Source organism: Pseudomonas sp. NPDC089996, assembly GCF_044748405.1.
Lineage (GTDB): Bacteria > Pseudomonadota > Gammaproteobacteria > Pseudomonadales > Pseudomonadaceae > Aquipseudomonas.
Genome location: NZ_JBIVGA010000004.1, coordinates 284512 through 342182, shown reverse-complemented (window position 1 = coordinate 342182; position 57671 = coordinate 284512). Strand labels below are relative to the sequence as shown.

Genomic DNA, 57671 nt, shown 5'->3' with positions numbered 1-57671 from the left:
GAAAACACCTGGCGTACCGGGCGCAGTGCCGGCCAGTCGAGGTTGTCGCCCATTCGCTTGAGCAGCGCCGGGCTGGCCACCCAGGCGAATGCCGGATGCTCGCGGCTGGCGCGTTGCAGGTCTTCGGGGAAGGGCAGCTGGCGGCGCTCGAAGCCGCGCCCCGCGCACAGTGGCCAGAGCACACGGAACAGCAGCCCGTAGATGTGCTGGGTAGCGACGCTGCCGATGACCCACGCATCGCCCAGGGTACTGCCCCACAGCTGCTCCAGCGCGGTGACCTCATTGGCCAGCTGGTACAGCTGCTTGTCGATGCGCTTGGGCTCGCCGCTGGAGCCGGAGGTGCACAAGCTGATGCGGCACTGCTGCAGGTCCAGGTCGGCGGCTGGCAGCGCGGTGCCCTGCAGGCTCTTCAGCGTTGCGTCGCCGGTGTGGTCGCTGAGCCACAGGTCGACCTGGGCATGCCAGCGTTCGCGGGTGGCTGGCTGCAGGTCGGCGGGCAGCAACACCTCGACCCCGGCGCGCCAGGCACCGAGCAGGGCGACGGCCAGCTGCGCGGCGTCGTCCAGGTGCACGGCCAGGCGGGTGATATTACGCTGGCGCAGGCCGCCGGCGAGTTGCAGGGCCTGGCGGCAGAGCCCTGCGTGGTCCAGGGCCGGTGCCTGGGTCACCTGGCGCGGCGCTTCCAGCGGGCGTAGCAGGTGTTCGAGGTTGATCCAGTTCATGAGCGTCCTCGCACACGTTGTCTTATCAGCCATTCGATGGCGAACAGCAGGCCCATCGCGGCATAGGCGATCACGCCGTTGTAGAAGGTCCACCAGTTCAGCGGCGCCCACAGCGTGAGGCTGGCGGCGATCAGACCATTGATCAGGAAGAACAGGCTCCACACCTCGGTCACCCGGCGCGTGTAGCGCACAGCCCGGGGTGGCAGTTCAGGGTCGCGCAGACGCGCCAGGCGTTCGGCCATGGGCATGCCGTGCAGCAGGGTGCTGCCGAACAAGGCGAGCATGAAGGCGCTGATCAGCACCGGATACCAGCGCAGCAGTTGCGAGCTGTCGGACAGCCCCAGCACGGCGCAGAACGCCAGCGCGGCCAGCGCCATCCACAGGCTGCCGGCGCGGCGCGGCGCGCTCAGGGCACGGGCCAGCCACAGGGCGCCGAGCAGCAGGCCGAATTGCCAGGGGGCGAAATGGGCCATGCCGAAATGCACTGCGAACGGGTACAGCAGGCCGGCCAGCAGCAGGCCGAGGCCGATCAGGCGTTTCATGCCGCCGGGTTTACCAGGCGGAACACCGCCTCGACCACGTCATTGACGGTGCGTACCGACTTGAAATCGTCAGCGGCGATCTTCTTGCCGGTCTGGCGCTTGATGTGGTCGATCAGGTCGACGGCGTCGATGCTGTCGATTTCCAGGTCCTGGTACAGGTTGGATTCCAGGGAGATGCCGGCCGGTTCCAGTTCGAACAGCTCGACCAGGGCGTCGCGCAGGATATTGAAGATGTCTTCGCGGGTTTGCATGGTACGGTCTCAGGCGGCCTGACGGGCGGTGACGAACGCCGCCAGGGTGGCGACGTTGCTGAAATGGTTGCGGGTGTCCTTGGCATCGGCATCGATCTTGAAGCCGTAGCGCTTCTGGATCGCCAGGCCGAGTTCCAGTGCGTCCACCGAGTCCAGGCCCAGCCCTTCGCCGAACAGGGTCTGTTCATCGTCGATGTCCTGGACGCTGATGTCTTCCAGGCCCAGGGCGTCGATGATCAGCTGTTTGAGGTCACGGTTCAGGTCTTGCTGTGGCGCGCTCATCGGCGGCGAGCTCCTTGGAAAAGTAATGATGAAGGTGGTCGTTTAGCAGGCGCGATGCTTTTGGCGCGGGGCCGAGGGCGGCGAAAGCCTGCGGATCGATGTCGGCTCCGACCTTGAGGAAGAAGTGCACGCGGCGGCTGGGAATGCGGTACCAGGGTTCGTTCTTGGTCAGGGTGGTGGGGCTGACCTGGATAGTCACCGGGGTGATGATCTTCGCACCGCGCAGGGCGATCGCGGCGGCGCCGCGATGAAAGGCAGGCGCCTGGCCGGGCGCGGTGCGCGTGCCTTCGGGGAAGATCACCAGCGGCTGGCCCTGGCGCAGTGACTCGACGGCAGCGTCGAGCATGCCCAGGCTGCCGTCGTTGCCGATGTATTGGGCTTCGCTGACCGGGCCACGGGTGAACGGGTTGTCGAACAGGCTCTGCTTGACCACGCAGTTGGCCTGGCGCACCAGGCCGATGAGGAACACCACGTCGATCAGCGACGGGTGGTTGGCGATGATCATCTGCCCGGGGCGCCCGAGGCGCTCGGCGCCATCGATCTGGTAGGTGAGCACGCCGGCGGCGTGCATGAACCGCACGAAGCGCCAGAACAGCCAGCTGATGGTGCGCCTTGCGCGCAGGCGGTGGCGGTCGGCACCGCCTGGCAGGCAGGCCAGCAGCGGGAACACCAGCAGGCGCAGGCATATACCGCCCAGGCCGAACAGAAAGAAGCTCGCGGCGGTGGCCAGCAGACGCCAGTGATAAGCGTCGCGTGGCCGGCTCACGGCTGTCGTTGCCAGGTCCATGAACGGCGCTTCCATGTGTGGGTGAAGGCGTTGCAGCCAGTCAACGCGGCCTTGAGCCAGTTGAGGCCGTGGGGCAATGCCACGGGGGATGTAGTCGCCGCCTGTCCGGGTATCAGTTGCCATTGTTGGCCGGGCGTCAGCAGCAGGCCCAGGGCATAAGCGAATGGCACATCCTCGATCCAGGGGCTGTATGCCTCGGGCGGCAATTCTTCTGTAACGATCAGCAGTACGGCAGGTGCGCCTTCGGCCAGCAGCGCCGCGGCTTCCAGCACACCGTGCTCGAAGCCGTCGCCTGCCGCAGCCAGGGCGGTCATTTCGCTGGTCGAGCCCCGCAGGATCGACCACAGGCCGATCACTGCGTTGTGCACCGACAGGCTGAACTGCGTAGGGGATAGCGGTTGGCGCATTGCCAGCTCGCTGAGAATCGAGAAGGTTCGGGGCGTTTCACCGTGGCGCGAGACAAACACCAACGGCAGTTGCTCATGGCCCTCGGCCAGCGGCCAGCCCACGGCAAAGGCCATGCGCGCCAGATGGCTGAGGCGACGGCGTTGCATGGCAGGCAGAAAGCTCACGTCAGGCGCGCCTGCATCGCTGAGCGGCACCTGATGGCCATTTGCCCAAAATTGCCAGTCGGCGCGAGCCGAGAGGCCAGGGGCCCACGCGCGCCATTGGCTGATTTCGAAGGTGATCACGGTGCTGTTTTTCCGCCCTGAGGGACTTCCATGCCGAGGGAATGACTCGGCGTAACGACCTGGCAGGGTTGGCGCATTCATCGAGTGGCGCGCATTATCCCGGTGCCGGGGTCATGTATCAATGCATACTGTTTCAATCAGACATTGCCTTCGGCTGGACATGGCGTTCGCTGATCGTTCTGTACGCGATTTCCGACAACCGGTCAGGGTGAGGTTGTCGGTCGGAGCGTGCCCAACTTGAATCGAGAATGCTGGCCAATGCAGCCGGGGCGCCACATACTCGGGCATTCGTTGATACACGGAGGTCAATCATGCGGCGCGTGGTGTTCAATCAGAAAGGTGGCGTGGGCAAGTCGAGTATCGCGTGCAACCTGGCGGCAGTGAGCGCCAGCGAAGGTTATCGGACCTTGCTGATCGACCTGGATGCCCAGGCCAACTCGACCCAGTACCTGACCGGCCTGACCGGCGACGACATCCCCATGGGTATTGCCGACTTCTTCAAGCAGAGCCTGTCCAGTGGGCCGTTCAGCAAGAAGAACAAGGTCGACATCTACGAAACCCCGTTCGACAACCTGCATGTGGTCACCGCTACGGCGGAGCTGGCCGACCTGCAGCCCAAGCTGGAAGCCAAGCACAAGATCAACAAGCTGCGTAAGTTGCTCGACGAGCTGGACGAGGACTATGAGCGGATCTACATCGACACGCCTCCGGCCCTCAACTTCTACGCAGTTTCCGCACTGATCGCTGCTGATCGCGTGCTCATTCCCTTCGACTGCGACAGCTTCTCGCGTCAGGCGCTGTACGGTCTGCTCGCCGAAATCGAAGAGCTCAAGGAAGACCACAATGAAGACCTTGAGGTTGAAGGCATCGTGGTCAACCAGTACCAGTCCCGTGCCAGCCTGCCCCAGCAAATGCTCGAAGAGCTGCTGGCCGAGGGGCTACCGGTGTTACCGGTGTATCTGGGCAGCTCGGTAAAGATGCGCGAGTCGCATCATGCCAGCCTGCCGCTGATCCATCTGGAACCGCGGCACAAGCTGACCCAGCAGTTTGTCGAATTGCACGATTTGCTTGAGGAGAATGGCTGAAAAGCCTGGCTTGAGGTCTTGTCAGGGCTCATAGGCGCTATCTGGCTCAAGGCATGCACCTTAAGCCCCTGCCCCTCTAACCCCCCTGACTACGCACCCAATCCAGTAACGACTGTAGTGGAAACGCTCCGGCCTGGCGGCTGATTTCTCGGCCGTTCTTGAACAGGATCAGGCTGGGAATCGAGCGGATGCCCAGTTGCCCGGCCAGGTTGCGGTTGGCTTCGCTGTCCAGCTTGGCCAGGCGGCAGCGGCCGCTGAGCTGGCGTGCGGCCTGTTCGAAGGTGGGGGCGAAGGATTTGCACGGGCCGCACCAGTCGGCCCAGACGTCGATCAGCAGCGGCAGGTCGCCTTTGATCTGGCTGGCGTAGTTGTTTTCGGTCAGTTCGAAGGGCGCGTTCAGTAGCATGTCCTGTTTGCAGCGGCCGCATTTCGGGGCGTCACCCAGGCGCGCTGCCGGCAGGCGGTTGAGACCGTTGCAGTGAGGGCAGGGGATAACCAGTGGGTCGGACATTTTAACTCCTTGAGATTTTTTGGGGCTGCTGTGCAGCCCTTTCGCGACACAAGGCCGCTCCTACAGGATCGCGCGGTTATGTAGGAGCGGCCTTGTGTCGCGAAAGGGTCGCGCAGCGGCCCCAGGATTCAGGATGAGCAGCTGATCTCCAGATGCTTGCCCCATTCTGGAGGGCGCTCGGCATACGCCTGCATCCCGGCTTGTTCCTCGAACGGCTTGCTCAGCACCTGGTGCAGCTGCCGCACTTCACTGTAATCACCCGCTTCGGCCGCTTCGATGGCCTTCTGCGCCAGGTAGTTGCGCAGCACGTACAGCGGGTTCACCGCATGCATCCGTTCGCGCCGCCCTTCGTCGTTGCCCGTTTCACGCGCGCAGCGGGCCAGGTAATCCACGCCCCAGGCATCGAAGCCGGCAAGGTCGATGAAGTCGTTGCGCACCACCTTCAGTGCCTCGGCGACGGGCTGATCGCCCAGTTTGCGGAAGAACAGGCTGTAGTCCACGCCACCGCTTTGCATGCGCTGCAACAGGCGTTCGACCAGTGCCATGTCGTCGTCTTCTGCGGTAGTCAGCCCCAGGCGCCGACGCATCAAGTCGAGGTAGTGCGCCTGGTACAGCGGCAGGAACAGGCCCAGCGCCTCCTTGAGCGGCTCCACCTCGATCACCGTGGTCAGCGCCTGGGCCAGTGCGCTGAGGTTCCAGTGGGCGATCGGCACCTGGTTGGCGTAGCTGTAGCGGCCACGGTCGTCGGAGTGGTTGCAGATGAAGTTGGCGTCGAAGTCGTCGAGGAAGGCGAACGGACCGAAGTCGAAGGTAATGCCTAGGATCGACATGTTGTCGGTGTTCATCACCCCGTGGCAGAAGCCATAAGCCTGCCAGCGGGCGATCAGCTCGGCATTGCGCTCGACGATGGTGCGGAACATCGCCAGATACGGCTGCTCGGCAATGCGGCATTCGGGATAGTGCTGCTCCAGCACGTGGTCGATCAGCACGCGCTGCTGTTCCGGCTGCTTGGTGTAGTAGAAGTATTCGAAATGCCCGAAGCGCACATGGCTCTGCGCCAGGCGGGTAAGCATCGCCGCGCTTTCGCGGGTTTCGCGCCACACCGGGGTGCTCGAGCCGACCACGCACAGCGCCCGGCTGGTGGGGATGCCAAGCGCGTGCAGGGCCTCGGAAGCGAGGAATTCGCGGATCGATGAACGCAACACGGCGCGGCCGTCGCCCATGCGCGAATAAGGTGTCTGGCCGGCGCCCTTGAGGTGCAGGTCCCAGTGCTCGCCCCGATCATTCAGCACTTCGGCCAGCAGCAGGCCGCGGCCATCGCCAAGGCGCGGGTTGTAGGAGCCGAACTGGTGGCCGGAGTAGACCATTGCTCGCGGGTCGGCCTCTTCCCAGAGCTTGTGGCCGCTGAACAGCTCGGCGAACACCGGCAATTCGGCCTGGGCCGGGTCGAGGTCGAGCAGGGTCATGGCCGACTCGCTCGCCACTACCAGGCGCGGCTCGGCAATCGGCTCGGGCAGGACCTGGGTGGAGAACGCATCGCCCAGACGGGCGAAGCGGTTGTCGAAGATGAGTTGGTCGAGGGCTTTCACGGGCTGCTCCTGGAGATCGGTGCCATTGGGGCCGCTGCGCGACCCTTCGCGGGCATGCCCGCTCCCACAGGTAATGCGCGGTCTCTGTGGGAGCGGGCACGCCCGCGAACGAGGGCGATGCCCTCGCAAGGATTGCGCACAGAATAAAGCATTCGAGCCCACTCAGGCCGAAGCAGTGCCATCCGGTTTAGGTTGCTCCACCGGGATCAACTGCTGCTTGCCGCCCTTGGTGTCCATCAGGAATACCTCGACCTGGCGTACCGAGATCTTGATGTCATGGGCCTTGAACTCGCGGTTTATGTAGCGGTTGATCTCGTCCAGCGTCGGATTGCGGTCACCGAGGTCGCGCACGTGCATGCGCAGCTCGTGGTCCAGCGAGCTCTCGCCGAAGTTGAGGAAGTACACGATCGGCTCCGGGTCCTTGAGTACCCGCGGGTTGTCGTGGGCGCCCTTGAGCAGCAGGTCGCGCACCAGGTCCAGGTCGGAGCCGTAGTCGATACCCAGCTTCAGCGTCACTCGGGTGACCGTGTCGGTCAGCGACCAGTTGATCAACTGGCCGGTGATGAAGGTCTTGTTGGGGACGATGATGTCCTTGCGGTCGAAGTCGGTGATGGTGGTGGCGCGGATGCGGATCTTGCTCACCGTACCGGACAGGTTGCCGATGGTGATGGTGTCGCCGATCCGCACCGGGCGCTCGAACAGGATCATGATGCCGGAGATGAAGTTGGCGAAGATCTCCTGCATGCCGAAGCCCAGGCCCACCGACAACGCGGCCACCAGCCACTGCAGCTTGTCCCAGCTGACCCCGAGGGTCGACAGGGTGCTGACGATGCCGATGCCGACGATGGTGTAAGACAGCAGCGTGGTGGTGGCGTAGGCGCTGCCCTGGGCCAGGTTCAGGCGCGACAGTACCAACACCTCCAGCAGGCCCGGCAAGTTACCGGCCAAGGCGAAGGTGATGCCGACGATTACCAGCGCGCCGAGCAGGTCGCCGAGGCTGATCGGCACCATGCTGGCGGCGGTGCCGGTGCCGCTGGTGTACTCGTACAGGGTGAAGTTGTTGAGGTAGGAGAACACCGTGATCAGGTCCGACCATACCCAGTACAGTCCGGCGATGAAGCCGCCGAGCAAGGCCAGGCGGATCAGGCGCAGCGACTGCTGGTTGACCTGTTCGATGTCCAGGGTCGGCTCTTCGGTAATGACTTCGCCATCCAGCCCTTCCTTGGCCGCCTGGCGCTTGCTCAGCGCGCGCTGGTAGGCCAGGCGTCGCGCCGCCACCGACAGGCCACGGACGAACGCCGCCTCGATCACCAGCCAGAACATCAGCAGGTACAGGGTGTAGATGAGGCGGTCGGTGAGCTTGAGCGCGGTGTAGTAATAGCCGAAGCACACCGCCACGAACAGGGCGATCGGCAGGGCGGTGAAGGCTACCCCGACGGCTCGGCGGAACAACGAAGTGTCGCGGTGAGCCGGGCTGCTCGCCAGCAGGCGGCTGAGCAGCCAGGCCATCAGCGCATAACAGGTGAGCACCACACCGATGCCCAGCACATCGTCGGCAAGCGCCGAAGGCTGGTGTTCGGCGACCGCCACCACGCCGACCAGCGCCAGCACCACGGTGCCCAGCCGGCGCACCCAGCCACGCAGGAACTCGACCTGCGGCTTGTGCCAGCGGAAGTGGATTTCCGCCACGCCACCCGGGGCGAGGATGCGGTAGGCGGTGTAGAACACCAGCCAGGCCTGGGCCAGTTGCCAGAGCGCGGCGCCGAGGTTGGCGTTCTGCCCGCGGGCGTCGATCTGCAGGGCGTAGCTGCACAGCGCCAGGCCCAGGCTGACCGGCATCGCCAGGAGGATGTTGATCAGGATCGCCTGCGGCGTGTGCCACTGGCTGTCACGGCGGAAGTGGCCGATATCCTGGTGCACCTTGCTCAGCCGCTGGTACAGGTACTTGCGCCGCCACAGCAGTGCACCGATCACCAGCAGCAACGGCAGGAACAGCAAAGGGCGCTGGCTCAGGCCGTCGCCCAGCTCCTTCAGGCCCGAGCCCCACGGCAAGTCGGCCACCTGCTTGGCAAAGCGCTCCGGAACATATTTCAACCAGTCCCAGTCCAGCGGCTTGTTGCTGGGGATCCAGAACATCTGCTCATCCAGGGTGGTGCGCAGGCCCTGTGCGGTGCCGAGCAGTTGCTTCTGGTTGAGCTGCAAGGTGATCGATTCGTTGAGCAGCGCCGACAGTTCGCGGTTCAGGCGTTCGAGCAGGTCGCTGCGGGTGATCGCCACTTCCAGCAAGGCTTTGCGCAGGGCCGGGGTGACGTCTTCCTGCGGCTGGCTGGCCAACAGTTTGTCGACATAGGTCACCGGGCTGCTCATCTGCTCGCGTTGCTGGTTGATCTCGAACTGGTACAGGCGGATGTCGGCAATCTGGTCGGCCAGGTCACGGTCGAGCTTCAGGTGTGGCAGCGCCTGCTTCTGCTTGTAGAGGATCTTCGATAGCAGCAGGCTGCCTTTGAGCACGCTGATCTGCTCGTCCAGCGCCTGGTCGGCCTGGGTCAGGCTGTCGAGCTGCTGTTTGGTGCGCAGGTTCTGCTGGGTCAGTTCGTTGAGGCGGTCAGTGCTTTTCAGCAAGTAATCGGAAAGCTTGAGATTGGCCGCGCTTTCGCTGGCCAGCAAGCTGCTGCCGCCGGCCTTCTGCGCCTCGATCGATTGCTGGGTGACGGTCTCCTGGGACTGCGCCAGGCGCTTTTCGTTGATCAGTGTCTGCAGGTCCTGGATTTCCTGTTCCAGGCGTGCAGCACGCTCGATCAGCAGGTCATGACGGGCATTGCCCAGGTCTTGCAACAGGCCGTTGCCCGCCAGTTCCTGGCGCCGCAGCAGGGTCACGGCGTTGAGCGACGCCAGTTCGGCCGCGAGCTGGTTGCGCTGGTCGGCATTGATCGACTTGCCGCCGTCCTTGCCGCTTTTGAGAATGTTGTTGATCTGCTGGGTGCGCGTCTGGTTGCTGCTGATCTCGGCCTGAGCGCGTTCCGGGCGGGTCTGCGAGTTGATGATCAGGCTATTGGCGTCGGACAGCGCCTTTTGCAGTTCACCTTGCAGGGTGTTGCGCTCGTTGAGCATCTGCTCCAGCTGCGGCACGTTCAGGTTGGCATAGCGCTGGGCGACCGGCTGCGGCTTGCTGTCCTTGAGCTTGGCCAGTTCTTTCTGGCTGTCGCTGCTTTCCTTGGGGGCGCTGGCGAGCTGCTGCTTGAGTGCGGCCAGCTTCTTCTCGCTGTCTTCCTTGCCGTTGAGCAGGCTCAAGGTCTGCTCGAGCACCTGTTGCAGGGCCTTCTGGTCGGCCTCGGGCAGCTTGCGCTCGGCGATCTTGTCGAGGCTGTGCTGGATGCTGGCGGTGGTCGGAGCTTCTGCCGCGTTTGCCGCGAAAGAAAGGGACAGGCACAACCCGAACAGGGCTGTGCGAAGGTACACGCGCAAGGACATAGGCAGACTACTTGTGGATCAGGCGGAAACGGAGTTTAGAGGAACAATCCTGGTCCGGGTCGCGTTCCTTCGGGGAATCTGACGCCGACTTTCTGGATCTTGTTCCCGTCCATGGTCGCCACGGTCCAGATCGTGCCATGCCATTCGACCTGATCGCCTACTACTGGAGCGCCTCCGACCTTCTGTCGGATGAACTGCGCCAGCGGCATTTTCGCGTCCAGGCCGTCCAGTTTCAGGCCATAAAGCGCGGCCACCGCACCCAGCTCGGCGTCGCCTTCGAGCACGAAGTCGCCGAAGAAGCGCAGGTCCAGGCCACGCTGGGGTGCCTGGCTGAACAGTTTGCCCAAGGCCGGCAGGTTGTGCTCATGGCCGATCACGCAAAGCATGTCGCCCACTTCCAGCACGGTACTGCCGGACGGGTGCAGCAGCTGTTCGGCGCGGAACAGTGCGGCAATACGTGTGCCTTCGGGCATTTTCAGCTCGCGCAGGGCGGCGCCGATGCACCATTTTTCCGCACCCAGGCGGTAGACGAACAGCTCCCACTCGCTGGTGATGTGCACCTCCAGCGCGGAGCGGGAAATCGGCGCCGGGTCTGGTGGCACGGTAACCTTCAGCAGCTTGGCCATCCACGGCAGGCTGGTGCCTTGCACCAGCAGCGACACCAGCACGATGAAGAACGCCAGGTTGAAGAACAGCTGGGCGTCGGGCAGGCCGGCCATCAGCGGGAACACGGCAAGGATGATCGGCACCGCGCCGCGCAGGCCCACCCAGGAAATGAAGCCTTTTTCGCGACCATGGAAGGCCTTGAACGGCAGCAGCGCGGCAACCACCGACAGCGGTCGCGCCACCAGGATCATCCACAGCGCCAGGCCCAGCGCCGGCAAGGCGATCGGCAGCAGGTCGTGGGGCGTGACCAGCAGCCCCAGCACCAGGAACATGCCGATCTGCGCCAGCCAGGCCATGCCGTCGAGCATGTGCAGGATGCCGTGGCGGCTGCGGATCGGTTTGTTGCCCAGCACCAGGCCGCACAGGTAGACCGCGAGGAAGCCGCTGCCGTGCAGGGCGTTGGTCAGCGAGAACACCACCAGGCCGCCAGCGACCACCAGGATCGGGTACAGGCCACCGGCCAAGTTGATCCGGTTGACCATTTGCAGCATCAGCCATCCACCGCCCAGGCCCACCAACCCGCCGATGCCGAATTCGCGCAGCAGGTGGGTCAGCAGGCTCCAGTGCAGGCCGGTCTGGCCGCTGGCGATCATGTCGATCAGGGTGACGGTGAGAAACACCGCCATCGGGTCATTGCTGCCCGACTCGATTTCCAGGGTGGCGGTGACCCGCTCGTTCAAGCCTTTGCCGCCGAGCAGCGAGAACACCGCCGCGGCGTCGGTGGAACCGACGATGGCGCCGATCAGCAGGCCCTGGATCAGGCTCAGGTTGAACAGCCAGGCGGCCACCAGGCCAGTGAGCGCGGTGGTGATCATCACGCCGACGGTGGCCAGCGACAGCGCCGGCCACAGCGCCACGCGGAAGCTCGCCACCCGAGTGCGCAGGCCACCGTCGAGCAGGATCACGGCCAGCGCCAGGTTGCCCACCAGGTAGGCGGTCGGGTAGTTGTTGAAGATGATGCCGCCACCATCGACACCGGCGACCATGCCGACGGCGAGGATGATGACCAGGATCGGGATGCCCAGGCGAGACGACAGTGAGCTGACCAGGATACTTGCGCCCACCAGCAATGCGCCGATCAGGAACAGGCTGTTGATGGTGCTGGCATCCAAGGGCAGGTACTCCGGGGTGGCGCGGGAATAAGGACTGACTGGCAAGTCGCGTGCCAATCGATTCTAACCTGATGAATTGGCAGCCTGTAAAGCGTTTCTGCAGATGTGCAAAAGGCACCGCGGTGGGTGCCTTTTTCATTTTGAGGCCTAAGCGAGGGCTTTGCCCTCGATCGCGACACAAGGCCGCTCCTACAGGGAACGCGTGTTCTTGTAAGAGCGGCCTTGTGTCGCGAAAGGGCCGCGAAGCGGCCCCAAAGTCATCAGGCCTGCTTCACCTCGCGCATCGGCTTGCCCTTCACCGGCGCACCTTCGGCCTTGTAGTACTTGGCAGTGCTGCGCGGCAATGGCTTGCGGTTGCGGATCTTGTCCGAGATCTTCTCGGCGATCATGATCGTGGTGGCGTTGAGGTTGCCGGTGATGATGATCGGCATGATCGACGCATCCACCACACGCAGGCCCTTCATGCCGTGCACACGGCCTTCGCCATCGACCACTGCCATGTCGTCGGTGCCCATCTTGCACGAGCAGGACGGGTGGAAGGCGGTTTCGGCGTGCTCGCGGATGAATTTGTCCAGCTCTTCGTCGGTCTGCACGTGCTCGCCGGGGCTGATCTCGCGGCCGCGGTACGGGTCCAGCGCCGGCTGGGCCATGATTTCGCGGGTCAGGCGGATACCATCACGGAATTCCTGCCAGTCCTGCTCGGTGGCCATGTAGTTGAACAGAATGCTTGGGTGCTGGCGCGGGTTCTTCGACTTGGCCTGGATGCGGCCGCGGCTTGGCGAACGCATGGAACCCATGTGCGCCTGGAAGCCGTGTTCCTTCACGCCGTTGGAGCCGTTGTAGTTGATCGCGACCGGCAGGAAGTGGTACTGGATGTTCGGCCATTCGAACTCGGGGCGGGTGCGGATGAAACCACCGGCCTCGAACTGGTTGCTGGCGCCGATACCGGTGCCCTTGAACATCCACTCGGCACCAATGGCCGGCTGGTTCCACCACAGCAGCGAGGGGTACAGCGACACCGGCTGGGTGCACGCGTACTGCAGGTACAGTTCCAGGTGGTCCTGCAGGTTTTCGCCGACGCCCGGCAGGTCATGCACGACGGGGATGTCGAGGCTTTCCAGCAGCGCGCGCGGACCGACGCCGGAGCGCTGCAGCAGCTGCGGCGACGCGATGGCGCCGGAGCTGACGATCACTTCCTTGCGGGCACGGGCTTCGACGCGCTCTTCGCTGTCGCCAACCAGGTAGGTCACGCCAACGGCGCGCTTGCCGTCGAACAGCACGCGGTCGCTCAAGGCGTGGGTGACGATGGTCAGGTTCGGGCGCTTCTTGGCCTGGTCCAGGTAGCCACGGGCAGTGCTGGAGCGGCGGCCGTTCTTGGTCACCGAACGGTCCATCGGGCCGAAGCCTTCCTGCTGGTAGCCGTTGAGGTCTTCGGTGCGCGGGTAACCGGCCTGCACGCCGGCTTCGACCATGGCGTGGAACAGCGGATTGTTGCCGGCTTTCGGCGTGGCGACGCTGACCGGGCCTTCGCCGCCGTGGTAGTCGTTCGGGCCGATGTCCCGCGTTTCAGCTTTTCTGAAATAGGGCAGGCAGTCGAGGTAAGTCCAGTCCTCGAGGCCTGGCAGTTCTGCCCAGCCGTCGAAGTCCATGGCGTTGCCGCGGATGTAGCACATGCCGTTGATCAGCGACGAGCCACCCAGGCCTTTGCCACGGCCACACTCCATGCGGCGGCCGTCCATGTGCGGCTCCGGGTCGGTCTCGTAGGCCCAGTTGTAGCGGCGGCCCTGCAGCGGGAAGGCCAGGGCGGCCGGCATCTGGGTGCGGAAGTCGAAGCGGTAGTCGGGGCCACCGGCTTCCAGCAGCAGCACGGTGACGCCGGCGTCTTCGGTCAGGCGGGTGGCCAGGGTGTTACCGGCCGAGCCTGCGCCGACGATGATGTAATCGAATTCTTGGGACATGAAGGTACCCTCGTGTTGGCGGTGATCAGGGAGCGGGAGCGCCCGTGCGCAGCGGCACGGGCGTGGCTAGACAGGGCTTAGAAAACCGAGTTGTAGCCGCCCAGCTCGACCTGGACCGACTTGATGCGAGTGTATTGAGCCAGCGAGCTAACGCCGTTCTCACGGCCAACGCCCGACTGCTTGTATCCGCCAACCGGCATTTCGGCTGGCGACTCGCCCCAGGCGTTGATCCAGCAGATACCGGCTTCCAGCTGGTGGATGATGCGGTGGGCGCGGGAGATGTCGTTGGTGCAGACACCCGCGGCCAGGCCGTAGTCGGTGTCGTTGGCACGGCGGATGACTTCTTCTTCGGTCTCGTAGGTGAGGATGCTCATCACCGGGCCGAAGATCTCTTCCTTGACGATGGTCATGTCGTCGCTGCAGTCGGTGAACACGGTCGGGGCCACGAAGGCACCGTTGGCGAAGTCACCGGCAGTCAGGCGCTCACCGCCGCACAGCACGCGGGCACCTTCTTCCTTGCCCTTGGCGATGTAGCCCAGCACGCTTTCCATGTGCTGGAAGCTGACCAGCGGGCCGAAGTTGGTGTTCTCGTCTTCCGGGTTGCCGACGCGGATGCGGGCAACGCGCTCGGCGATCTTGGCTTCGAAGGCCGCCTTCATTTCAGCCGGGATGAACACGCGGGTGCCGTTGGTGCAGACCTGACCCGAGCTGTAGAAGTTGGCCATCATGGCGATGTCGGCGGCCTTGTCCAGGTCGGCGTCGGCGCAGATGATCAGTGGCGACTTGCCGCCCAGTTCCATGGTGACTTCCTTGAGCGACGAGCTCGAGGCGCTGGCCATGACTTTCTTGCCGGTGGTAGTGCCGCCGGTGAAGGAGACTTTCTCGATGCGCGGGTGCTCGGTCAGCCAGGTGCCGACTTCACGGCCGCTGCCGGTCAGCACGTTGAACACGCCATTCGGCAGGCCGGCTTCGGTGTAGATCTCGGCCAGTTTCAGGGTGGTCAGCGAGGTGACTTCCGACGGCTTGAAGATCATCGCATTGCCAGCGGCCAGGGCCGGGGCGGACTTCCACAGGGCGATCTGGATCGGGTAGTTCCACGCGCCGATACCGACGGTCACGCCCAGGGGCTCGCGGCGGGTGTAGACGAAGGACGACTCACGCAGCGGGATCTGCTCGCCTTCGATGGCCGGTACCAGGCCAGCGTAGTACTCCAGCACGTCTGCGCCGGTGACGATGTCGACGTAGCGGGTTTCCGAATACGACTTGCCGGTGTCCAGGGTTTCCAGCATGGCCAGCTCGTCGTTGCGCTCGCGCAGGATGTCGACGGCGCGGCGCAGGATGCGCGAACGCTGCATGGCGGTCATCGCCGCCCAGACCTTCTGGCCGCGCTCGGCGCTTTCCACGGCCTTCTCGACGTCAGCCTCGGTGGCACGTTGCACGTGGGCGAGGACTTCGCCGGTAGCCGGGTTGATGGCTTCGAAGGTGGCATCGCTGCCAGCGTCGACGTAAGCGCCATCAATGTAGAGTTTTTGCGTTCCGAAACGGGCCATAGTGTCCTCGCAAGTGCAGTGTGTGGTTGGCTGCGCGTCACGCTCCTGCCGGGTTGGCAAGCGCCGTGCGTGCTTGATCAGCGGCCTGGTCGGTTGTGTCCAGGGTGTGCTGTTTAGCCAGTTGTAGATCCATGTATTCGTATGCAATCCGTATTGCCTGGTCGGTGTCGAAGGCATCCCCCGACAGGGCACCACGCAGCCAAAGGCCATCGATCAGGGCTGCCAGGCCGCGGGCTGCCTTGCGCGCATGGTAAAGCGGCAGGGCGCGGCGGAACTGGCAGCACAGGTTGGAATACAGGCGGTGATCGTTGATCCGCTGCAACCTGTGCAAATCGGGCTGGTGCATGCTGGAAGCCCAGAAGGCCAACCAGGTTTTCATTGCCGGGCCGTTCACCTGGCTGGCATCGAAGTTGCCCTCGATGATCACCTTCAGGTGAGCGCGCGGGCTGTCGTCCGTCAGGGCCTGGCGACGTGCTCTGACGCCGTCGTTGAGCATGTTCATGATGTAACCCATCGTCGCTGCGATCAGGCCGTTCTTGTCCCGAAAGTAGTGACTGATGATGCCGTTCGACACACCGGCCAAACGGGCAATCAGCGCAATGCTGGCGTCCCCCAGTCCGACCTGATCGACCGCCAGCAACGTGGCTTCGATCAATTGCTGGCGGCGGATGGGTTGCATACCGACCTTGGGCATCTTGCTATCTCCTCAGGCCCTGCGAGCAGACGACAGGCGGCTGACTCGGCGAGGACCAGTCTATTTTGTTTTGATTGAACGTTCAATCAATAAAGAATAAGCTCTGCGACAATTTGTGCCATTGACACTCTTTCGAGCGGCCAGTGCGGCACGGATTGACACCCCAGGAAATCGCGTAACCCCCGGAATACAAGGCGTTGACGGGCATGAGCGATGCGAAATGCAGATACTGCCGTACGGTCACTGGCCCTGCGACAGGCCCTTGGAGCGGGCGGGGTGATCTGTGACGAATGCGCGCACCTCATTCGAGGCGTGGCATTTGCAGCAGGTCACCTGTCTGTTTTTTTGCAACGTATCGATTCGGGATCACGGTTTCCAGGGTGCTTTTATAACACCTGATGCAGTGGGGATATTCCACCAATTGCTCGGGAAAGACTGATTAGCCTCCACAGCCGTACTGCCCGGAGCATTCGTGCAATGAGTTCTGCCTCACTTACAAAGCCCCCCGCCGAGAGGGTACGGGTCAACCGCGTGGTGTTCTTCACCTCCGCGCTGATGATCCTCGTTCTGACTGCCTTGCTGATCGCTGTACCCGAAACCGCCGGCCAGGTGCTGGGCGTGGCCCAGAAGTGGCTGACGCGTACCTTCGGCTGGTACTACATGCTGGTCATCTGCGGCTACCTGGTGTTTGTCGTCTACCTGGCGTTCTCCGACTATGGCAGCCTCAAGCTTGGCGGCAAGGACGACCAGCCTGACTTCAGCTACGGCGCCTGGGCCGGCATGCTGTTCTCTTCCGGCATCGGGATTTCGCTGTTGTACTTCGGCGCCTCCGAGCCGCTGGACCACTACTTCAACCCGCCTGAAGGCACACCCGCCAGCCTTGAGGCTGCGCGCCAGGGCCTGCAGCTGACCTTCCTGCACTGGGGCCTGCACGGCTGGGCCATCTACGCCCTGGTAGGCCTGGCCGTGGGTTACTTCGCCTACCGCCACAACCAGCCGCTGGCCCTGCGCTCGGCGCTGTACCCGCTGGTGGGTGAGCGTTGGGTCAAAGGCGCTGCCGGCAATGCCGTGGACATCTTCGGCATGTTCGTCACCCTGCTGGGCCTGGTGACCAACCTGGGGATCGGTTCGATGCAGGTGTCGTCCGGCCTCGAGTACCTGTTCGGCATGGACCACAGCAAGACCAGCCTGCTGGTGGTGATTCTGGTCATGGCCGGTGTCGCTACCGTGGCTGCGGTGTCGGGTGTGGAAAACGGCATCCGTCGCCTGTCCAACCTGAACATCATGCTGTTCAGCGGCCTGTTGATCTTCGTGCTGCTGGGGGGCGAGACCCTGCACCTGCTCAACGGCTTCGTGCAGAACGTTGGCGACTACCTCAATGGCATCGTGCTGAAGACCTTCGACCTCTACGTGTATGAAGGCGAAGCCGGCAAGTCCGAGCGCTGGCTGGGCCTGTGGACCGTGTTCTACTGGGCCTGGTGGATCTCCTGGGGCCCGTTCGTCGGCATGTTCATTGCCCGTATCTCCAAAGGCCGTACCGTCCGCCAACTGGTCATGGGCGTGTTGCTGATCCCGTTGGGCTTCACCCTGGCCTGGCTGTCGATCTTCGGCAACACCGCACTGGACCTGGTGATCAATCAGGGCGCGGTGGAGCTGGGCAAGACGGCCCTCGAGCAGCCGTCGATGTCGATCTACCAGCTGCTGGAGTACTTCCCTGCGGCCAAGATCGTGATCGGAGTTGCGGTATTCGTCGGCTTCGTGCTGTTCCTCACCCCGGCCGACTCCGGCGCGGTGATGATGGCCAACCTCTCGTGCAAAGGCGGCAAGGTCGACGAAGACGCCCCGCACTGGATGGTGGTGTTCTGGTCGGTGGTCATCACCCTGGTCACCATCGGCCTGCTGTTTGCCGGCAACTTCGAAGCCATGCAGACCATGGTGGTGCTGGCCGGCCTGCCGTTCTCGGTGGTGCTGGTGCTGTTCATGTTCGGCCTGTACAAGGCCATGAAGCAGGACGTTGCGGTCGAGCAGGAGCGCGCCGAGCTGGCCGCCCGTGGCCGCCGCGGCTTCAGCGAGCGCCTGACCCAGCTGGAACTGCAGCCGACCCAGGCCGTGGTGCAGCGTTTCATGGACAAGCAGGTCAGCCCGGCGCTGAAGGAAGCTGCCGCACAGTTGCAGACCCTGGGCTTCGAGGTGGAAACCCGTGTTGGCCAGTCGCGCAACATGATGGGCCTGCGGGTGATGATGGACGAGGGCAACCCGTTCGTATACGAAGTGAGCCTCGACGGCTATATGGCCGCGCCGAGCGAGGCACCGGTCGAAGGTGAACCGGAAGTGCGCCAGCGCTTCTACCGTGCCGAGGTGTATCTGCACAACGGTAGCCAGGAATACGACCTGATGGGCTTTGCGCCCGAGCAGATCGTGCGGGATGTGCTGGACCAGTTCGAGAGCCACCGCCAGTTGCTGGGGCGTGTATATAGCTGATCGCCCTGAGGCAAACAAAAAACCCGCTCACCTGAGCGGGTTTTTTATGCCTTGAAGGCTGCGCGATCGCTTGTAGGAGCGGCCTTGTGTCGCGAAAGGGCCGCAACGCGGCCCCGGCAATCTGTGCTGCATGGCTGAAACCCTGGGGCCGCTACGCGGCCCTTTCGCGACACAAGGCCGCTCCTACAAAGACCGTGTCCGATGCAAGAATCAGCGATTTGCGTAACGGCCGTTCTTGCCATGCCCTGGCATCGCCTGATTACCGCGCACGGCAATCATCTGCTGCAGCCTGATCAGCTCGATACCCTGGCCCTTGAGCCGTGGCAGCTCACGCTCCAGCACTTCCAGCGTCTGTGGATAAGGGTGCCCGATCAGCACCGCCGAGCCCTGTTTGCGTGCCAGGGCAATACCTTGCTGCAGCTGCCCGTTGATCGCCTCGGTGGTGCGCACGTCATCGAGAAACACATCCCGTGAAACATGCGCCAACCCTTGCGCCTGTGCCTCTGCCGCCGCGACCGTGGCCGCACTGGTACGGCTGTCGACGAAGAACAGGTGCCGACGCTGCAACTCGCCCATCAACCAGGCCATCGGCTCACGCTGGGCGGTCATGCGGCTGCCCATGTGGTTGTTGATGCCTGCTGCATAAGGGACCTTGGCCAAGGCCGCATCCAGCCGCCGGGCCAGTTCTTCGAGGGGAATGCCGGGGTGCCAGGCATAGGGCCCGGTGGCCGGGTCCATGGGCATGTGCAGGATCACCGTCTTCCCGGCCTTGTGGGCCTGGTGGGCGAAGTCCGTGGCATGCGGGGTGTCGGGCATGATAGCCATGGTGACCGGCCCGGGCAGGGCCAGCGTGCGGCTGTCGCGCTCGGGGCTCTGGCCCAGGTCGTCGATGATGATGCTCAGGTAGGCCTTGTTGGCCGGCGCCGCTTGCGCAACGCCGGCCAACAGGCAGAACAGCAGACACAGCAGATAACGCATCGTGTGGATCATTTACCCGAGGTGATGTTCAGGCCCTTGAGCAGGCTCAGGGCCTGGCTCAACTGGAAGTCATCATCCTGTGGGCGCTCCTTGCGCTTGCTGCTGCCGGTCGGGCGGTCGGCGCCGCCGTTGCCGTTACCCAGGTGGCCCTGCAGGTCGGCTTCCTTGAAGGTGTCGGTGTCGCTGGCATCGGCAGTCAGCCTGGCCGGGCGCACTTCGATGTCGGGGACGATGCCCTGGGCCTGGATCGAGCGACCGTTGGGGGTGTAGTACAACGCAGTGGTGAGCTTCAGCGCACGGTCGTTGGCCAGCGGCAAGACGGTCTGTACCGAGCCCTTGCCGAAGCTGTCGGTGCCCATCAGCACGGCGCGTTTCTGGTCCTGCAGGGCGCCGGCGACGATTTCCGATGCCGAGGCACTGCCGCCGTTGATCAGCACCACCAGTGGCACGCCTTCGCTGGCGTCGGCCGGGTCGGCGGAGAAGCGCAGTTCGGAGTTGGCGATGCGGCCCTTGGTGTAGACGATCAGGCCCTTGGTCAGGAAGTGGTCGGCCACTTCCACGGCCGACTGCAACACGCCGCCCGGGTTGTTGCGCAGGTCGAGGACCACTCCGCGCAGCTTCTTGCCGTTGTCCTTGCGCAGCTTGGCCAGGGCCTTGCCGACTTCATCGCCGGTCTTGACCTGGAACTGGGTGATGCGGATGTAGCCGTAGTCGTTCTCCAGCAGCTGGCTCTTCACGCTCTTGACCTGGATCACCGCCCGGGCGAGGGTCACGTCGAACGGGCTGCCGCCGTCGCGCACCAGGGTCAGGGTGATTTTCTCGCCAATCTTGCCGCGCATCTTGTCGACCGCTTCGGTCATGGTCTGGCCGCGGGTCGGCGCGCCGTTGATCTTGACGATCAGGTCACCGGCCTGCACGCCGGCACGCGAGGCCGGGGTGTCGTCGATCGGCGAGACCACCTTGATCATGCCGTCTTCCTGGCCCACTTCGATGCCGAGGCCGCCGAATTCGCCGCTGGTGCTTTCCTGCAGCTCCTGGAAGTCCTCAGGGCCCAAGTAGGCCGAGTGAGGGTCGAGGTTGCTGAGCATGCCCTTGATGGCATTTTCCAGCAGGGTCTTGTCGTCTACCGGTTCGACATAGGCAGCCTTGATGCGGTCCATGACCTCGGCAAAGGTGCGCAGCTCTTCCAGCGGCAAGGGCGCCTTGGCGGTCACCTCGGTGGCAGGCACTGCGGCAGGTCTGGCTGGCGAAGCCTTCGCCGGTTCCGCGGCGCTGGCCAGGGGTGCACCGATCGCCAGGGCGATGGTCAGGGCCAGCTGGGTGAGGCGAGGCGAGTGCAGCATGTCGAACGAACTCCTGATCCTGTAAACGCTCCCTGCGGAGCATCGGCGCGGCGCAAGGCGCTACACCGTAAGTAATGTGTCAGCCGCGGCACCACTGCGACGGGTCGGTGGGCCGACCCTGCTGGCGGATGGCGAAATACAAGCCTGCACTGTCCTGGCCACCGCTGTCGCCAACGGTGGAAATGGCATCACCGGCCTTGACGATGTCGCCGGCACTCTTGAGCAGGCTCTGGTTGTGGCCGTACAGGCTCAGGTAACCATTACCATGGTCGAGAATGACCAGAAGTCCAGCGCCACGCAACCAGTCGGCAAACACCACGCGCCCGCCGTGCACCGCGTGAACCTGGGTGCCGGGGCTGGCGCTGATCATCACGCCGTCCCACTTGGCCCGGGCGTCATTGCCGCGGGCTTCGCCAAAGCGTGCCAGCAATCGACCATTGACCGGCCACGGAAGTTTTCCCCGTGCTGCAGAAAATGCACCGCCATAGCTCGCGCCGTCACTGGAAACCAGCGGGCCGAGGGTGGTGCGGGCCTTTTTCGGCGGCTCGGCATCTTCCTTGTCCGCACGGGCAGCCAAGGCTTCCTGCTGGCGGCGTTTCTCGGCTTCCTGCTGAGCCAGCAGGGCCTTCTTGCGCGCTTCCTCGGCTTCACGCGCCTGGCGGGCGAGGGTTTCTTCGATGGTCTTGAGCACCTTGGCCAGGTCGGCCTGGTCCTGTTGGCGGGCCTGCAGCTTCTGGTCGCCGTCTTTCACATCGCTGTTGAGCTTGGCAAGGACCTGCTGGCGCTTGCTGCGCTCGGCGTCCAGCGCCTGACGGCGCGTGTCGAGGTCGGCGCGCTGGGCCAGCAGTTGTTCCTGCTGACGGGAGATGTCCTGCTCGACACTGGTCAGCTGGCGTAACGTCTCGTTGAACGCCTTGAGCTGTTCGAGGCGTGCTTTGCTCAGGTAGTCGTAATAGGACAGGGTGCGGGCGAATTTCTCTGGGTTCTGCTGGTTGAGCAGCAGCTTGAGGTATTCCTCGCGGCCATTGTTCTGGTAGGCCGAACGGGCCTGGATGGCAATCAGCCGTTGTTGTTCAACGCGGGCGCTCTGGAGTTTTTTTTTCTCGGTATCAAGGCGCTCCAGCTCGCCCTCGGTCTTTTTTAGTTCTTGTTGCAGGGCCTCCACCTGCTTCTCCAGGTTACCGATGTCGGTCTCGGTGGCCTTGAGGTCTTTTTGCACACCGGCTTTTTCTTCCTGGAGCTTGCCCAGCGTCTTCTTGAGCTCGGCAATGTCCTGGCGGGTGGCGTCCAGCTGCTGCTGGGTCTGTGCGCGCTCATCGGCAAAGGCCGGGCTGAGCAGGCAGGACAGGGCTAATAGGATCAGGGCGCGTAGCATGGGGTTTGGCGTACCAGGGATGGAGACTGGGCTAGTATGCCCGCGCGGGCGGGCAAAAAAAACGCCTCGCTGCCGGGGCAGCGGGGCGTTTGTCCGGAATTCATGTGCAAAGGGGGGCAAAGTGGCCCCGGTACACTGAATCAGGCGTCGACCAAAATCGAAGTACCGGTCATTTCTGCCGGCTTTTCCAGGCCCAGCAGCTTCAGCATGGTCGGCGCCACGTCGGCCAGCACGCCGCCTTCGCGGACCTGCACCTTACGCTTGCCAACATAGATGAACGGCACCGGCTCGGTGGTATGCGCGGTGTGCGCCTGGCCGGTGCATGCGTCCTCCATCTGCTCGACGTTGCCGTGGTCGGCGGTGATCAGCGCTTCGCCACCGACCTTGTCTAGCGCCTCGACGATGCGCCCGACGCAGGTATCCAGGGCCTCGACAGCCTTCACCGCAGCCTCGAACACGCCGGTGTGGCCGACCATGTCGCCGTTGGCGTAGTTGACCACGATCACATCAAAGCGCTGCTGCTCGATGGCCTCGACGATGCGATCAGTCACTTGTGGTGCGTTCATCTCCGGCTGCAGGTCGTAGGTGGCGACCTTCGGCGACGGGATGAGGATGCGCTCTTCGCCTTCGAACGGCTCTTCGCGACCGCCCGAGAAGAAGAACGTGACGTGTGCGTATTTCTCGGTTTCGGCAATGCGCAGTTGGGTCTTGCCGTTTTTTGCCAGGTACTCGCCCAGTACGTTGTTCAGGCTGGACGGGGCGAAGGCTGCCGGCGCGGCGATTTTTGCCGAGTACTGGGTCAGGCCGATGTAGGCCGCCATTTTCGGCAGGCGTGCACGCGGGAATTCGTTGAAGTCCGGCTCGACGAAGGCACGCGACAGCTCGCGGGCGCGGTCGGCGCGGAAGTTCATGAAGATCACGGCATCGCCGTCTTCGACCTTGACCGCCTCGCCGATGCGCGTGGCCTTGACGAACTCATCGCTCTCGTCGCGGGCGTAGGCCGCTTCCAGGCCCGCCAGCGCGGTGTCGGCGGTGTATTGGGCAACGCTGTCGACGATCAGGTTGTACGAAGCGGCTACCCGGTCCCAGCGGTTGTCGCGGTCCATGGCGAAGTAGCGGCCGATCAGGCTGGCGATACGGCCCTTGCCGAGCCTGGCGAAGGTCGCGTCGAGCAGTTCGATCGACGATTGTGCGCTGCGTGGCGGGGTGTCGCGGCCGTCGAGGAAGGCGTGCAGGTAGATCTTTTCGGCACCGCGCTGCGCTGCCAGTTCGGCCATGGCGATCAGGTGGTCCTGGTGGCTGTGCACGCCACCGTCGGACAGCAGGCCGAGGATGTGCACGGCCTTGCCGGCGCCCGCTGCCTTGTCTACCGCACCGGTGAGTACCGGGTTCTGGAAGAACTCGCCATCGCGGATGGCTTTGGTCACTCGGGTGAAGTCCTGATAGACGACGCGCCCGGCGCCAAGGTTCATGTGGCCGACTTCAGAGTTGCCCATCTGCCCGTCAGGCAGGCCGACATCCATCCCGGAGCCCGAAATCAGGCCATGCGGCTGGGTGGCGCGCAGGCGGTCATAGACCGGCGTATTGGCGGCGTAGATGGCGTTGTATTCGGGGCTTTCGCTGTGGCCGAAGCCATCCAGGATGATCAGGACCAGGGGTTTGGGCGTACTCGTCATCAATCAAACTCACGGTTGTTCAAAGATGATAAAGACACGCATTTTAGGGCAAATGCGCCATCTGCGGCGAATAATCATCCTGTTGCCCGACCGGCGCAGGCAAGCCGGCAACATGAAGGTACCTTTACCGCCGGCCCTTCGGGCTTTGGTGGCACTGGGGGGCTGTGTATACTGGCCGGCATTTTCAATCGCCTGGAACACCGCTGATGGTTGCTCACCTGATTCAATTCGCGACAGATCACTACATCCTGGTGGCGATCTTCGTTGTTCTGCTGGTCGCACTGCTCGTCAATGAACTGCGCCGTGGCGGCCAGAGCCTGAGCAATGGCCAGCTGACCGCGCTGGTCAATGCCGACAAGGCGCTGGTCATCGACATTCGTCCGTCCAAGGAGTATTCCGCCGGCCACATCGTTGGTGCACTGAACATCCCGCAGGACAAGGTCGCCAACCGCATGGCCGAGCTCGAGAAGCACAAAGAGAAGACCCTGATCGTCGTCGACGCGATGGGCCAGCAGTCCGGCGCGATCTGCGGCGAGCTGCTCAAGGCGGGTTACAACGCCGCCAAACTGAGCGGTGGCGTTTCCAGCTGGAAAGCCGATAACCTGCCCCTGGTGAAGTGATATGAAGCCCGTCATCGTCTACTCCAGCGACTACTGCCCCTACTGCATGCGCGCCAAGTACCTGCTCGAGAGCAAAGGCGTGGCCTTCGAGGAAATCAAGGTGGACGGCAAGCCGCAGGTCCGCGCCGAGATGAGCCAGAAGGCCGGCCGCACTTCGGTGCCACAGATCTGGATCGGCAGCACCCACGTCGGTGGATGCGATGACCTCTATGCCCTGGAGCGCGCCGGCAAGCTCGACGCGCTGCTGGCGGCCTGATTTGCACTGCATTCAAAAACATTAGGATAAGGATCTGCCATGACTGACCAACAGACCAACGGCGCTGCTGCAGAAGACAACAGCCCTCAGTTCTCCATGCAGCGCATCTATGTGCGTGACCTGTCGTTCGAAGCCCCGAAAAGCCCGCAGATCTTCCGTCAGACCTGGGAGCCGAGCGTTGCCCTGGACCTGAACACCAAGCAGAAGGCCCTGGAAGGCGACTTCCATGAAGTGGTGCTGACCCTGTCGGTGACTGTCAAGAACGGCGACGAAGTGGCCTTCATCGCTGAAGTCCAGCAGGCGGGTATCTTCCTGATCAAGAACCTCGACGCTTCCTCGATGAGCCACACCCTCGGCGCGTTCTGCCCGAACATTCTGTTCCCGTACGCCCGTGAGACCCTGGACAGCCTGGTGACCCGTGGTTCGTTCCCGGCCCTGATGCTGTCGCCGGTCAACTTCGACGCCCTGTACGCGCAAGAAATGCAGCGCATGCAGGAAGCTGGCGAAGCGCCGACTGTGCAGTAACCGTTGCCGGTATCGGAAAAGCGCCTCTCGGGGCGCTTTTTTGTTGCCTGTTCCGGCCCTTTCGCGGGCACGCCCGCTCCCACAGGTATTGCGCCAATCCTGAGGCCTGCGCTGTACCTGTGGGAGCGGGCATGCCCGCGAAGAGGCCGGTACAGGCTATGCATCAGCTTCCGGCAAACCCGTTCTGCCGCCAGGCTTCATACACCGTCACCGCCACCGTATTGGACAGGTTCAGGCTGCGGCACCCCGGCCGCATCGGCAGGCGCAGGCGTTGCTCGGCCGGCAGGCTGTCCAGCACTTCAGCCGGAAGGCCCCGGCTCTCAGGCCCGAACAGGAACGCATCACCGGGCTGGTAGGCCACTTCATGGAACGGATGCGAGCCCTTGGTGGTAAAGGCGAACAGCCGCGGATTGCCCAGGCTTTCCAGGCATCCGGCCAGGCTTTCGTGGCGCTTGAGCGTGGCATACTCGTGGTAGTCCAGGCCCGCACGGCGCAGGCGCTTGTCGTCCAGTTCGAAGCTGATCGGCTCGATCAGGTGCAGCGCGCAACCGCTGTTGGCGCAGAGGCGGATGATGTTGCCGGTATTCGGCGGAATTTCTGGTTGAAAAAGGATGACGTGAAACATGCACGGCTCCAAACGTGAAGATGACGAGCATTCTACCCTTGAACCCGACCTGCGTTCGAAGGCCTGGCCGCGCATGCTGCTTTCCCTGGCGTTGTTCGGTGTATTGGTGGGCTTGATGATTGGCCGTTTGACTGCCCCCGATGAGCATGTGCTGGAGCAGGTCGAGGTGGTGCAGGATGGCCTGGACCTGTGGTTCAACGAAGAGCCCAGGCTGCATGGCGAAAATGTCGAAGGTACCGTAGCGCTGTTGTTCGAGGCCGAGGGCAAGGCGCAGCGGGGTCAGCTTGACCTGCAGGGCAAGCCGGTCGGCTGGCGATTGCAGAAGAGCGACAAGGGGCTGTTGCTGACGGTGGTTGCGGCGCGTCCCCTGCACGGCGAATGGGCCGGTGCAGAGGACGCTGGGCGCTGGCGGGTGCAGGTGAAACTGCACGAATAAAAGAGGGGATATCTCGGCCTGCCTGTACCAAGGTCCCCAAAAGGGTTTACAGCGAATTAAAGAGGGGATGGCCCGGCCTGCCTGTACCGAGGTCCCCGAAAGCGGCGTTACTGCAAATAAAAGAGGGGTCACCCGGCCTGCCTGTACCAGGGCCCCCGAAACGGGATATGTATTGGCTATTGCAGGGGGCGTGCCAGTTTTGTAAATCCCGGAAATAAGGGCTTTCAGGGCGATTTGGCCGAATTTTGAGGGGTTTTGTGCCTTCGTGAGGTGCATCGGGCACAGGATCGGTGCATCGGGGCTGAAATGGTTGGGGCCGCAAAGCAGCCCCAGGGGTCCAGCAGGCGAAACGCTTAATCAGTGATCATCACCCTCTTCATCATCCCCCCCATCCACATTCATCCCCAGCTCCTTGATCTTGCGGGTCAGGGTATTGCGCCCCCAGCCCAGCAACACCGCCGCATCACGTCGCCGCCCGGCGGTGTGCTTGAGCGCCGTCTCGATCATGATCCGTTCGAAACTGGGCACCGCGCTGTCGAGCAGGTTCGACTGGCCACGCGCCAAGGCCTGGTCAGCCCACTGGCGCAGCGCCTGTTCCCAGTTGGTCACCGGCGCTGCGTCCTGTGGCAGGTTCAGCAGCTCAGGTGGCAGGTCGCCGATCAGCACTTCACGGCTGGAGGCCATCACGGTGATCCAGCGGCAGGTGTTCTCCAGCTGGCGCACGTTACCCGGCCACGGCAGGTTGCGGATGAATTCTTCGGTTTCCGGCTTGAGCAGCTTCGGCTCGACGGCCAGTTCCTGAGCGGCGCGGCCGAGGAAGTGGCGGGCCAGCGCCGGGATGTCCTCGCGGCGGTCGGACAAGCGTGGAATATGGATGCGGATCACGTTGAGGCGGTGGAACAAGTCTTCACGGAACTTGCCGGCCGTTACCAGCGACTCGAGGTTCTGGTGAGTCGCTGCAATGATGCGCACATCGACCTTGACCGGGACGTGGCCACCCACGCGGTAGAACTCGCCATCGGCCAGAACCCGCAACAGGCGGGTCTGGGTATCAGCGGGCATGTCGCCGATCTCGTCGAGAAACAAGGTACCGCCGTCGGCCTGCTCGAAGCGCCCGCGACGCAGATTGGCCGCGCCGGTAAAGGCGCCTTTCTCGTGGCCGAACAGCTCCGACTCCATCAGGTCCTTGGGGATGGCGGCCATGTTGAGGGCGATGAACGGCGATGCAGCACGCGGGCTGTGGCGGTGCAGGGCGTGCGCCACCAGCTCTTTGCCGGTGCCGGACTCACCGTTGATCAGCACGGTGATGTTTGAGTGGCTCAGGCGGCCGATGGCGCGAAACACTTCCTGCATCGCCGGCGCTTCGCCGATGATTTCCGGGGTGCGGGCCAGGGCCTGCGGTACATCCAGGCCTTGCTGCTCCTGGGCATGCTGATTGGCACGTTTGACCAGCGAAACCGCTTCGTCGACGTCGAACGGCTTGGGCAGGTACTCGAAGGCACCGCCCTGATAGGACGCCACGGCGCTGTCCAGGTCGGAATGGGCAGTCATGATGATGACCGGCAGGCGCGGATGCTGCTCGCGGATCTGCGCCAGCAGGTCGAGGCCGCTGGCGCCGGGCATGCGAATGTCGGAAATGATCACATCCGGCTGCTGGCGCGCCAGGCGGCCCATCACGCCATCGGCGCTGTCGAAGCTCTGGGTGGTCATGCCTTCCTGTTGCAGGGCTTTTTCCAGCACCCAGCGGATGGAGCGATCATCATCGACGATCCATACGGTTTCACTTCGGCTCATGAGGCGGTGGCTCCTTGTTCCAGGGGCAGGAAGATCGAGAAGGCGGTGTGCCCTGCGTGGCTTTCACACTCGATCAGGCCCTGGTGCTGGCTGATGATGTTCTGGGTAATGGCCAGGCCGAGCCCGGTACCGTCCGGGCGTCCACTGACCATGGGATAGAAAAGCGTGTCCTGCAGTTCCGCGGGGATGCCTGGGCCGTTGTCGATGATCTCGATACGTGCCGCCAGGCGATGGCGCACATGGCCGATGGTGAACTGACGCACGGCGCGGCTGCGCAGGCTGATGCGGCCCAGACGCAGCTCGTTCTGCGAACTGATTGCCTGCATCGCATTGCGCACGATGTTGAGCACGGCCTGGATCATCTGCTCGCGGTCGATCAGCACGTCCGGCAGGCTTGGGTCGTAGTCGCGCACCAAGGTGATGCAGCCCTGGCTCTCGGCTTCCACCAGGCTGCAGACCCGCTCCAGCACCTCGTGAATGTTGGTCATGGCCAGCGACGGCAGTTTGTTCGAGCCAAGCATGCGATCGACCAGGTTGCGCAGGCGGTCGGCCTCTTCGATGATCACGTTGGTGTAATCGCGCAGGTCATCTTCGGGCAGTTCGCGGGCCAACAACTGCGCGGCGCCGCGGATGCCGCCGAGCGGATTCTTGATCTCGTGGGCCAGGCCACGCACCAGCATCTTGGTGGTTTCCTGCTTGCTCAGCTGGGCTTCTTCCTTGGTGATGCGCAGCAGGCGGTCACGTGGATGCACCTCCAGCAGCAGCAAGGTAGTGCCCAGGTGCAGGATCGGCGTCACCGCATAGTCGACGGTGATGGTCTGCCCGGTCAGCGAGGTCAGCTGCGCTTCACGCTTGGTGAACGGGTGCGCCTGTTCCACGGCCTGGCGCAGCGAGTTGAGCGCCTCGGTCGACTCGGTGAACAGCTCGCTGATGAACTGCCCGTGGCTGCGCTGGCCGCTGACGGCCAGGAGCATTTCCGCGGCCGGGTTCATGTATTCCAGGCGCAGCTCGGCATTGAGCAGAAGCGTTGCGGTGGTCAGGTTGTCCAGAAGCAGACGGTGCTGTGCATCGCTGATGGTCATAGGGCGTGTCGACCTCTTTTGGCGCTTGTCAGGCAAGGCGCGGCTACGGCCGGGCGCGCGGTGGATCCGCTGATGCCGGTCTCTTCCCGGTCTCTTCACAGGAAAATGCAAGAAACAAACCAAGGCTCCGAAAAGAAGCGGATTTAGCTGATAAAGGCCTGAATATGCGCATATTCGGACCAGAATGCCCTGATAAATCGATTCTTGTGACCTCTTTTGGGGTGCATCGAAGGGCATCGGTTCTTTCGATGCACCAATATAGAGCATAGAGGGTTCAGGGTTTATCGCACAGTTGGCCGGTTGCGCGAATCAAGGCTTGCCGGGTCAGGCTTTCCACGGGCCGATTTGCCACAGCAGTGGCCAGCATGGCGGCGCAGTCTTGCGGTTTCTCTCGTTCAAAATCTGCCAGTTGAGTGAGTAGCAGGGCCTGCAGTTGATCCAGTTGGGGGCGCACCTCACGCTGAAGGTCGCTGCGTGGCGTATCGGGTGCAGCGCCCAGGCGATGCCAATGGAAAAGCAACGTGTACTGCACCAGCTTGTTGGCTTCGATCTGGTCGGTGAAGAACGCCTCGGCGCGCTCCGGGGCCAGGCCATGGGCTGGCGCGGCAGCGCGAACACTGGATAGCACCTGTTGTTCGCGTTGGCTTGCCTGGACCGGCTGGCCCTTGTCCCACTTGTGCAGGGCGACGGCTTGCGCCAGGTCGAGGCGGTGCTCGATGGCCTCGAGTAATGGGCCAAAGGCAGGGTGTGTGGGGTCTGATGCCGCACAGCCGGTCAGGGCAAGGGTGGCGGCTGCAATGAGGGGCAAAGGACGCATGATGAACCTCCGTGAGATAAAGGTCCGAGTGTGCAGGAGCTGGCGTGTTGCGCGGGGTAGGAGCCTTCCGAAGTTACTGAAGGCAGAAATACAAACGGCCTCCCGAAGGAGGCCGTCTTGATCAGCTCATCGACGCCAGGCGCCGATCAGATCAGCAGCTGTAGTACAGCTCGTATTCCAGCGGGTGCACGAAGGTGCGGACCTTGATTTCTTCTTCGCTCTTCAGCTCGATGAAGGCATCGATGAAGTCGTCGGAGAACACGCCACCCTTGGTCAGGAACGCACGGCCTTTATCCAGCTCTTCCAGGGCTTCTTTCAGGCTGCCGCACACTTGCGGGATGTCCTTGGCTTCTTCTGGCGGCAGGTCGTACAGGTTCTTGTCGGCAGCATCGCCTGGGTGGATCTTGTTCTGGATGCCGTCCAGGCCAGCCATCAGCAGGGCCGCAAAGGCCAGGTACGGGTTGGCCGATGGGTCCGGGAAGCGTGCTTCGATACGGCGGGCTTTCGGGCTGCCGACGTAAGGAATACGGATCGAGGCGGAACGGTTACGGGCCGAGTAGGCCAGCATTACCGGGGCTTCGAAGCCTGGGACCAGACGCTTGTACGAGTTGGTCGACGGGTTGGTGAACCCGTTCAGGGCCTTGCCGTGCTTGATGATGCCGCCGATGAAGTACAGGGCGGTTTCGGACAGGCCGGCATAGCCTTCACCGGAGAAGGTGTTCTTGCCTTCTTTCCAGATCGACATGTGTACGTGCATGCCCGAGCCGTTGTCGCCGTACAGTGGCTTCGGCATGAAGGTAGCGGTACGGCCGTAAGCGTCGGCAACGTTGTGCACGACGTATTTCAGGGCCTGTACTTCGTCAGCCTTCTTCACCAGGGTGTTGAACTTGACGCCGATTTCGTTCTGGCCGGCAGTCGCCACTTCGTGGTGGTGAACTTCAACGGTCTGGCCCATTTCTTCCAGTGCGTTGCACATGGCAGTACGGATTTCGTGGTCGTGGTCGAACGGCGGAACCGGGAAGTAGCCGCCTTTGACACCTGGACGGTGGCCTTTGTTGCCGCCTTCCACGTCAGCGTCAGACATCCACGAGCCTTGCTCGGAGAAGATCTTGAACATCGAGCCGGAGATGTCCGACTTGAACTTCACTTCGTCGAAGATGAAGAACTCTGGCTCCGGGCCTGCGAATACGGTGTCACCGATGCCGGTGCTCTTCAGGTACTCTTCGGCGCGCTTGGCGATCGCACGTGGGTCGCGATCGTAGCCCTGCATGCTCGAAGGGTCGACGATGTCGCAGGTGATGATCAGGGTCGGCTCTTCGGTGAACGGGTCCAGTACGGCAGTCTCGTCGACTGGCATCAGGATCATGTCGGACGCTTCGATGCCTTTCCAGCCAGCGATGGAGGAGCCGTCGAACATCTTGCCGACTTCGAAGAAGTCTTCGTCCAGGCCATCGCGCGCCGGCATGGTCACGTGATGCTGTACGCCCTTGGTGTCCGTGAAACGCAGATCAATCCACTTGACGTCATGATCTTTGATGAGTTGAACCGACTTCGACATGTTGTCCTCCGGAGGGTCTAGAGCGCGGTGAGCCGCTGCTCTGGAAAAAGGGTGTTGCCGGGCGCGGATAGTCGGCCAAGCTTACCTGCCTCACAAGGGAGCAAATTGCATGCCAGTGCCCGAAAATGGCGAGGGCGAGATAAAAGGGGGCGTTTGTGGGCATTTGGCGGTGGAGCCGGACTAAAAAGTGCACCCTTACGAGGCGATTCTTACTGGTGGTGCACCAAAAGCGTGCATGCGTGGCGTTGTGTGCATTTTTTGAGGGCCTCTTCGCGGGCGCGCCCGCTCCCACAGGAATTTCAAACCCCTCGAAACTTGTGGTGTCCCTGTGGGAGCGGGCGTGCCCGCGAAAGGGCCGGGACAGGCGGCACAAAAAACGGCTGCTGCATTTATCTGAAAGCTTCTGATCAAAAGTTGGTCAAATCCTGAGCAGTTTCCGCTATAATTCGCGCCCCACATTTTCGGCAGGCCCTGCGCGCGCTGTTAACCAATGAAACTTATCGTCAAAGTCTTCCCAGAAATCACCATCAAGAGCCGGCCAGTGCGCAAGCGCTTCATTCGCCAGCTCGGCAAGAACATCCGCAACGTGCTCAAGGATCTCGATCCAGAGCTCGCGGTCGATGGTGTCTGGGACAATCTCGAGGTGGTCACCCGCGTCGAGGACGAGAAGGTCCAGCGCGAGATGATCGAGCGCCTCACCTGCACCCCGGGGATCACCCACTTCCTGCAGGTCGAGGAATACCCGCTGGGCGACTTCGACGACATCGTCGCCAAGTGCAAGCAGCACTTCGGCCACCTGCTGGCCGGCAAGCGCTTCTCCGTGCGCTGCAAGCGCGGCGGCCATCACGACTTCACCTCGATGGACGTCGACCGCTACGTCGGCAGCCAGCTGCGCCAGCAGTGCGGCGCCGCCGGCATCGACCTGAAGACGCCCGAAGTCGTGGTGCGAATGGAGATCCGTGACCAGCGCCTGTACGTGATCCACAACCAGCACAACGGCATTGGCGGCTACCCGCTGGGTGCCCTGGAGCAGACCCTGGTGCTGATGTCCGGTGGGTTCGACTCCACTGTGGCGGCCTACCAGATGATGCGTCGCGGCCTGATGACCCACTTCTGCTTCTTCAATCTCGGCGGCCGTGCCCACGAGCTGGGCGTGATGGAAGTCGCCCACTACCTGTGGAAAAAGTACGGCAGCAGCCAGCGTGTGCTGTTCATCAGCGTGCCGTTCGAAGAAGTGGTTGGCGAGATCCTCAACAAGGTCGACAACAGCTACATGGGCGTGACCCTCAAGCGCATGATGCTGCGCGGTGCCGCGCACATGGCCGAGCGCCTGCAGATCGACGCGCTGGTCACCGGCGAGGCGATCTCCCAGGTCTCCAGCCAGACCCTGCCGAACCTGTCGATCATCGACTCGGCCACCGACAAGCTGGTGCTGCGCCCTTTGCTGGCCAGCCACAAGCAGGACATCATCGACCAGGCCACCGAAATCGGCACTGCCGACTTCGCCAAGCACATGCCCGAATATTGCGGCGTGATCTCGGTGAACCCGACCACCCATGCCAAGCGTCACCGCATGGAGCATGAAGAAAAGCAGTTCGACATGGCCGTGCTCGAACGTGCTCTGGAACGCGCCAAGTTCATCTCCATCGACCACGTGATCGACGAGCTGGGCAAGGACATCGAAATCGAGGAAGTGGCCGAGGCGCTGCCAGGCCAGATCGTCATCGACATTCGTCACCCAGATGCCCAGGAAGACGAACCGCTGGCGCTGGAAGGTATCGAAGTCCAGGCCATGCCGTTCTACGCCATCAACAGCAAGTTCAAGCACCTGGACCCTACGCGCCAGTACTTGCTGTATTGCGACAAAGGTGTGATGAGCCGTTTGCACGCACACCACCTGCTCAGTGAGGGACATGCCAATGTGCGTGTTTATCGTCCGGCATAAGACGCCAGGGCTGTATGGCGGCAGCATCCGCCATCGCCCTCCCGACCATCGGGCCCGCTGAGCCTAAAAGCGTACATATTCGCCACCTACACTAGGTGGCAACCGAATCCTCTGATCGAGATACAGTTGTGATCGAAAATCTGCGTAACATCGCCATCATCGCCCACGTTGACCATGGTAAAACCACCCTGGTCGACAAACTCCTGCGTCAGTCCGGCACTCTGGAGCGTAACGAGCTCAACGACGAGCGCGTCATGGACTCCAACGACCAGGAAAAAGAGCGCGGTATTACCATTCTGGCGAAGAACACCGCCATCAACTGGAACGGCTACCACATCAACATCGTCGACACCCCCGGCCACGCCGACTTCGGTGGCGAGGTAGAGCGTGTAATGTCGATGGTCGACTCCGTGCTGCTGCTGGTCGACGCGCAAGACGGCCCGATGCCGCAAACCCGCTTCGTAACCAAGAAGGCCTTCGAAGCCGGCCTGAAGCCGATCGTCGTGATCAACAAGGTCGACCGCCCGGGCGCGCGTCCTGACTGGGTGCTGGACCAGATCTTCGACCTGTTCGACAACCTCGGCGCCACCGACGAGCAGCTGGACTTCCAGGTTGTCTACGCCTCGGCCCTGAACGGCATCGCCGGTCTGGACCACACCGCCATGGGCGAAGACATGACTGCCCTGTACCAGGCTGTGATCGACCACGTTCCAGCGCCAGCTGTCGACCGTGACGGCCCGTTCCAGATGCAGATCTCCGCACTGGACTACAACAGCTTCCTCGGTGTTATCGGCGTTGGCCGTATCGCCCGTGGTCGCATCAAGCAGAACACCCCGGTTGTTGCCATCGATGCTGATGGCAAGAAGCGTAACGGCCGTATCCTCAAGCTGATGGGCCACCACGGCCTGCACCGCGTCGACGTCGAAGAAGCCCAGGCTGGCGACATCGTCTGCATCAGCGGTTTCGACGAGCTGTTCATCTCCGACACCCTGTGCGACCCGACTGCCGTTGAGGCGATGAAGCCGCTGACCGTTGACGAGCCAACCGTTTCGATGACCTTCCAGGTCAACGACTCGCCGTTCTGCGGCAAGGAAGGCAAGTTCGTCACCAGCCGTAACATCAAAGACCGTCTGGACAAAGAGCTGCTGTACAACGTTGCCCTGCGCGTTGAAGAAACCGACTCTCCAGACAAGTTCAAGGTCTCGGGCCGTGGCGAGCTGCACCTGTCGGTACTGATCGAAACCATGCGTCGCGAAGGCTTCGAGCTGGCCCTGGGCCGTCCTGAAGTGATCATCCGTGAAGTCAACGGCGTGAAGCAGGAACCGTTCGAAAACGTCACCATCGACATCCCTGAAGAATCCCAGGGCAAGGTCATGGAAGAGATGGGTCTGCGTAAAGGCGACCTGACCAACATGGTTCCGGATGGCAAGGGCCGTGTGCGCCTGGAATACAACATCCCGGCACGTGGTCTGATCGGTTTCCGTAACCAGTTCCTGACCCTGACCAACGGTGCAGGCATCCTGACTTCGATCTTCGATCGTTACGACACCGTGAAGTCCGGCCAGATGTCCAGCCGTCAGAACGGCGTTCTGGTTTCAGTCGAAACCGGCAAGGCACTGACCTACTCGCTGGAAACCCTGCAGGCGCGCGGCAAGCTGTTCGTCGAGCACGGTCAGGAGATCTACAACGGTCAGATCGTCGGCCAGAACAGCCGCGACAACGACCTGGGCGTCAACCCTACCAAGGGCAAGAAGCTCGACAACATGCGTGCTTCGGGCAAAGACGAAGTCATCGCCCTGGTTCCACCTGTTCGCTTCACCCTGGAGCAGGCTCTGGAATACATCCAGGAAGACGAGCTGTGCGAAGTAACGCCTAAGTCCATCCGTCTTCGCAAGAAGATCCTGGACGAAAGCGAGCGTACCCGCGCTGCCAAGAAAGCCAAGAACAGCTAAGTTGGTTCTGGCTCAATGAAAACGCCCCCGGTCGAAAGGCTGGGGGCGTTTTTGTTTGTCTGGGGGAATGCTTAGCGGGTCGTGCCAGCTCGGCGTCGTCCAGCAGGGCCTTGGCCAAGGCACTGAGGTAGTGGGCAGCCCAGATCAGTTGTGGGTCGTTGTCACGGCGGTCAGGGTCAGGTCGCGCACGCAGCCCAGCAGTTCGGAGGCTTGATCGCGGGCGTCCTGGCAGGGGATGCCTGCGCAGATCTGGAACAAGGGTTGTTTGTGTTCTTCGCCCTGGTAGAAGCAGGTTTTGCCGGGGGTGGTCGGGTTGTTTTCGCTCGCTCTCATGTCATTTACCGCACCCGCTCGTTTCCACACGAAAGGGTGGCGGTTATACACGGAGTGGAAAACCAGGCATGAGAACCCCGGCAGGCCTTGCGGCCTTCTGCGTACAACCGCCATATCGACAGTCGCAGTTCTCATGCATTGCCGGTTTTCCACACCCGATCGCTGAACCGTTCAGCGACCTGGAAAAGCCTAGAGAGACAGCTTTCCAGTGACAATCAGACGCGAGTCGACAGGGCTTGTAGGGTATTTCGCGAGAACTGATGTCGCCAGCCAATACTTGTAGGAATTATCTGCATCAAAAGTGGGAAAGTTTCTTGGTGCATAGATGAACAGCTTTCAGTTGCCTTGGCTGGAAGGTGTACAGCTCAGATTTTGGGCAGTCTAGAAGACCGATATTTTCAGTGTCGGTTACAGCATATTTCTTTGTACTCAATTAGTTACCAAGCTTTTTTGGCAATGGCCGATGGCCTCAGTACGCTGCCGGATGGCAATTGATTGAGGCAGAAAATGAAGGGCAAGGGGTGGAAGGAGCACTTGGCTCGTGGCCAGATTGAGGTCGCAGGCAGCACGTGGAGTCTGCTCCATTTGCGCCCAATCTCTCATCAGTTGAAGATCCCGGGCCTTTCCGATCAGGGGGTGGGGGAAGTAGTGCTGGCGGTTGAGTACTCAAGCCACTGTGTCAGCTATGGCCCCAAGCAAAGTACTGAACTGGACTTCGATCATTTGGGGCACGATCACTTGCTGATCGATCATCGGGGCATTCGCCGTGCCTTCTGCCCTGGCCGCCACAAATTGTCAGTTCAGTTGCCATTGATTATTGCCTCGCTGCCTGAACGGCAGTGCCTATTTAGTGGGCATGGCAACTGGTTGACCATCGAGGGTAATCAGTTCGGGTATCCGGAATGCAGCCGATACGAGGTGTATTTCAACTTGCGTCGAGACTCGCCCCGTAGCCTGAAACTCTATGTGGAAAGCGCCTATGTGCGTGATCCTGGCCATCATTCGAATCAGCCTACGGCGCTGAAGCGGCACGAGAAGATCAAAGGCTGGTTGCTGATGCTGAAGAAGCTGAGAAATGAGCCGATTCGACGGCCTGTAAAGCGATAGCACTCTGTAAGAATACGAACCCCCCAATGAAGGGGGTCGTATCGCGGATGCCCTTAGGGACAAATCCCATCAACCGGCACGGCCGGAACCAAGTGGCGGCGTCTAGACACTTCCTGACGGAAGCTCCGTGTACATCGAGACAGGTGAAAGTCTATTGAGTCCTGGCGGGACCGTCAACGCCCAACCACCTTCGGCTTGTAAGCACAATACCCCGGCCGCGGCCCGACCTTGGGGTGATTACGGCAGGTATCCGGCCGCTTGTCATAAATGGTGCACAGCCGGCTCTTGCGATCCAGGTACATGCAGTCATCGTTGCTCATCCGGGTCAGGGTGAAGATCCCCGACTTCTGGTTGAAGCGCTCGATGATGCCTTCCTTCTGCAGGCGCTTGGCCACGTTCTTCGGCGGTTCGTCTTTCTCGAACTCGTCGACCACGCCGATGCGGATCAGATCCTTGATCTTCACCTCCACCGGCAGGGTGCAACAGGTCGAATGGCAGCCATGGCACATGTGGCTGGCATAGCGCTGCCAAGTCTCCAGGCGGTCGACTTCGGCGGCGGCGATCAGGGTCGTTTTCATCGTTATGGGGGTGAATCACGGTCTTGGGGCGCGCGATCATACCGGAATTGTTCAATTTATGAACAACCTTTTGACCGAATGCGCAAAGCTTCATGAAAACCGCGAACACTGCCTGACGCGCTTGGTCGAAGCGTCTAGGCTCAACAGTCTCCCTCCGCTTTCGTCAACTTGCCCGAGGATGCCGCATGTCCCAGGAACCTGAAGCACGTGACGCCGAAGTCGCGGATTTTCGTGCTGCTGTACTTAACAAGCTGACCTACGCGGTCGGCAAGGACCCTGAGCATGCCTTCGACCATGACTGGTTCGAAGCCATCGCCCTGGCTGCCCGCGATCACATGGTCGAACACTGGATGGACCATACCCGTCGGGCTTACCGGCGCAGCCAGAAGCGGGTCTATTACCTTTCCCTGGAATTTCTCATCGGCCGTCTGCTCTACGACAGCTTGAGCAATCTCGGCCTGCTGGATATCGCCCGCGATGCCCTCGAGGGCCTGGACGTGGACCTGGAGCGCATCCGCCTGCTGGAGCCTGACGCGGCGTTGGGCAATGGTGGCCTGGGGCGCCTGGCGGCGTGCTTCATGGAGAGCATGTCGACCTTGGGCATCGCCGCCCACGGTTACGGCATCCGTTATGAGCACGGGCTGTTCCGTCAGGCCGTGGTCGATGGCTGGCAGCAGGAGCAGACCGAAAACTGGCTGGATTTCGGCAACCCGTGGGAGTTCGAGCGTGCTGAAGTGATCTACCCGATCAGTTTTGGCGGCAGTGTCGAAACGCTGGTCAATGCAGAAGGCCTGCAGCGCCAGGTCTGGTCGCCGGGCGAGACAGTGCGGGCGGTCGCTTACGACACGCCTGTGGCCGGCTGGCGCGGCGCCAGTGTCAACACCCTGCGCCTGTGGCGGGCACGGGCATTGGAGGAATTGCACCTGGAGCGCTTCAACGCCGGTGACCACTTGGGCGCGGTGGCTGAAGTGGCCCGCGCCGAAAGCATCTCGCGCGTGTTGTACCCAGCCGACAGCACCGAGGCAGGCCAGGAGCTGCGCCTGCGTCAGGAATATTTCTTCGTTTCCGCTTCGCTGCAGGACTTGCTGCGGCGTCACCTGAACATGCACAAGGACTTGCTCAATCTGCCCGACGCAGCGGCTATTCAACTCAACGACACGCACCCGTCGATTGCCGTGGCCGAGCTGATGCGCTTGTTGGTCGATCAGCATGAAATCCCTTGGGACAAGGCCTGGGAGCTGACGGTCGGCACCCTGGCATACACCAACCACACACTTTTGCCCGAAGCCCTGGAAACCTGGCCCGTGGCGTTGATGGAGCGCATGCTGCCGCGGCACATGCAAATCATCTACCTGATCAATGCCTACCATATCGACAGCCTGCGCGCCAAAGGCCTGCACGACTTCGACGTGCTGCGTGCGGTGTCGTTGATCGAGGAGGACAACGGCCGCCGCGTGCGCATGGGCAACCTGGCGTTCCTGGGCTCGCACAGCGTCAACGGCGTATCGGCGCTGCACAGCAAGCTGATGAAAAACACGGTGTTCGCCGAGCTGCACAAGCTGTACCCGCAGCGGATCAACAACAAGACCAACGGCATCACGTTCCGCCGCTGGCTGTACCAGTCCAATCCGCAACTGACGGCGATGCTGGTCGAGGCGCTGGGGCCTGAATTGCTGGATGACCCTGAGGGGCGCCTGGCCAGCCTGGTACCCTTTGCCGAGAAGGGTAGCTTCCGCAAGCAATTCGCCGCGCAGCGCCTGCACAGCAAGCGCGCCTTGGCCAGCATCATCCAGGACCGCGTAGGCGTGACGGTCAACCCCGAGGCGTTGTTCGATGTGCAGGTCAAGCGCATCCACGAGTACAAGCGCCAGCTGCTCAACCTGCTGCACACCGTGGCGCTTTATCAGGCCATTCGTAACGACCCTGGCACCCACTGGGCACCACGGGTGAAGATCTTCGCCGGCAAGGCAGCAGCCAGTTATCACCAGGCCAAGCTGATCATCAAGCTGGCCAACGATATCGCCCGGGTGGTCAACAACGACCCGACCGTGCGCGGCCTGCTCAAGGTGGTGTTCCTTCCCAACTATAACGTCAGCCTGGCCGAGAGCATCATCCCAGCGGCGGACCTTTCCGAGCAGATTTCCACGGCAGGCTACGAGGCGTCCGGGACCAGCAACATGAAGTTCGGCCTCAACGGCGCGCTGACCATCGGCACGCTGGATGGCGCCAACGTCGAGATGTGCGAGCAGGTCGGGGCGGACAACATGTTCATCTTCGGCCTGACCGCCCAGCAGGTCGAGGCCCGGCGCAAGGAAGGGGATTTTGGCGCTAATGCGGCGATTGCCGCCTCCAGCCGGTTGAACGACGTGCTGCAGGCGATCCGCAGCGGCGTCTTCTCGCCGGACGATCCGTCGCGTTATACGGGGTTGATCGATGGGCTGGTGGCCCATGACCGCTTCCTGGTGTGTGCCGACTTCGACGCCTACTGGGATGCCCAGCGGCGCGTCGAGGAACTGTGGCACACGCCACAGGAATGGTGGCGCATGGCGGTGCTGAACACGGCGCGGATGGGCTGGTTCTCCTCTGACCGGACCATTCGCGAATATGCCACCGAGATCTGGAAGGCGCTTGACTGAGAAAATGCGCGCTGTCCTGTAGGAGCGGCCTTGTGTCGCGAAAGGGCTGCATAGCAGCCCCATGCTCTCAGCCTGGCCGCAAAGATTGCCGGGGCCGCTTTGCGGCCCTTTCGCGACACAAGGCCGCTCCTACAAAGACCGGGCAGCCGACCACTGGCCGGGTGCTTGCTGAACTCAGGGACGGAAGTCGAGTCTCTTTGCTCGCTAGGCCGCAACTCTCCCTGTAAACTGCGGGGGTTTTCTCCCCCTATCCTTTCGGAGCCATACATGTCCCGCGTTACCCTGAGTCGCTATCTGATTGAGCAGACCCGCAGCAACAATACCCCTGCCGATCTGCGCTTCCTGATCGAAGTGGTGGCGCGTGCGTGCAAGGAAATCAGCCATCACGTGTCCAAGGGTGCCCTCGGCGGGGTCCTGGGCAGCATGGGCACTGAAAACGTGCAGGGCGAAGTCCAGAAGAAACTGGACGTGATCTCCAACGATATCCTGCTCGAAGCCAACGAGTGGGGCGGCCACCTGGCCGGCATGGCGTCCGAGGAAATGGACAACGCCTACCAGATCCCGGGCAAGTACCCGAAAGGCGCCTACCTGCTGGTCTTCGACCCGCTGGACGGCTCGTCCAACATCGACGTCAACGTGTCGGTCGGCACCATCTTCTCGGTACTGCGTTGCCCTAACGAATACCTGAGCCAGAACGAAACCCTGAACGAGAACGCCTTCCTGCAGCCAGGCACCGAGCAGGTCGCCGCCGGTTACGCCATCTATGGCCCGCAGACCATGCTGATCCTGACCCTGGGCAACGGCGTCAAGGGCTTCACCCTGGACCGTGAACTGGGCAGCTTCGTCCTGACCCACGAGAACATCCGCGTGCCGGAAACCACTGCCGAGTTCGCCATCAACATGTCCAACCAGCGTCACTGGGAGGCCCCGGTACAGCGCTACGTGGGCGAACTGCTGGCAGGCGAGACCGGCCCGCTGAAGAAGAACTACAACATGCGCTGGATCGCCTCGATGGTGGCCGACGTGCACCGCATCCTGACCCGTGGCGGTCTGTTCATGTACCCGCGCGATGCCCGCGAGCCGAGCAAGCCGGGCAAGCTGCGCCTGATGTACGAAGCCAACCCGATGTCGTTCATCATCGAACAGGCGGGTGGCGCCTCTACCAACGGTTACGATCGCATCCTCGACATCAAGCCGGAAAGCCTGCACCAGCGCGTGTCGGTGATCCTCGGCTCGAAGGAAGAGGTCGAGCGCGTCACCGCCTACCACAAGGAGTAAGTCATGCTCGCACCTTGGCAGCCGTTGCTGGAATGGTGGTTCGGTTGGGGCACCAGTCCCCAGGCCGTGGCTGACGAGAAGAGCACGCTGTGGTTCGGCAAGCATCACGATGCCGAAGCCCAGGCGCTGTTTGGCGACCTGGTCGAGCACGCCCTGGCGGGTGGGCTCGACGAGTGGCAGCAGAGCCCGCAGGGCTGGCTCGGCTTGCTGATCCTGCTGGACCAGCTGCCGCGCATGCTCTACCGCGACACGCCGCGCGCCTTCGAAGGCGACCGGCGCGCCCAGGTGGTGGCCATGCAGGGCCTGCAGAAGCACTGGGACTACCAGTTGCTGCCGATGCAGCGGGTGTTCGTGCTGCTGGTGCTGGAGCATGCCGAGGTGCTGGACTGGCAGAACCTGTGCGTCGAGCGTTACCAGGTGCTGCTGGAAGAGCAGCCGGAGGATAACCGGCGCTTGTTCGAAGGCTTCCTCGACTATGCCGAGAAGCACCAGCGGGTGATCGCCCGGTTTGGCCGCTTCCCGCACCGCAACCTGGTGCTGGGGCGGCCGAGTACCAGCGAAGAGATGGACTTTTTGCTGGAGCCTGGGTCTCGGTTCTAGATCCTTGGGGCTGCTTCGCAGCCCTTTCGCGACACAAGGCCGCTCCTACAGGAGATCCCGTATTCCTGTAGGAGCGGCCTTGTGTCGCGAAAGGGCCGCAAAGCGGCCCCAGCGGTCTCAGATCCGGAAGCTGCCCACCAGGTGTTTCAACCGCTCGACCTGATGCTCAAGGTCGGTGCAGGCACGCAAGGTGCTCTGCAGGTTCTGCACCCCTTCCTGATTCAACGTGTTGATCTCGGTAATGTCGACATTGATCGACTCGACCACGGCCGTCTGCTCTTCAGTGGCGGTGGCTACCGACTGGTTCATGCCATCGATTTCGCCAATTCGCTGGGTCACGCTGCCCAGGCGTTCACCGGCCTGGTTGGCAATCCCCACGCTGTGGTCGCTGTGCTGGCGGCTCTGGTTCATGGTGCTGACCGCCACTTGCGCGCCGGCCTGCAGCTCCTCGATCAGGCGCTGCACCTGCTGTGCCGATTCCTGAGTGCGGTGCGCCAGGTTGCGCACCTCGTCGGCCACCACGGCAAAGCCACGCCCGGCCTCGCCGGCGCGGGCCGCTTCGATGGCGGCATTGAGCGCTAGCAGGTTGGTCTGCTGGGAAATACCGCTGATCACATCAAGGATCTGGCCAATGTTGGCGGTGTGGGCATTGAGCGTCTCGATGTTGCCGCAGGAGTCGCTGATCCGCGCCGAAAGCTGGTTCATCACATCGATGGTGCGCCCGACCACCTGCTGGCCATCTTCGGCCAGGCCGCGAGCTTCGCTGGAGTGCTGCGAGGCCAGTGCAGCGTTCTGGGCAATTTCCTGGGCGGCAGCGCCAAGCTGATTGATGGCTGCCGCCACGCTGCTGGTGCGGCTGGACTGCTGGTCGGCGTTGTGGATCGAGGCATTCGAGGCGTTCACCACCTGTGCGGCCACGGCGTTGACCTGGCCAGTGGCCGAGGCCACCTCGCGGATCGACTCGTGAATACGCTCGACGAAGCGGTTGAACGACTGACCAAGGCTGCCGAATTCATCCTGGGCGTGGATGCTCAGGCGGCGGGTCAGGTCGCCTTCGCCTTCGGCGATATCATGCATGGCGCGGCCCATCAGGTGCAGCGGCGCCATCAGCACGCGGATCAACAGGCCGAGCAGGGCGATGATCACCACCACCGCGATCAAGGTGGCGACGATGGCGGAGGTGCGCAGTTCACCGAGCATGGCGAACGCCGCATCCTGGTCGAGCACCAGCGCCACATACCAGTCCGCCGACGGCACGCCGTCGACGTGGGTGAAGTTGATGAACTGCTTGCGGCCGTCGACTTCGACTTCCTTCAGGCCGTTGCCGACGCGAGGGGTATCTTGTGGGTAGACGTCGCCCAGGGTTTTCAGGGCAAGGTCGGCGTTCGGGTGGATGAGGATCTTGCCTTCGCCGTTGACGATGAAGGCATGGCCCTGGCCATCGAAGTTCAGGGCATTGATCAGATTGCTGATGGTCTGCAGGTCGGTGTCGACGCCACTCACGCCGATCAGCCGGCCCCCTTGCTGCACTGGCGTGGCGAGGGTGATCACCAGCTTGCCGGCAGAGGCCGAGATATAGGGTTCGGTAACGATGGTCTGGCCGCTGGCGCTGGCCGCCTTGTACCAGCCACGTACCCGAGGGTCGTAGTCGGCGGCGCGGTTGCCCACGGGGACCGACTGCATGCTGCCGTCCTGGCCGCCGAAGTAGGTGAGCTGGAAGTTCCTGCCGTACACCGGCAGGGCCAGGCTACGGTCCAGGCTGGCTTTGCCTGGCCCATCGACGGCGACTTGCTGGGCCAGCGAGTCGAGCAGCTGGATACGGCTGTCGAGCCAGTTGCGGATGTTGCCGGCGGTGAGGCTGCCCAGGTCCTGCAGGTTGGTCTGCGTGTCGCTGCGCAGGGACTGGCGTTGTCGGTAGTCGTTGAACAGCACGAAACAGGTAAAGGCAACGGCCACCACCAGGGCGGCGGCCAGCAGGATCTTGTGGCTGAACTTGAGGTTCTTGGTCATTTTTCGGGTCTGCACAAGGCAAGGCGTAGGAGGGTGCTGTGGCAATTCGCCACAGCGTGCTCGCTGTGTCGTCGCGGCGCGCCAAAACATTAATTGTTTGCGCAGCGCCAGCCGACCAACGGCGTGCAACGAAAGGGGGGGTGCCAGGGAACCAGGGAGGGATTTTCCCGTCGAAGGTCACTGCAGGCCACTCGCCTGTGTCTATTTTCCAGGAGTGTCCCTTCATGTCGTTGCGTTCCCTCGCCCTGTTGTCCTTGTGCGTCGTCCTGACTGCGTGCAGCAAGATCAATCAGGAAAACTATTCCAGGCTCAAGGCGGGCATGAACAAGGCCGAGGTCGAGCAACTGCTTGGCACGCCCACCGAGTGCTCCGGCGCGCTGGGCATGAGCAGCTGCACCTGGGGGGACGAGAAAAGCTTCATCAGCGTGCAGTACGCGGCCGACAAGGTGCTGATGTATTCCGGGCAGGGTCTCAAATGAGGCGTCTGCATCTGCTGCTGGGGTTGTGCCTGGTGATGCTGCTGGGTGGCTGCGCCACCTCCGCCAACGACCCGCTGGCGCCAAAGACCGCCGGGAATGTCGACCTCAAGCGCTATCAGGGCAAGTGGTACGAGCTGGCGCGCCTGCCGATGAAGTACCAGGCCGATTGCGCGCAGTCCGAAGCGCACTACAACCTCAAGCCCGATGGCTCATACGGCGTGCTCAACCGCTGCCGCACAATAGGGGATGAATGGCTGCGCGCCGAGGGGCACGCCAACATCCAGGAGCCGGGGCATACCGACCGGCTGTGGGTCGAGTTCGACAACTGGTTCACCCGCCTGGTGCCGGGCGTGGCCAAGGGCGAATACTGGATCCTGTACGTGGACGACCACTATCGCACGGCGATCGTCGGCAGCCCGGACCGCAAGTACCTGTGGATTCTGTCGCGCACGCCGTCGCTGCCGGTGTGGGAGCGCGAGAGCCTGATGTCCAAGGCCCGTCAGCAGGGGTATGACACCAGCCGGCTGATCTGGCGTACACCCGACAAGCAGATCGTGCAGATGCATTGAATGCGCTGGGGCCGCTCTGCGGCCCTTCGCGGGCATGCCCGCTCCCACTGGAGTGCGCATACCCCCTGTGGGAGCGGGCATGCCCGCGAAGGGCTGCAGAGCAGCCCAATTGGCTCAGCCCAGCAGTTGCCGCAGTACCTCGGCAAACGCCCGCCCGCTTTCCTCTTCCAGCGCATGGCGCCCCTGACGCACCACCCACTGCCCATTGACCATCACCTCCCGCACCTGACGGTCGCCGCCAGCGAACAGCCAGCGGTTGAGAATCCCATCCCCCTCGGCCATGGCGAGATACGGGTCCTGCCCATCCAGCACCAACCAGTCGGCCCGTTTGCCCACCGCCAGCTCGCCAATCGGCTGCCCCAGTGCCTGTGCCCCGCCGACCAGTGCCGCATCGTAGAGCGTGCGCCCGACCATCGGTTGATCATTGCGGTACAGCCGGTTGCGCCGCTGATCCCGCAGGCGCTGGCCATACTCCAGCCAACGCAGCTCCTCGACCACGCTCAGCGACACGTGGCTGTCCGAACCAATCCCCATGCGCCCGCCCTGGGCGAGGAAGTCCACTGCCGGGAAAATGCCGTCGCCAAGATTGGCCTCGGTGGTCAGGCACAGCCCGGCCACTGCACCACTGCGTGCCATGGCCGTGACTTCGTCGGCTTCGGCATGGGTGGCGTGCACCAGGCACCAGCGCCGGTCCACATCGACATGCTCATACAGCCACTGCAGTGGCCGCAGCCCGCTCCAGGCCAGGCAGTCATCGACTTCCTTCTGCTGTTCGGCGATGTGGATATGAATCGGGCATTGCTGATTGCCGGCAGCCAGTACCTCGGCGATCTGCCCGGGAGTGACCGCACGCAGCGAGTGGAAGCACAAGCCCAGCTGTTGCGCGGGTTGCGCCGCCAGCACTGGCGCCAGTTGTGCCTGCAACTGCAGGTACTGTTCGGTGGAATTGATGAAGCGCCGCTGCCCTTCGTTGGGGGCTTGGCCGCCGAAGCCGGCGTGGCTGTACAGCACCGGCAGCAAGGTCAGGCCAATACCGCTGGCGGCCGCCGCCGCACTGATGCGTCGGGACAGCTCAGCCGGGTCGGCGTAGGCCCTGCCCGCCGGGTCATGGTGCACGTAGTGAAACTCGGCCACCGAGGTGTAACCGGCCTTGAGCATCTCGATATACAGCTGGCGGGCAATCACCTGCAGCTGCTCCGGGGTGATCTTGCCGACCAGCCGATACATCAGTTCGCGCCAGGTCCAGAAGCTGTCGTTGGGGTTGCCCGCGACTTCCGCCAGCCCCGCCATCGCCCGCTGGAACGCATGCGAGTGCAGGTTGGGCATGCCTGGCAGCAACGGCCCGGCCAGGCGCTCGGCGCCGTCGGCCGAAGCGTCGGCTTCGATCCGGCTGAGCAAGCCGTCACTGGACACTTCGAAGCGGACCTTACTGGCCCAGCCACCAGGCAGCAGGGCGCGTTCGGCGAAATAGGCGGACATCGGCAAAAATCCTGTTGTTATTTAACTTGTATATACATATACAGGCGTTTGCCTGCCGGGTAAACTGCGGCAAGCTACCGTTCATTCCATTGCCTAAGGACTCAACGCCGTGCCGACACCTCCTGTCTCCGCGCTGGTTGCCCAGATGGGCGAGGGCCCGGCGCCGCTGTATGCGCGGGTCAAGCAGATGATCATCCAGCAGATCGAAAACGGCAGCTGGCCACCGCACCACCGGGTGCCCTCGGAGAGCGAACTGGTCAGCGAGCTGGGCTTCAGCCGCATGACCATCAACCGCGCCTTGCGTGAGCTTACCGCTGAAGGGCTGCTGGTACGGATGCAAGGCGTGGGCACATTCGTCGCCGAGCCCAAGACCCGCTCGGCGTTGTTCGAGGTCAACAACATCGCCGACGAGATCGCCGGCCGTGGCCACCAGCATAGCTGCCAGGTGATCAAACTGGCCGAGGAGGCCGCCGGCTCCGAGCGCGCCCTGGCCCTGGACATGCGTGAAGGGCAGCGGGTGTTCCACTCGCTGATCGTGCATTTGGAAAACGGCGTGCCGGTTCAGATCGAGGACCGTTACGTCAACGCAGCCATTGCCCCCGACTACCTCAAGCAGGATTTCACCCGGCAGACGCCCTACGCCTATCTGTCTCAGGTCGCGCCGCTGACCGAGGGCGAGCACGTGGTCGAGGCGATTCTCGCCGAGCCCGAAGAGTGTCGCTTGCTGCAGATCGAGCGCGGCGAACCTTGCCTGCTGATTCGCCGCCGTACCTGGTCCGGGCGCCAGCCAGTGACTGCGGCGCGGCTGATCCACCCCGGTTCCCGTCACCGCCTTGAAGGACGATTTGGCAAATGACCCAGTTGCAGTTGCTGCGTGCGCAGGATTACCCGCGCATGCCCTGGAAGAACGGTGGCGGTTTCACCGAAGAGATCACCCGTGACAACGGCGAGGGGCTGGAGGGTTTCGGCTGGCGCCTGTCGATCGCCGATATCGAGGAGTCGGGCGGGTTTTCCGTGTTCGCCGGCTACCAGCGGATCATCACCGTGCTGCAAGGTGACGGCATGCGCTTGCTGGTCGACGACCAGGCCAGCCGACCGCTGCTGCCGTTTGATGCCTTCGCCTTCAGTGGCGAGAGCCAGGTCAGCTGTAATTTGCTCGGTGGGGCGATTCGCGACTTCAACCTGATCTATGCGCCGCAGCGCTATCGGGCACGGTTGCAATGGTTCGACGGGACCAGCCGGTTGTACAGCTCGGCTTCGACGGTGTTGCTGTTTGCTGCGAGCAGTCAGGTTGAGGTGGTGATGGCTGGGGAAACGCTTTCGCTGGGCCTGTACGACTGCCTGCGGCTAGAGGGAAACGAAAGGTTGCTGGGGATGGAGGTTCAAGGACGGTTCTGCCTGATCGAACTCATTTCAAATTGAGATAGCTGGGGCCGCTTCGCAGCCCTTTCGCGACACAAGGCCGCTCCTACAGGGGAACGCATATCCCTGTAGGAGCGGCCTTGTGTCGCGAAAGGGCTGCGCAGCGGCCCCATTGCATTCGTGAATTCAGAGGAATGGTGCGATATTTTTGGTTGTCCATGCTTGTACATACAAGTAAAGGTGTGTTTATCTATTGACCACGACACACCTGCCCGCGGACAACCGCCGAGGACCTTCCCGTGACCGACAACAACAAATACCGTGACGTTGAAATCCGTGCCCCACGTGGCAACAAGCTGACCGCCAAGAGCTGGCTGACCGAAGCGCCACTGCGCATGCTGATGAACAACCTCGACCCGCAGGTCGCGGAAAACCCGAAAGAGCTGGTGGTGTATGGCGGCATCGGCCGCGCCGCACGCAACTGGGCCTGCTATGACAAGATCGTCGAGACCCTGACCCGCCTGGAAGACGACGAAACCCTGCTGGTGCAGTCGGGCAAGCCGGTCGGCGTGTTCAAGACCCACAGCAACGCCCCGCGCGTGCTGATCGCCAACTCCAACCTGGTACCTCACTGGGCCAGCTGGGAACACTTCAACGAACTGGACGCCAAGGGCCTGGCCATGTACGGCCAGATGACCGCCGGCAGCTGGATCTACATCGGTAGCCAGGGCATCGTCCAGGGCACCTACGAAACCTTCGTCGAAGCCGGCCGCCAGCACTACGGCGGCAGCCTGAAAGGCAAATGGGTACTGACCGCAGGCCTTGGCGGCATGGGCGGCGCCCAGCCACTGGCCGCGACCCTGGCCGGTGCCTGCTCGCTGAACATCGAATGCCAGCAGAGCCGCATCGACTTCCGCCTGGAAACCCGCTACGTCGACGAACAGGCCACTGACCTCGACGACGCCCTGGCCCGCATCGCCAGGTACACCGCCGAAGGCAAGGCGATTTCCATCGCCCTGCACGGCAATGCCGCCGAAATCCTCCCGGAGCTGGTCAAACGTGGCGTGCGCCCCGACATGGTCACCGACCAGACCAGCGCCCACGACCCACTGAACGGTTACCTGCCGGCCGGCTGGACCTGGGACCAGTACCGCGACCGCGCGCAGTCCGAGCCGGCTGCTGTGGTCAAGGCCGCCAAACAGTCGATGGCCGTGCATGTACAGGCCATGCTCGATTTCCAGAAGCAGGGCGTTCCGACCTTCGACTACGGCAACAACATCCGCCAGATGGCCAAGGAAGAGGGCGTGACCAACGCTTTCGATTTCCCAGGTTTCGTCCCGGCCTACATCCGCCCGCTGTTCTGCCGCGGCATCGGCCCGTTCCGCTGGGCGGCGCTGTCCGGCGAGGCCGAAGACATCTACAAGACCGACGCCAAGGTCAAGGAACTGATCCCGGACGACGCCCACCTGCACCGCTGGCTGGACATGGCCCGCGAGCGCATCAGCTTCCAGGGCCTGCCGGCTCGTATCTGCTGGGTTGGCTTGGGCCTGCGCGCCAAGCTCGGCCTGGCCTTCAACGAAATGGTCCGCAGTGGCGAGCTGTCGGCGCCGGTGGTGATCGGCCGTGACCACCTGGACTCCGGCTCGGTGTCCAGCCCGAACCGTGAAACCGAAGCCATGCGCGACGGCTCCGACGCCGTCTCCGACTGGCCGCTGCTCAACGCCCTGCTCAACACCGCAGGCGGTGCCACCTGGGTTTCGCTGCACCACGGCGGTGGCGTGGGCATGGGCTTCTCCCAGCACTCGGGCATGGTCATCGTCTGCGACGGTACCGATGAAGCCGCCGAGCGTATCGCCCGCGTGCTGACCAACGACCCGGGGACTGGCGTGATGCGCCACGCCGATGCCGGTTACGACATCGCCATCGACTGCGCCAGGGAGCAGGGCCTCGACCTGCCAATGATCACGGGCTGAACGCTGCGCCTTGAGTGATACTGAACAATAAGAGGGGCCTGCGGGCCCCTGACAGAATTGGAGTAGCGAAGTGACCGACCTGACCCTCAAGCCCGGCACCCTGACCTTGGCCCAGCTGCGCGCCATCCACGCCGCGCCCGTGCGCCTGCAACTGGACGCCAGTGCCGCGCCGGCCATCGACGCCAGCGTTGCCTGCGTCGAGCAGATCATTGCCGAAGACCGCACCGCCTACGGCATCAACACCGGTTTCGGCCTGCTGGCCTCCACCCGTATCGCCAGCCACGACCTCGAGAACCTGCAGCGCTCGCTGGTGCTGTCCCACGCCGCCGGTATCGGCGCGCCGCTGGATGACGCCCTGGTGCGGCTGATCATGGTCCTCAAGATCAACAGCCTCAGCCGCGGCTTCTCCGGTATCCGCCGCAAGGTCATCGATGCGCTGATCGCCCTGGTCAATGCCGAGGTCTATCCACACATCCCGCTCAAGGGCTCGGTCGGCGCTTCCGGCGACCTGGCACCGCTGGCACACATGTCGCTGGTACTGCTCGGTGAAGGCAAGGCCCGTTACCAGGGCCAGTGGCTGCCGGCTACCGAAGCCCTGGCCGTTGCCGGCCTCGAGCCGCTGACCCTGGCCGCCAAGGAGGGCCTGGCCCTGCTCAACGGCACCCAGGCGTCCACTGCCTATGCCCTGCGCGGCCTGTTCCACGCCGAAGACCTGTATGCCGCCGCCATCGCCTGCGGTGGCCTGAGCGTCGAAGCTGCGCTGGGTTCGCGCTCGCCGTTCGATGCGCGCATTCACGAGGTGCGTGGTCAGCGCGGCCAGATCGACACCGCTGCCTGCTTCCGCGACCTGCTGGGCGACTCCAGCGAAGTGTCGCTGTCGCACAAGAACTGCGACAAGGTCCAAGACCCGTACTCGCTGCGCTGCCAGCCACAAGTCATGGGCGCCTGCCTGACCCAGATCCGCCAGGCCGCGGAGGTGCTGGGCATCGAAGCCAACGCCGTGTCGGACAACCCGCTGGTGTTCGCCGCCGAAGGTGACGTGATTTCCGGTGGCAACTTCCACGCCGAGCCGGTGGCCATGGCCGCCGACAACATTGCCCTGGCAATTGCTGAAATCGGCTCGCTGAGCGAGCGCCGTATCTCGCTGATGATGGACAAGCACATGTCCCAATTGCCGCCGTTCCTGGTGGAAAACGGCGGGGTCAACTCCGGTTTCATGATCGCCCAGGTCACCGCTGCCGCCCTGGCCAGCGAGAACAAGGCCTTGTCGCACCCGCACAGTGTCGATAGCCTGCCGACCTCTGCCAACCAGGAAGACCATGTCTCCATGGCACCGGCTGCGGGCAAGCGCCTGTGGGAAATGGCCGAGAACACCCGTGGCGTGCTGGCCATCGAATGGCTGGGTGCGTGTCAGGGGCTGGACCTGCGCAAAGGCCTGAAGACGTCGACGAAGCTGGAGCAGGCGCGTCAGGCGCTGCGTCGTGAAGTGCCGCACTATGACCGTGACCGCTTCTTTGCACCGGACATCGAGGCCGCTGTCGAGCTGTTGGCCAAGGGCAGCCTGACCGGGCTGCTGCCTGCTGGTGTCCTGCCTAGCCTGTGATGCCCCCGGGGCCGCCTTGCGGCCCTCTCGCGACGCAAGGCTGCTCCTACAAGGTAATGCGTTCCTCTGTAGGAGCGGCCTTGTGTCGCGAAAGGGCTGCAAAGCAGCCCCCTTCAAACTCACGACCAAAAAAACAATTCAAGGACGTGACATGCAACAAGCTCAAGGTCTCAAGCGCGGGCTGACGGCCCGCCACATCCGTTTCATGGCCCTAGGTTCCGCCATCGGTACCGGCCTGTTCTATGGCTCCGCCTCGGCCATCCAGATGGCCGGCCCGGCCGTGCTGCTGGCCTACCTGATCGGTGGCGCCGCCGTATTCATGGTCATGCGCGCCCTCGGCGAAATGGCCGTGTACAACCCGGTGTCCGGCTCCTTCGGCCATTACGCCACGACTTACCTCGGCCCCATGGCCGGCTTCATCCTCGGCTGGACCTACGCTTTCGAGATGGTCATCGTCGCCATCGCCGACATCACCGCCTTTGGTATCTACATGGGCTTCTGGTTCCCGGAAGTGGCCCGCTGGATCTGGGTGCTGGGCATCGTCTTCGTCATCGGCGGCCTCAACCTGTGCAACGTCAAGGTGTTCGGCGAAATGGAATTCTGGCTGTCGCTGCTCAAGGTCGGCGCCATCGTGGCGATGATCCTGGCCGGCCTCGGCATCATGGTCTTCGGCTTCAGCCAGGTGAGTGGCGAGCATGCCGTGGGCCTCGGCAACCTGATCGAGCATGGCGGTTTCATGCCCAATGGCATCGGCGGCCTGATCGCGTCGTTCGCCGTGGTGATGTTCGCCTTCGGCGGCATCGAGATCATCGGCGTCACCGCCGGTGAAGCCAAGGACCCGCAGCGCGTCATCCCCAAGGCGATCAACGCCGTGCCGCTGCGCATCCTGCTGTTCTACGTGCTGACCCTGTTCGTGCTGATGTGCCTGTACCCGTGGCCACAGATCGGCAGCGAAGGCAGCCCGTTCGTGCAGATCTTCAGCCATCTGGGCATCGGTTCGGCCGCTGCCGTGCTGAACATCGTGGTGATCTCGGCTGCGATCTCGGCAATCAACAGCGATATTTTCGGCGCCGGCCGCATGATGTATGGCCTGGCCCAGCAAGGCCACGCGCCGCGCAGTTTTGGCAAGTTGTCGAAGCACGGCGTGCCATGGATGACCGTGCTGGTGATGGGCGCTGCGCTGCTGGTCGGTGTGCTGCTCAACTACCTGATCCCGGAAAACGTCTTCCTGGTGATTGCCTCCATCGCCACCTTCGCCACCGTGTGGGTGTGGTTGATGATCCTGGTCACCCAGGTGGCCATGCGCCGCAGCATGAGCCGTGAAGAGGCGGCACAGCTGCAGTTCCCGGTACCGTTCTGGCCTTACGGCCCGGCCATGGCCATTGCGTTCATGGTGTTCATTTTCGGTGTGCTCGGTTACTTCCCTGATACCCAGGCGGCCTTGCTGGTCGGTGTGGTCTGGGTGGTGTTCCTGGTGGCGTCCTACCTGCTGTGGTGCAAGCCACGCGGGGGCAGGCATGTACCGGTCGAGCTGCACCGCTAGACAAGGAGATTGCACATGAGAACCCTCTGGCAGCATTGCCACGCGGCAACCCTGGCCGAAGGCCGTTACTCGATCATCGAGGACGCGGCCATCGTCACCAGTGCCGGGCTCATCGAGTGGATCGGCCCACGTGCCGAACTGCAGCCTTTCGAGATCGAGCGCACGGTGGACCTGGGCGGCGCCTGGGTCACCCCGGGGCTGATCGACTGCCACACCCACGCGGTCTTCGGTGGCAACCGCAGCGGTGAGTTCGAGCAGCGCCTGCAGGGCGTCAGCTATGCCGAGATCGCCGCCCAGGGCGGCGGTATCGCCAGCACCGTGCGGGCCACCCGCGCGGCCAACGAGGACGAACTGTTCGCCAGTGCGCGTCAGCGGGTTCAGGCGCTGATGCGCGATGGCGTCACCACTATCGAAGTCAAGTCCGGCTACGGCCTGGACCTGGCCAACGAGCGCAAGATGCTGCGCGTGGCCCGGCGCCTGGCTGACGAGCTGCCCTTGGCGGTGCGCGCCACCTGCCTGGCCGCGCATGCTTTGCCGCCGGAGTACGCCGGCAGGGCCGACGACTACATTGCGCACATCTGTGACGAGATGCTGCCGGCGCTGGCCGCTGAAGGCCTGGTGGATGCGGTGGACGCCTTCTGCGAGCACCTGGCGTTCTCCCCGGCGCAGGTCGAAAAGGTCTTCATCAAGGCGCATGAGCTGGGCCTGCCGGTGAAGTTGCATGCCGAGCAGTTGTCATCGCTGCATGGCTCCAGCCTGGCAGCGCGCTACCAGGCGTTGTCGGCCGACCACCTGGAGTTCATGACCGAGGAAGATGCCATCGCCATGGCGGCGGCGGGCACGGTCGCGGTACTGCTGCCGGGCGCGTTCTACTTTCTGCGCGAAACTCAGCTGCCACCCATGGATGCCCTGCGTCGCCACGGTGTGAAAATTGCCCTGGCCAGCGACCTCAACCCGGGCACCTCGCCAGGGTTGTCGCTGCGCCTGATGCTGAACATGGGCTGCACGCTGTTCCGCATGACCCCGGAAGAAGCCCTGGCCGGCGTCACGCTGCATGCTGCCACGGCACTTGGCCTGGGCAAGAGCCACGGCTCGCTGGAAGTCGGCAAGGTCGCCGACTTCGTCGCCTGGCAGATCGCCCGTCCCGCCGACCTGGCCTACTGGCTCGGCGGCGACCTGCCCAAGCGCGTGGTGCGCAAGGGCCACGAAATCTCCAATTGAGCGAGGCACGATGGACAAGGTACTGAGTTTCCACCAAGGTCATTTGCCGCTGCTGATCAGCATGCCCCACGCCGGCCTCAAGCTGACTCCGGCCGTCGACAAGGGCCTGGTCGATGCGGCGCGTAGCCTGCCCGACACCGACTGGCACATCCCGCGTCTTTACGACTTTGCCCAGGAGCTGGGCGCCAGCGTGGTAGCGGGGCAATATTCACGCTTCGTCATCGACCTGAACCGCCCGGACGATGACAAACCGTTGTACGCCGGCGCCACTACCGGACTGTACCCGGCCACCCTGTTCGATGGCGAGCCACTGTTCAAGCCAGGGCTGGAGCCGACCGCGCTAGCGCGCAAGACCTATCTGGAAACGATTTGGCGCCCTTATCACGACACGCTCCAGCGGGAGCTGGCGCGGCTACGTGAAGCCCATGGCTATGCACTGCTGTGGGACGCCCATTCGATCCGCTCGCACATTGCACACCTGTTCGACGGCAAACTGCCGGACTTCAACCTCGGCACCTTCAACGGAGCCAGTTGCGACCCACAGCTGGCTGCACGTCTCGAGGCAGTCTGCGGCGAAGCGCAGGGGTACAGCCATGTACTCAATGGCCGCTTCAAGGGCGGACACATCACCCGGCACTATGGTGATCCGTCCAGCCATATCCATGCGGTACAACTGGAACTGGCCCAGTGTACTTACATGGACGAAATGAAACCCTTCGCGTATCGGGAAGACCTGGCACAGCCCACGCAGGCGGTGCTGCGTAAGCTGTTGGAGGCTTTCCTGGCCTGGGGGAGGGGGCGTTACGCTCAGTCGAGGTAGGGCCGGGTCAGTTCCTGAAGCAGTTCCAGTTCCTCTTGGTTCTTGTGATTCTGCAGCATCTGCTGCTGTTCGAGTTCTTCGGTCAGGGGGAGGTCGCGCTGGCTCAATGCCTGGACGCGTTCGCCAAAACGTTGAACGATGCTGGCAAATCGATCGGCATGTTCACCGCGCAAGCGGTCGGTCCAGTAAGGGTTGCTCATCAGGTATTGCATGAGCTCGCCGCCGCTCTCACGCGCGCGAATCTGTTCCATGACTTCGTCCAGTTCACCAGCGGCAAGCCTCGCGGCGCTGCGAAAACGCATGCTGTCGGCAATCGGCAGGTCCAGCAACGAGGCGAGTTCGCGGCGGTAGGCAAGGCGGACCGAGACGTGGTCGCCTTCGGCCGTGCGCCGGTTGGCCAGTTGCTCGAGCTGTTCCATTCGGAACAGCTGGCGCAAGCGCTGGAACAGTTCTCGCTGCGTGTCGCCGGCTTCGAGGAGTACCCGGTTGCTCATTACATAGAGCTCGACGTTGTTGAACGCCTGAAGCGCTCCATCGTGGCAGGTTTGCGCGCCGGTGACCGGGTCCGGCAGGCCTTCGGCAGCGATGACGCTCATGGTCGGTCGCATTTCGTCGTCTGTCGCCGCAATAACCAGCATCATGCGTACTCGTTCGCAGAACGCCGCCTGTGAAGTAGGGTCGACGTAAGGCGCTGCGTTGCTCAAACGTCCGACCAGACGTAAGAGATTGTTACCATCATCCATTTTTTGCAGCCTGTTCCAACAGTCATGCAGCGCTTCGTTTTGCGCTTCGTTACCGAGCGCCCACAACTCGGCTCTAGGCGTATCGTCTCCAATCAGGGGAAAGTGTGGGTGATCGAGCTGTGAGCTGGTGTCAGAGCTATCGGTGCCCAGTACAAGGTTGTCGGCATCCAACCCGAAACTCCAGCTGTGCTGGCTTTCCGAGTAGGCGCGCAGGCGTAGGATGGTGTCGATCGACAGGGGGTTGTCGAAAAGGGCGATCGATGCAAACAACAGCGGGTTTTCCATGTTCTCCATCACGAAATCCGGAAGTTGTGAAATGTTGTTATTACTCAAGTCGAGCAGCTCCAGGGGCAGCAGGCGAGTGCACCACTCAGGCCAAGCCTGCAGGCCCGTGTTGCTGAGGCTCAACGAGTTCAGGCGCCTGGCCAGGAGAGGAGGCACCCGGGTGATGACACCGTGGCGGTTACCGGACAGATCAAGTGAAGTCAGGTGCTCAAGCTGCTCGAATGTTTCGAGCATTCGCTGATCGATCTCCACCCCCATGTTGCGAAACTCCAGGTAATTGAGTCGCCGCAGGTCGGTCAGCGCCGATACCAGTGTCGGCGAGGCGTCGACGTGGGCATCGATGGTCAGGCGGGTAATATTGGGAAAGCGCCTGAGCAGGTCATTGAGTTCGCGGGTAGAGCCACTCACGCCGGTCAATGTCAACGCGGTTACATGACCGTTGAAAAACGCCGGTAGCCGCCTGGGGAAGTTGTTCAGCGATACATCAGCGAGTTGCAGCCTCAGGTGGTGCATTCCACGCTCCTGGTTTTCCCAGAACTGCCTGATCGCAGCAGCGATGCGCAGACGGTCTTCGAGTATGGCCTGGGTCAACGGCGCACTTGAGCTGGACGCCTGAACCCAGCCGTCAATGGCCTCATGCAGTTGCTGACGCTCGTGACGAATGCGCTCGAGCCGTTCTGTGAGTGCGACGGGGCGATCGACATTGACATGCGAATTCTGCGCGGTCTCGTTGAGAAAAAGACGTTCCAGATGGCTCTCGTTGATCGGGTTGCCCTCCATGGACAATACCGAGTGGCTGAGTGCACGGTCAGGATCGTTGAGCAGAAATGTAGGCAGTGACCGCAGCTCGTTGTTGCGCAGCGACACATGCGCGATGCGCCCGAGGGCGTCGCTGCCCAGGCCAATGGGCCACTGGCTGAGTTGCATGTCGTTCAGACCCAGGAAGTCCAAGTTGAACTCATGCAGGCTGGGGCTGTTGGTGGGCGAGAATCGGTTGCCGCTGAGGTCCAGATGTCGCAGTTCGGGCATCCCGACCAGCATGTCGAGGTCGGTCGCGGTGAGCACGATGTTCTGATGGGTAATGACCAGTTCGCGCAGATGAGGCAGCAGCGAGCTGATGGTGGGAAGGCTGAACAGGAAGGCCGAAGGCGTTGCGAGAGGGTTGTAGGGGCGGGTGATTTCCAGCTCCTGGAGTTCAGGGAGTTGACGCAGCAGGCGTTGTAGCAGGCGTTCATGCTGCATCCAGCCAGCCATGCCGGTCGACGCCAGGTCGTGCAGGCGCAACCTGCGAATGCGCGAGGTGAAGCGCTCGGGCAGGTTCAACGGAATGTCGGCAAGCGCGACCCCACTCAGGCTGAGCTGGGAGGGGTATCGGTTGTGCTCATCCAGCGCGCTGTCGTACCAATGCTGCATGATGGAATTGCGTAGGTTGTCGTGCTGCGCCGCGGCCTGCTCCGAAACAGGTGAGATACCCTCGTACCACTCGTCCAGCCTGCTTTCAAGTTCCAGGCGCTGCTCCTGCAACGCTTGTAGGTGCGCCAGAACCTGGGGTTGAGTGCGGCCGGGGCTGGTAATCATCATCAGGATCTGTTGCGCCGAGCGGCGGGTGTGTTGCGCTATGCCGGTTGCATTCACCGCGTCGAGCAGGTTCTGCCGGCTTGGCCCCGCAGCCTGGTC

General features: G+C 62.8%; 47 protein-coding genes and 2 pseudogenes (2 of these 49 only partly in view). 21 read left to right on the top strand and 28 right to left on the bottom strand.

Annotation, left to right across the window (positions count from 1 at the left end):
- The 6 genes in view from ACIPW4_RS09370 to ACIPW4_RS09345 are tightly spaced (at most 9 nt apart) and all read right to left on the bottom strand, a layout consistent with a single transcriptional unit that may run on beyond the window.
- A protein-coding gene (locus ACIPW4_RS09370) for an AMP-binding protein (RefSeq protein WP_400656956.1) crosses the window boundary here: on the bottom strand, positions 1 to 722 show its start. It extends 958 nt beyond the left edge of the window; only the first 722 of its 1680 coding nucleotides appear in the window; its start codon is at positions 720 to 722; the stop codon falls past the left edge of the window.
- On the bottom strand, positions 719 to 1264 hold the full coding sequence (locus tag ACIPW4_RS09365; protein WP_400656955.1) for a hypothetical protein: 546 nt from the start codon (positions 1262 to 1264) through the stop codon (positions 719 to 721). The genes ACIPW4_RS09370 and ACIPW4_RS09365 overlap by 4 nt, the downstream gene beginning before the upstream one ends.
- Positions 1261 to 1515 carry an acyl carrier protein gene (locus ACIPW4_RS09360; protein ID WP_400656952.1) on the bottom strand — a complete coding sequence of 85 codons (255 nt, stop codon included), beginning with the start codon at positions 1513 to 1515 and terminating at the stop codon, positions 1261 to 1263. Before ACIPW4_RS09360 ends, ACIPW4_RS09365 begins: the two co-directional genes overlap by 4 nt.
- A 9-nt stretch (positions 1516 to 1524) precedes the next feature.
- Entirely contained in the window at positions 1525 to 1797 is a 273-nt protein-coding gene (locus ACIPW4_RS09355; RefSeq protein WP_400656949.1) for a phosphopantetheine-binding protein, read from the bottom strand.
- Positions 1766 to 2584, bottom strand: a complete 819-nt coding sequence (locus ACIPW4_RS09350; RefSeq protein ID WP_400656947.1) for a lysophospholipid acyltransferase family protein — start codon at positions 2582 to 2584, stop codon at positions 1766 to 1768. Before ACIPW4_RS09350 ends, ACIPW4_RS09355 begins: the two co-directional genes overlap by 32 nt.
- The gene (locus tag ACIPW4_RS09345; protein ID WP_400656945.1) at positions 2560 to 3276 is read right to left on the bottom strand and encodes a beta-ketoacyl synthase chain length factor; all 717 of its coding nucleotides are present in this window, start codon (positions 3274 to 3276) and stop codon (positions 2560 to 2562) included. The genes ACIPW4_RS09350 and ACIPW4_RS09345 overlap by 25 nt, the downstream gene beginning before the upstream one ends.
- A gap of 311 nt (positions 3277 to 3587) precedes the next feature.
- On the opposite strand from ACIPW4_RS09345, the gene ACIPW4_RS09340 reads away from it, so the two are divergent.
- Positions 3588 to 4361: a ParA family protein gene (locus ACIPW4_RS09340; RefSeq protein WP_400656944.1), complete on the top strand. Its 774-nt coding sequence runs from the start codon at positions 3588 to 3590 to the stop codon at positions 4359 to 4361.
- A 76-nt stretch (positions 4362 to 4437) separates the two neighbouring features.
- Here the strand turns inward: ACIPW4_RS09340 and trxC are convergent, their stop codons facing one another.
- The 7 genes from trxC to betI all read right to left on the bottom strand — a co-directional run bounded on the left by trxC (position 4438) and on the right by betI (position 15912).
- Positions 4438 to 4872: a thioredoxin TrxC gene (gene trxC / locus ACIPW4_RS09335; RefSeq protein WP_400656942.1), complete on the bottom strand. Its 435-nt coding sequence runs from the start codon at positions 4870 to 4872 to the stop codon at positions 4438 to 4440.
- A 128-nt stretch (positions 4873 to 5000) separates the two neighbouring features.
- The gene (gene selO / locus ACIPW4_RS09330) at positions 5001 to 6461 is read right to left on the bottom strand and encodes a protein adenylyltransferase SelO (protein ID WP_400656939.1); all 1461 of its coding nucleotides are present in this window, start codon (positions 6459 to 6461) and stop codon (positions 5001 to 5003) included.
- Between the two features lie 162 nt (positions 6462 to 6623).
- Complete coding sequence (mscK, locus tag ACIPW4_RS09325; protein ID WP_400656937.1) at positions 6624 to 9932, bottom strand: mechanosensitive channel MscK; 3309 nt, start codon at positions 9930 to 9932, stop codon at positions 6624 to 6626.
- 35 nt (positions 9933 to 9967) lie between these two features.
- Complete coding sequence (locus ACIPW4_RS09320) at positions 9968 to 11710, bottom strand: potassium/proton antiporter (protein WP_400657248.1); 1743 nt, start codon at positions 11708 to 11710, stop codon at positions 9968 to 9970.
- Between the two features lie 260 nt (positions 11711 to 11970).
- Positions 11971 to 13668, bottom strand: a complete 1698-nt coding sequence (betA, locus tag ACIPW4_RS09315; RefSeq protein ID WP_400656935.1) for a choline dehydrogenase — start codon at positions 13666 to 13668, stop codon at positions 11971 to 11973.
- Positions 13669 to 13745: 77 nt separating this feature from the next.
- Entirely contained in the window at positions 13746 to 15218 is a 1473-nt protein-coding gene (gene betB / locus ACIPW4_RS09310) for a betaine-aldehyde dehydrogenase (protein ID WP_085677962.1), read from the bottom strand.
- A gap of 37 nt (positions 15219 to 15255) precedes the next feature.
- Positions 15256 to 15912, bottom strand: a complete 657-nt coding sequence (gene betI, locus ACIPW4_RS09305; RefSeq protein WP_400656933.1) for a transcriptional regulator BetI — start codon at positions 15910 to 15912, stop codon at positions 15256 to 15258.
- A gap of 477 nt (positions 15913 to 16389) precedes the next feature.
- Between betI and ACIPW4_RS09300 the strand changes: the two genes are divergently transcribed.
- Positions 16390 to 18393, top strand: a complete 2004-nt coding sequence (locus ACIPW4_RS09300) for a BCCT family transporter (RefSeq protein ID WP_400656932.1) — start codon at positions 16390 to 16392, stop codon at positions 18391 to 18393.
- 210 nt (positions 18394 to 18603) lie between these two features.
- On the opposite strand, the gene ACIPW4_RS09295 is transcribed toward ACIPW4_RS09300, so the two are convergent.
- From ACIPW4_RS09295 to gpmI, 4 genes are all read right to left on the bottom strand, one after another.
- Entirely contained in the window at positions 18604 to 19371 is a 768-nt protein-coding gene (locus ACIPW4_RS09295; protein ID WP_400656930.1) for a divergent polysaccharide deacetylase family protein, read from the bottom strand.
- Between the two features lie 8 nt (positions 19372 to 19379).
- Entirely contained in the window at positions 19380 to 20714 is a 1335-nt protein-coding gene (locus ACIPW4_RS09290; protein WP_400656928.1) for a S41 family peptidase, read from the bottom strand.
- A 79-nt stretch (positions 20715 to 20793) separates the two neighbouring features.
- Positions 20794 to 22089 (bottom strand): murein hydrolase activator EnvC family protein, encoded by a 1296-nt coding sequence (locus ACIPW4_RS09285; protein WP_400656926.1) that lies wholly within the window; start codon positions 22087 to 22089, stop codon positions 20794 to 20796.
- Between the two features lie 140 nt (positions 22090 to 22229).
- Positions 22230 to 23765, bottom strand: coding sequence for a 2,3-bisphosphoglycerate-independent phosphoglycerate mutase (gene gpmI / locus ACIPW4_RS09280; protein ID WP_400656925.1), 1536 nt, complete (start codon positions 23763 to 23765; stop codon positions 22230 to 22232).
- Between the two features lie 206 nt (positions 23766 to 23971).
- On the opposite strand from gpmI, the gene ACIPW4_RS09275 reads away from it, so the two are divergent.
- Genes ACIPW4_RS09275 through secB form a run of 3 tightly spaced genes read left to right on the top strand, consistent with a single transcriptional unit; the run spans position 23972 to position 25166 of the window.
- Positions 23972 to 24385, top strand: coding sequence for a rhodanese-like domain-containing protein (locus ACIPW4_RS09275; RefSeq protein ID WP_400656923.1), 414 nt, complete (start codon positions 23972 to 23974; stop codon positions 24383 to 24385).
- A gap of 1 nt (position 24386) precedes the next feature.
- Positions 24387 to 24641 (top strand): glutaredoxin 3, encoded by a 255-nt coding sequence (grxC, locus tag ACIPW4_RS09270; RefSeq protein ID WP_003249204.1) that lies wholly within the window; start codon positions 24387 to 24389, stop codon positions 24639 to 24641.
- A gap of 39 nt (positions 24642 to 24680) precedes the next feature.
- The gene (gene secB / locus ACIPW4_RS09265) at positions 24681 to 25166 is read left to right on the top strand and encodes a protein-export chaperone SecB (RefSeq protein ID WP_012312355.1); all 486 of its coding nucleotides are present in this window, start codon (positions 24681 to 24683) and stop codon (positions 25164 to 25166) included.
- Positions 25167 to 25329: 163 nt separating this feature from the next.
- Here the strand turns inward: secB and trmL are convergent, their stop codons facing one another.
- Positions 25330 to 25791 carry a tRNA (uridine(34)/cytosine(34)/5-carboxymethylaminomethyluridine(34)-2'-O)-methyltransferase TrmL gene (gene trmL, locus ACIPW4_RS09260; RefSeq protein ID WP_054884254.1) on the bottom strand — a complete coding sequence of 154 codons (462 nt, stop codon included), beginning with the start codon at positions 25789 to 25791 and terminating at the stop codon, positions 25330 to 25332.
- On the opposite strand from trmL, the gene ACIPW4_RS09255 reads away from it, so the two are divergent.
- Positions 25790 to 26227, top strand: a complete 438-nt coding sequence (locus ACIPW4_RS09255; protein ID WP_400656920.1) for a hypothetical protein — start codon at positions 25790 to 25792, stop codon at positions 26225 to 26227. The two genes, trmL and ACIPW4_RS09255, sit on opposite strands and share 2 nt — an antisense overlap.
- A 357-nt stretch (positions 26228 to 26584) precedes the next feature.
- On the opposite strand, the gene ntrC is transcribed toward ACIPW4_RS09255, so the two are convergent.
- From ntrC to glnA, 4 genes are all read right to left on the bottom strand, one after another.
- Positions 26585 to 28021 carry a nitrogen regulation protein NR(I) gene (gene ntrC / locus ACIPW4_RS09250; protein ID WP_400656919.1) on the bottom strand — a complete coding sequence of 479 codons (1437 nt, stop codon included), beginning with the start codon at positions 28019 to 28021 and terminating at the stop codon, positions 26585 to 26587.
- Positions 28018 to 29103 (bottom strand): nitrogen regulation protein NR(II), encoded by a 1086-nt coding sequence (gene glnL, locus ACIPW4_RS09245; protein WP_400656917.1) that lies wholly within the window; start codon positions 29101 to 29103, stop codon positions 28018 to 28020. The genes ntrC and glnL overlap by 4 nt, the downstream gene beginning before the upstream one ends.
- Before the next feature lie 274 nt (positions 29104 to 29377).
- Positions 29378 to 29920 (bottom strand): chorismate mutase, encoded by a 543-nt coding sequence (locus tag ACIPW4_RS09240; RefSeq protein WP_400656915.1) that lies wholly within the window; start codon positions 29918 to 29920, stop codon positions 29378 to 29380.
- A 151-nt stretch (positions 29921 to 30071) separates the two neighbouring features.
- Positions 30072 to 31478, bottom strand: a complete 1407-nt coding sequence (gene glnA, locus ACIPW4_RS09235) for a type I glutamate--ammonia ligase (RefSeq protein ID WP_079230023.1) — start codon at positions 31476 to 31478, stop codon at positions 30072 to 30074.
- A 490-nt stretch (positions 31479 to 31968) separates the two neighbouring features.
- Between glnA and thiI the strand changes: the two genes are divergently transcribed.
- Together thiI and typA are read left to right on the top strand one after the other, a co-directional pair.
- Complete coding sequence (gene thiI / locus ACIPW4_RS09230) at positions 31969 to 33423, top strand: tRNA uracil 4-sulfurtransferase ThiI (protein WP_400656913.1); 1455 nt, start codon at positions 31969 to 31971, stop codon at positions 33421 to 33423.
- A 128-nt stretch (positions 33424 to 33551) separates the two neighbouring features.
- Complete coding sequence (gene typA, locus ACIPW4_RS09225; protein ID WP_400656909.1) at positions 33552 to 35375, top strand: translational GTPase TypA; 1824 nt, start codon at positions 33552 to 33554, stop codon at positions 35373 to 35375.
- Positions 35376 to 35460: 85 nt separating this feature from the next.
- Here the strand turns inward: typA and ACIPW4_RS09220 are convergent.
- Positions 35461 to 35708 (bottom strand): annotated as a pseudogene (locus ACIPW4_RS09220) (DUF3077 domain-containing protein); the annotation flags it as partial.
- 507 nt (positions 35709 to 36215) lie between these two features.
- On the opposite strand from ACIPW4_RS09220, the gene ACIPW4_RS09215 reads away from it, so the two are divergent.
- A complete protein-coding gene (locus ACIPW4_RS09215) occupies positions 36216 to 36815 on the top strand; it encodes a hypothetical protein (RefSeq protein ID WP_400656907.1) in 600 nt (199 codons plus the stop codon).
- 173 nt (positions 36816 to 36988) lie between these two features.
- Here ACIPW4_RS09215 and ACIPW4_RS09210 read toward each other — a convergent pair whose 3' ends face one another.
- Positions 36989 to 37393 (bottom strand): YkgJ family cysteine cluster protein, encoded by a 405-nt coding sequence (locus ACIPW4_RS09210; protein ID WP_049870388.1) that lies wholly within the window; start codon positions 37391 to 37393, stop codon positions 36989 to 36991.
- Positions 37394 to 37578: 185 nt separating this feature from the next.
- Here ACIPW4_RS09210 and ACIPW4_RS09205 point away from each other — a divergent pair, with 185 nt between their 5' ends.
- From ACIPW4_RS09205 to ACIPW4_RS09195, 3 genes are all read left to right on the top strand, one after another.
- Positions 37579 to 40029 carry a glycogen/starch/alpha-glucan phosphorylase gene (locus tag ACIPW4_RS09205; protein ID WP_400656905.1) on the top strand — a complete coding sequence of 817 codons (2451 nt, stop codon included), beginning with the start codon at positions 37579 to 37581 and terminating at the stop codon, positions 40027 to 40029.
- Positions 40030 to 40296: 267 nt separating this feature from the next.
- The gene (locus ACIPW4_RS09200) at positions 40297 to 41307 is read left to right on the top strand and encodes a class 1 fructose-bisphosphatase (protein ID WP_016395389.1); all 1011 of its coding nucleotides are present in this window, start codon (positions 40297 to 40299) and stop codon (positions 41305 to 41307) included.
- A gap of 3 nt (positions 41308 to 41310) precedes the next feature.
- On the top strand, positions 41311 to 41907 hold the full coding sequence (locus ACIPW4_RS09195) for a DUF924 family protein (protein ID WP_400656903.1): 597 nt from the start codon (positions 41311 to 41313) through the stop codon (positions 41905 to 41907).
- Between the two features lie 117 nt (positions 41908 to 42024).
- On the opposite strand, the gene ACIPW4_RS09190 is transcribed toward ACIPW4_RS09195, so the two are convergent.
- Both ACIPW4_RS09190 and ACIPW4_RS09185 read right to left on the bottom strand, forming a co-directional pair.
- On the bottom strand, positions 42025 to 42750 hold the full coding sequence (locus ACIPW4_RS09190; RefSeq protein ID WP_371856900.1) for a methyl-accepting chemotaxis protein: 726 nt from the start codon (positions 42748 to 42750) through the stop codon (positions 42025 to 42027).
- Between the two features lie 129 nt (positions 42751 to 42879).
- Positions 42880 to 43917 (bottom strand): annotated as a pseudogene (locus ACIPW4_RS09185) (cache domain-containing protein); the annotation flags it as partial.
- 224 nt (positions 43918 to 44141) lie between these two features.
- Here ACIPW4_RS09185 and bamE point away from each other — a divergent pair.
- Positions 44142 to 44396 (top strand): outer membrane protein assembly factor BamE, encoded by a 255-nt coding sequence (bamE, locus tag ACIPW4_RS09180; protein WP_400656901.1) that lies wholly within the window; start codon positions 44142 to 44144, stop codon positions 44394 to 44396.
- Positions 44393 to 44965, top strand: coding sequence for a lipocalin family protein (locus ACIPW4_RS09175; protein ID WP_400656899.1), 573 nt, complete (start codon positions 44393 to 44395; stop codon positions 44963 to 44965). The genes bamE and ACIPW4_RS09175 overlap by 4 nt, the downstream gene beginning before the upstream one ends.
- 114 nt (positions 44966 to 45079) lie before the next feature.
- Here the strand turns inward: ACIPW4_RS09175 and ACIPW4_RS09170 are convergent, their stop codons facing one another.
- Entirely contained in the window at positions 45080 to 46444 is a 1365-nt protein-coding gene (locus ACIPW4_RS09170) for a formimidoylglutamate deiminase (protein WP_400656897.1), read from the bottom strand.
- Positions 46445 to 46589: 145 nt separating this feature from the next.
- On the opposite strand from ACIPW4_RS09170, the gene hutC reads away from it, so the two are divergent.
- From hutC to hutG, 7 genes are all read left to right on the top strand, one after another.
- Entirely contained in the window at positions 46590 to 47300 is a 711-nt protein-coding gene (hutC, locus tag ACIPW4_RS09165) for a histidine utilization repressor (protein WP_400657245.1), read from the top strand.
- Positions 47297 to 47866 (top strand): HutD family protein, encoded by a 570-nt coding sequence (locus ACIPW4_RS09160; protein WP_400656895.1) that lies wholly within the window; start codon positions 47297 to 47299, stop codon positions 47864 to 47866. Before hutC ends, ACIPW4_RS09160 begins: the two co-directional genes overlap by 4 nt.
- Positions 47867 to 48105: 239 nt before the next feature.
- Entirely contained in the window at positions 48106 to 49779 is a 1674-nt protein-coding gene (hutU, locus tag ACIPW4_RS09155) for a urocanate hydratase (protein WP_400656893.1), read from the top strand.
- Between the two features lie 70 nt (positions 49780 to 49849).
- Positions 49850 to 51382, top strand: a complete 1533-nt coding sequence (gene hutH / locus ACIPW4_RS09150) for a histidine ammonia-lyase (RefSeq protein ID WP_400656891.1) — start codon at positions 49850 to 49852, stop codon at positions 51380 to 51382.
- 151 nt (positions 51383 to 51533) lie between these two features.
- Positions 51534 to 52925, top strand: a complete 1392-nt coding sequence (locus ACIPW4_RS09145; RefSeq protein ID WP_400656889.1) for an amino acid permease — start codon at positions 51534 to 51536, stop codon at positions 52923 to 52925.
- 15 nt (positions 52926 to 52940) lie between these two features.
- Positions 52941 to 54146: an imidazolonepropionase gene (hutI, locus tag ACIPW4_RS09140; RefSeq protein ID WP_400656887.1), complete on the top strand. Its 1206-nt coding sequence runs from the start codon at positions 52941 to 52943 to the stop codon at positions 54144 to 54146.
- A gap of 10 nt (positions 54147 to 54156) precedes the next feature.
- The gene (gene hutG / locus ACIPW4_RS09135; RefSeq protein WP_400656885.1) at positions 54157 to 54966 is read left to right on the top strand and encodes an N-formylglutamate deformylase; all 810 of its coding nucleotides are present in this window, start codon (positions 54157 to 54159) and stop codon (positions 54964 to 54966) included.
- Here hutG and ACIPW4_RS09130 read toward each other — a convergent pair.
- Positions 54954 to 57671 carry the end of a dermonecrotic toxin domain-containing protein gene (locus ACIPW4_RS09130; RefSeq protein WP_400656883.1) on the bottom strand. Its footprint extends 2790 nt past the window's final position, so the window shows 2718 of its 5508 coding nt (coding positions 2791–5508); its start codon lies beyond the right edge, outside the window; its stop codon occupies positions 54954 to 54956. The genes hutG and ACIPW4_RS09130 overlap by 13 nt on opposite strands.

Bases quoted from the DNA above. Each gene is read 5' to 3' on its own strand.
- bamE (WP_400656901.1), top strand. From the start codon at position 44,142: ATGTCGTTGCGTTCCCTCGCCCTGTTGTCCTTGTGCGTCGTCCTGACT.
- ACIPW4_RS09275 (WP_400656923.1), top strand. From the start codon at position 23,972: ATGGTTGCTCACCTGATTCAATTCGCGACAGATCACTACATCCTGGTG.
- ACIPW4_RS09295 (WP_400656930.1), bottom strand. From the start codon at position 19,371: ATGCGTTATCTGCTGTGTCTGCTGTTCTGCCTGTTGGCCGGCGTTGCG.
- ACIPW4_RS09175 (WP_400656899.1), top strand. From the start codon at position 44,393: ATGAGGCGTCTGCATCTGCTGCTGGGGTTGTGCCTGGTGATGCTGCTG.
- betB (WP_085677962.1), bottom strand. From the start codon at position 15,218: ATGGCCCGTTTCGGAACGCAAAAACTCTACATTGATGGCGCTTACGTC.
- ACIPW4_RS09255 (WP_400656920.1), top strand. From the start codon at position 25,790: ATGCACGGCTCCAAACGTGAAGATGACGAGCATTCTACCCTTGAACCC.
- ACIPW4_RS09285 (WP_400656926.1), bottom strand. From the start codon at position 22,089: ATGCTACGCGCCCTGATCCTATTAGCCCTGTCCTGCCTGCTCAGCCCG.
- ACIPW4_RS09215 (WP_400656907.1), top strand. From the start codon at position 36,216: ATGAAGGGCAAGGGGTGGAAGGAGCACTTGGCTCGTGGCCAGATTGAG.
- ACIPW4_RS09200 (WP_016395389.1), top strand. From the start codon at position 40,297: ATGTCCCGCGTTACCCTGAGTCGCTATCTGATTGAGCAGACCCGCAGC.
- trxC (WP_400656942.1), bottom strand. From the start codon at position 4,872: ATGTCCGACCCACTGGTTATCCCCTGCCCTCACTGCAACGGTCTCAAC.
- ACIPW4_RS09170 (WP_400656897.1), bottom strand. From the start codon at position 46,444: ATGTCCGCCTATTTCGCCGAACGCGCCCTGCTGCCTGGTGGCTGGGCC.
- glnA (WP_079230023.1), bottom strand. From the start codon at position 31,478: ATGTCGAAGTCGGTTCAACTCATCAAAGATCATGACGTCAAGTGGATT.
- gpmI (WP_400656925.1), bottom strand. From the start codon at position 23,765: ATGACGAGTACGCCCAAACCCCTGGTCCTGATCATCCTGGATGGCTTC.
- trmL (WP_054884254.1), bottom strand. From the start codon at position 25,791: ATGTTTCACGTCATCCTTTTTCAACCAGAAATTCCGCCGAATACCGGC.
- ACIPW4_RS09360 (WP_400656952.1), bottom strand. From the start codon at position 1,515: ATGCAAACCCGCGAAGACATCTTCAATATCCTGCGCGACGCCCTGGTC.
- ntrC (WP_400656919.1), bottom strand. From the start codon at position 28,021: ATGAGCCGAAGTGAAACCGTATGGATCGTCGATGATGATCGCTCCATC.
- ACIPW4_RS09160 (WP_400656895.1), top strand. From the start codon at position 47,297: ATGACCCAGTTGCAGTTGCTGCGTGCGCAGGATTACCCGCGCATGCCC.
- secB (WP_012312355.1), top strand. From the start codon at position 24,681: ATGACTGACCAACAGACCAACGGCGCTGCTGCAGAAGACAACAGCCCT.
- grxC (WP_003249204.1), top strand. From the start codon at position 24,387: ATGAAGCCCGTCATCGTCTACTCCAGCGACTACTGCCCCTACTGCATG.
- mscK (WP_400656937.1), bottom strand. From the start codon at position 9,932: ATGTCCTTGCGCGTGTACCTTCGCACAGCCCTGTTCGGGTTGTGCCTG.
- ACIPW4_RS09300 (WP_400656932.1), top strand. From the start codon at position 16,390: ATGAGTTCTGCCTCACTTACAAAGCCCCCCGCCGAGAGGGTACGGGTC.
- ACIPW4_RS09195 (WP_400656903.1), top strand. From the start codon at position 41,311: ATGCTCGCACCTTGGCAGCCGTTGCTGGAATGGTGGTTCGGTTGGGGC.
- thiI (WP_400656913.1), top strand. From the start codon at position 31,969: ATGAAACTTATCGTCAAAGTCTTCCCAGAAATCACCATCAAGAGCCGG.
- ACIPW4_RS09205 (WP_400656905.1), top strand. From the start codon at position 37,579: ATGTCCCAGGAACCTGAAGCACGTGACGCCGAAGTCGCGGATTTTCGT.
- hutI (WP_400656887.1), top strand. From the start codon at position 52,941: ATGAGAACCCTCTGGCAGCATTGCCACGCGGCAACCCTGGCCGAAGGC.
- ACIPW4_RS09350 (WP_400656947.1), bottom strand. From the start codon at position 2,584: ATGGACCTGGCAACGACAGCCGTGAGCCGGCCACGCGACGCTTATCAC.
- ACIPW4_RS09240 (WP_400656915.1), bottom strand. From the start codon at position 29,920: ATGCGTCCTTTGCCCCTCATTGCAGCCGCCACCCTTGCCCTGACCGGC.
- ACIPW4_RS09340 (WP_400656944.1), top strand. From the start codon at position 3,588: ATGCGGCGCGTGGTGTTCAATCAGAAAGGTGGCGTGGGCAAGTCGAGT.
- hutC (WP_400657245.1), top strand. From the start codon at position 46,590: ATGGGCGAGGGCCCGGCGCCGCTGTATGCGCGGGTCAAGCAGATGATC.
- ACIPW4_RS09290 (WP_400656928.1), bottom strand. From the start codon at position 20,714: ATGCTGCACTCGCCTCGCCTCACCCAGCTGGCCCTGACCATCGCCCTG.
- ACIPW4_RS09210 (WP_049870388.1), bottom strand. From the start codon at position 37,393: ATGAAAACGACCCTGATCGCCGCCGCCGAAGTCGACCGCCTGGAGACT.
- betI (WP_400656933.1), bottom strand. From the start codon at position 15,912: ATGCCCAAGGTCGGTATGCAACCCATCCGCCGCCAGCAATTGATCGAA.
- glnL (WP_400656917.1), bottom strand. From the start codon at position 29,103: ATGACCATCAGCGATGCACAGCACCGTCTGCTTCTGGACAACCTGACC.
- ACIPW4_RS09365 (WP_400656955.1), bottom strand. From the start codon at position 1,264: ATGAAACGCCTGATCGGCCTCGGCCTGCTGCTGGCCGGCCTGCTGTAC.
- hutG (WP_400656885.1), top strand. From the start codon at position 54,157: ATGGACAAGGTACTGAGTTTCCACCAAGGTCATTTGCCGCTGCTGATC.
- ACIPW4_RS09355 (WP_400656949.1), bottom strand. From the start codon at position 1,797: ATGAGCGCGCCACAGCAAGACCTGAACCGTGACCTCAAACAGCTGATC.
- ACIPW4_RS09145 (WP_400656889.1), top strand. From the start codon at position 51,534: ATGCAACAAGCTCAAGGTCTCAAGCGCGGGCTGACGGCCCGCCACATC.
- betA (WP_400656935.1), bottom strand. From the start codon at position 13,668: ATGTCCCAAGAATTCGATTACATCATCGTCGGCGCAGGCTCGGCCGGT.